48 protein-coding genes and 8 pseudogenes are annotated in these 47,043 nt (G+C 68.4%); 33 read left to right on the forward strand and 23 right to left on the reverse strand.

The features are described 5' to 3' along the window. From ACTWQR_RS46135 to ACTWQR_RS46150, 4 genes are all read right to left on the reverse strand, one after another. A partial coding sequence (locus ACTWQR_RS46135; RefSeq protein WP_443233312.1) for an SDR family NAD(P)-dependent oxidoreductase occupies window positions 1-262 on the reverse strand: 262 nt, incomplete at its 3' end. Window positions 263-387: 125 nt separating this feature from the next. Beyond that, window positions 388-597 (reverse strand): hypothetical protein, encoded by a 210-nt coding sequence (locus ACTWQR_RS46140; RefSeq protein WP_443233313.1) that lies wholly within the window; start codon window positions 595-597, stop codon window positions 388-390. 435 nt (window positions 598-1,032) lie between these two features. Next, the gene (locus tag ACTWQR_RS46145; protein WP_443233314.1) at window positions 1,033-1,461 is read right to left on the reverse strand and encodes a nuclear transport factor 2 family protein; all 429 of its coding nucleotides are present in this window, start codon (window positions 1,459-1,461) and stop codon (window positions 1,033-1,035) included. After that, a complete protein-coding gene (locus ACTWQR_RS46150) occupies window positions 1,458-2,456 on the reverse strand; it encodes an NADP-dependent oxidoreductase (RefSeq protein WP_443233315.1) in 999 nt (332 codons plus the stop codon). Before ACTWQR_RS46150 ends, ACTWQR_RS46145 begins: the two co-directional genes overlap by 4 nt. A 122-nt stretch (window positions 2,457-2,578) precedes the next feature. Here ACTWQR_RS46150 and ACTWQR_RS46155 point away from each other — a divergent pair, with 122 nt between their 5' ends. Together ACTWQR_RS46155 and ACTWQR_RS46160 are read left to right on the forward strand one after the other, a co-directional pair. After that, the gene (locus ACTWQR_RS46155) at window positions 2,579-3,454 is read left to right on the forward strand and encodes a LysR family transcriptional regulator (protein ID WP_443233316.1); all 876 of its coding nucleotides are present in this window, start codon (window positions 2,579-2,581) and stop codon (window positions 3,452-3,454) included. Window positions 3,455-3,566: 112 nt separating this feature from the next. After that, the gene (locus tag ACTWQR_RS46160; protein ID WP_443233317.1) at window positions 3,567-3,884 is read left to right on the forward strand and encodes a hypothetical protein; all 318 of its coding nucleotides are present in this window, start codon (window positions 3,567-3,569) and stop codon (window positions 3,882-3,884) included. Window positions 3,885-4,032: 148 nt separating this feature from the next. On the opposite strand, the gene ACTWQR_RS46165 is transcribed toward ACTWQR_RS46160, so the two are convergent. Further along, window positions 4,033-4,983 carry an SDR family NAD(P)-dependent oxidoreductase gene (locus tag ACTWQR_RS46165; RefSeq protein ID WP_443233318.1) on the reverse strand — a complete coding sequence of 317 codons (951 nt, stop codon included), beginning with the start codon at window positions 4,981-4,983 and terminating at the stop codon, window positions 4,033-4,035. A gap of 276 nt (window positions 4,984-5,259) precedes the next feature. On the opposite strand from ACTWQR_RS46165, the gene ACTWQR_RS46170 reads away from it, so the two are divergent. Beyond that, window positions 5,260-5,550, forward strand: a complete 291-nt coding sequence (locus ACTWQR_RS46170) for a hypothetical protein (protein WP_443233319.1) — start codon at window positions 5,260-5,262, stop codon at window positions 5,548-5,550. Between the two features lie 218 nt (window positions 5,551-5,768). Here the strand turns inward: ACTWQR_RS46170 and ACTWQR_RS46175 are convergent, their stop codons facing one another. Then, complete coding sequence (locus ACTWQR_RS46175) at window positions 5,769-6,446, reverse strand: helix-turn-helix transcriptional regulator (RefSeq protein WP_443233354.1); 678 nt, start codon at window positions 6,444-6,446, stop codon at window positions 5,769-5,771. Between the two features lie 83 nt (window positions 6,447-6,529). On the opposite strand from ACTWQR_RS46175, the gene ACTWQR_RS46180 reads away from it, so the two are divergent. The 3 genes and pseudogenes from ACTWQR_RS46180 to ACTWQR_RS46190 all read left to right on the forward strand — a co-directional run. After that, entirely contained in the window at window positions 6,530-6,964 is a 435-nt protein-coding gene (locus tag ACTWQR_RS46180; protein WP_443233320.1) for a hypothetical protein, read from the forward strand. Window positions 6,965-7,364: 400 nt separating this feature from the next. After that, window positions 7,365-7,679: pseudogene (locus tag ACTWQR_RS46185) on the forward strand (transaldolase family protein); the annotation flags it as partial. A 283-nt stretch (window positions 7,680-7,962) separates the two neighbouring features. Next, a pseudogene (locus ACTWQR_RS46190) lies at window positions 7,963-8,294 on the forward strand (FAD-dependent oxidoreductase); the annotation flags it as partial. 311 nt (window positions 8,295-8,605) lie between these two features. On the opposite strand, the gene ACTWQR_RS46195 reads toward ACTWQR_RS46190, so the two are convergent. After that, complete coding sequence (locus ACTWQR_RS46195) at window positions 8,606-9,520, reverse strand: DUF1963 domain-containing protein (protein ID WP_443233321.1); 915 nt, start codon at window positions 9,518-9,520, stop codon at window positions 8,606-8,608. A 126-nt stretch (window positions 9,521-9,646) separates the two neighbouring features. Continuing rightward, entirely contained in the window at window positions 9,647-10,204 is a 558-nt protein-coding gene (locus ACTWQR_RS46200; protein WP_443233322.1) for a hypothetical protein, read from the reverse strand. Window positions 10,205-10,331: 127 nt separating this feature from the next. Between ACTWQR_RS46200 and ACTWQR_RS46205 the strand changes: the two are divergent. From ACTWQR_RS46205 to ACTWQR_RS46230, 6 genes and pseudogenes are all read left to right on the forward strand, one after another. Continuing rightward, window positions 10,332-11,084 (forward strand): annotated as a pseudogene (locus ACTWQR_RS46205) (transposase family protein). A gap of 491 nt (window positions 11,085-11,575) precedes the next feature. Continuing rightward, on the forward strand, window positions 11,576-12,031 hold the full coding sequence (locus ACTWQR_RS46210) for a hypothetical protein (protein ID WP_443233323.1): 456 nt from the start codon (window positions 11,576-11,578) through the stop codon (window positions 12,029-12,031). Between the two features lie 395 nt (window positions 12,032-12,426). Then, entirely contained in the window at window positions 12,427-12,786 is a 360-nt protein-coding gene (locus ACTWQR_RS46215) for an IS3 family transposase (protein ID WP_443233324.1), read from the forward strand. Continuing rightward, entirely contained in the window at window positions 12,786-13,058 is a 273-nt protein-coding gene (locus ACTWQR_RS46220) for a DDE-type integrase/transposase/recombinase (RefSeq protein ID WP_443233355.1), read from the forward strand. Before ACTWQR_RS46215 ends, ACTWQR_RS46220 begins: the two co-directional genes overlap by 1 nt. 138 nt (window positions 13,059-13,196) lie before the next feature. Beyond that, a pseudogene (locus ACTWQR_RS46225) lies at window positions 13,197-13,418 on the forward strand (RNA-guided endonuclease TnpB family protein); the annotation flags it as partial. A gap of 223 nt (window positions 13,419-13,641) precedes the next feature. Then, window positions 13,642-13,776: a hypothetical protein gene (locus ACTWQR_RS46230; protein ID WP_443233325.1), complete on the forward strand. Its 135-nt coding sequence runs from the start codon at window positions 13,642-13,644 to the stop codon at window positions 13,774-13,776. Here ACTWQR_RS46230 and ACTWQR_RS46235 read toward each other — a convergent pair. Next, complete coding sequence (locus ACTWQR_RS46235; RefSeq protein ID WP_443233326.1) at window positions 13,763-14,374, reverse strand: dihydrofolate reductase family protein; 612 nt, start codon at window positions 14,372-14,374, stop codon at window positions 13,763-13,765. The genes ACTWQR_RS46230 and ACTWQR_RS46235 overlap by 14 nt on opposite strands. A gap of 123 nt (window positions 14,375-14,497) precedes the next feature. Here ACTWQR_RS46235 and ACTWQR_RS46240 point away from each other — a divergent pair. From ACTWQR_RS46240 to ACTWQR_RS46255, 4 genes and pseudogenes are all read left to right on the forward strand, one after another. Next, window positions 14,498-14,970, forward strand: a pseudogene (locus tag ACTWQR_RS46240) (RNA-guided endonuclease InsQ/TnpB family protein); the annotation flags it as partial. 400 nt (window positions 14,971-15,370) lie between these two features. Next, complete coding sequence (locus ACTWQR_RS46245) at window positions 15,371-16,183, forward strand: hypothetical protein (protein ID WP_443233327.1); 813 nt, start codon at window positions 15,371-15,373, stop codon at window positions 16,181-16,183. Window positions 16,184-16,345: 162 nt separating this feature from the next. Then, window positions 16,346-16,771: a hypothetical protein gene (locus ACTWQR_RS46250; protein ID WP_443233328.1), complete on the forward strand. Its 426-nt coding sequence runs from the start codon at window positions 16,346-16,348 to the stop codon at window positions 16,769-16,771. Window positions 16,772-17,555: 784 nt separating this feature from the next. Further along, a complete protein-coding gene (locus ACTWQR_RS46255) occupies window positions 17,556-20,402 on the forward strand; it encodes a helix-turn-helix transcriptional regulator (protein WP_443233329.1) in 2,847 nt (948 codons plus the stop codon). Between the two features lie 328 nt (window positions 20,403-20,730). Here the strand turns inward: ACTWQR_RS46255 and ACTWQR_RS46260 are convergent, their stop codons facing one another. Further along, window positions 20,731-21,249 (reverse strand): IS5 family transposase, encoded by a 519-nt coding sequence (locus ACTWQR_RS46260; RefSeq protein WP_443233330.1) that lies wholly within the window; start codon window positions 21,247-21,249, stop codon window positions 20,731-20,733. A 234-nt stretch (window positions 21,250-21,483) separates the two neighbouring features. Further along, window positions 21,484-22,269: a helix-turn-helix domain-containing protein gene (locus ACTWQR_RS46265; RefSeq protein ID WP_443233331.1), complete on the reverse strand. Its 786-nt coding sequence runs from the start codon at window positions 22,267-22,269 to the stop codon at window positions 21,484-21,486. A gap of 268 nt (window positions 22,270-22,537) precedes the next feature. Here ACTWQR_RS46265 and ACTWQR_RS46270 point away from each other — a divergent pair, with 268 nt between their 5' ends. Then, the gene (locus ACTWQR_RS46270; protein ID WP_443233332.1) at window positions 22,538-22,816 is read left to right on the forward strand and encodes a hypothetical protein; all 279 of its coding nucleotides are present in this window, start codon (window positions 22,538-22,540) and stop codon (window positions 22,814-22,816) included. Between the two features lie 489 nt (window positions 22,817-23,305). Here ACTWQR_RS46270 and ligA read toward each other — a convergent pair whose 3' ends face one another. After that, on the reverse strand, window positions 23,306-25,396 hold the full coding sequence (ligA, locus tag ACTWQR_RS46275) for an NAD-dependent DNA ligase LigA (protein ID WP_443233333.1): 2,091 nt from the start codon (window positions 25,394-25,396) through the stop codon (window positions 23,306-23,308). Between the two features lie 152 nt (window positions 25,397-25,548). Here ligA and ACTWQR_RS46280 point away from each other — a divergent pair, with 152 nt between their 5' ends. The 9 genes and pseudogenes from ACTWQR_RS46280 to ACTWQR_RS46320 all read left to right on the forward strand — a co-directional run bounded on the left by ACTWQR_RS46280 (window position 25,549) and on the right by ACTWQR_RS46320 (window position 29,969). Continuing rightward, window positions 25,549-25,761 (forward strand): DUF7660 family protein, encoded by a 213-nt coding sequence (locus ACTWQR_RS46280; protein WP_443233334.1) that lies wholly within the window; start codon window positions 25,549-25,551, stop codon window positions 25,759-25,761. 39 nt (window positions 25,762-25,800) lie between these two features. Then, a pseudogene (locus ACTWQR_RS46285) lies at window positions 25,801-25,967 on the forward strand (ISL3 family transposase); the annotation flags it as partial. A gap of 24 nt (window positions 25,968-25,991) precedes the next feature. After that, window positions 25,992-26,669: an SDR family NAD(P)-dependent oxidoreductase gene (locus ACTWQR_RS46290; protein ID WP_443233356.1), complete on the forward strand. Its 678-nt coding sequence runs from the start codon at window positions 25,992-25,994 to the stop codon at window positions 26,667-26,669. 33 nt (window positions 26,670-26,702) lie between these two features. Beyond that, a complete protein-coding gene (locus ACTWQR_RS46295) occupies window positions 26,703-27,326 on the forward strand; it encodes an NADPH-dependent F420 reductase (protein ID WP_393425940.1) in 624 nt (207 codons plus the stop codon). Window positions 27,327-27,528: 202 nt separating this feature from the next. Continuing rightward, a complete protein-coding gene (locus tag ACTWQR_RS46300; RefSeq protein WP_443233335.1) occupies window positions 27,529-27,648 on the forward strand; it encodes a hypothetical protein in 120 nt (39 codons plus the stop codon). A gap of 305 nt (window positions 27,649-27,953) precedes the next feature. After that, the gene (locus ACTWQR_RS46305; RefSeq protein ID WP_443233336.1) at window positions 27,954-28,208 is read left to right on the forward strand and encodes a hypothetical protein; all 255 of its coding nucleotides are present in this window, start codon (window positions 27,954-27,956) and stop codon (window positions 28,206-28,208) included. Then, complete coding sequence (locus ACTWQR_RS46310; protein ID WP_443233337.1) at window positions 28,205-28,576, forward strand: fic family toxin-antitoxin system, toxin component; 372 nt, start codon at window positions 28,205-28,207, stop codon at window positions 28,574-28,576. The genes ACTWQR_RS46305 and ACTWQR_RS46310 overlap by 4 nt, the downstream gene beginning before the upstream one ends. Window positions 28,577-28,699: 123 nt before the next feature. Further along, window positions 28,700-29,296 (forward strand): NUDIX domain-containing protein, encoded by a 597-nt coding sequence (locus ACTWQR_RS46315; RefSeq protein WP_443233338.1) that lies wholly within the window; start codon window positions 28,700-28,702, stop codon window positions 29,294-29,296. Between the two features lie 37 nt (window positions 29,297-29,333). Then, a complete protein-coding gene (locus tag ACTWQR_RS46320; protein WP_443233339.1) occupies window positions 29,334-29,969 on the forward strand; it encodes an HAD-IA family hydrolase in 636 nt (211 codons plus the stop codon). A gap of 949 nt (window positions 29,970-30,918) precedes the next feature. Here ACTWQR_RS46320 and ACTWQR_RS46325 read toward each other — a convergent pair. Next, on the reverse strand, window positions 30,919-31,344 hold the full coding sequence (locus tag ACTWQR_RS46325) for a hypothetical protein (protein WP_443233340.1): 426 nt from the start codon (window positions 31,342-31,344) through the stop codon (window positions 30,919-30,921). Window positions 31,345-32,168: 824 nt separating this feature from the next. Between ACTWQR_RS46325 and ACTWQR_RS46330 the strand changes: the two genes are divergently transcribed. Together ACTWQR_RS46330 and ACTWQR_RS46335 are read left to right on the forward strand one after the other, a co-directional pair. Continuing rightward, entirely contained in the window at window positions 32,169-32,372 is a 204-nt protein-coding gene (locus ACTWQR_RS46330) for an ATP-binding protein (protein WP_443233357.1), read from the forward strand. After that, complete coding sequence (locus ACTWQR_RS46335) at window positions 32,335-32,538, forward strand: methyltransferase (RefSeq protein ID WP_443233358.1); 204 nt, start codon at window positions 32,335-32,337, stop codon at window positions 32,536-32,538. The genes ACTWQR_RS46330 and ACTWQR_RS46335 overlap by 38 nt, the downstream gene beginning before the upstream one ends. A 267-nt stretch (window positions 32,539-32,805) precedes the next feature. Here the strand turns inward: ACTWQR_RS46335 and ACTWQR_RS46340 are convergent, their stop codons facing one another. The 5 genes and pseudogenes from ACTWQR_RS46340 to ACTWQR_RS46360 all read right to left on the reverse strand — a co-directional run bounded on the left by ACTWQR_RS46340 (window position 32,806) and on the right by ACTWQR_RS46360 (window position 36,604). Next, complete coding sequence (locus ACTWQR_RS46340) at window positions 32,806-33,771, reverse strand: Kelch repeat-containing protein (RefSeq protein ID WP_443233341.1); 966 nt, start codon at window positions 33,769-33,771, stop codon at window positions 32,806-32,808. A gap of 161 nt (window positions 33,772-33,932) precedes the next feature. Continuing rightward, a complete protein-coding gene (locus tag ACTWQR_RS46345; RefSeq protein WP_443233342.1) occupies window positions 33,933-34,862 on the reverse strand; it encodes an NADP-dependent oxidoreductase in 930 nt (309 codons plus the stop codon). 404 nt (window positions 34,863-35,266) lie between these two features. Continuing rightward, window positions 35,267-35,470, reverse strand: a complete 204-nt coding sequence (locus tag ACTWQR_RS46350; protein ID WP_443233343.1) for a tautomerase family protein — start codon at window positions 35,468-35,470, stop codon at window positions 35,267-35,269. 25 nt (window positions 35,471-35,495) lie between these two features. Then, on the reverse strand, window positions 35,496-35,645 hold the full coding sequence (locus ACTWQR_RS46355; protein ID WP_443233344.1) for a short-chain dehydrogenase/reductase: 150 nt from the start codon (window positions 35,643-35,645) through the stop codon (window positions 35,496-35,498). A gap of 176 nt (window positions 35,646-35,821) precedes the next feature. Further along, window positions 35,822-36,604, reverse strand: a pseudogene (locus ACTWQR_RS46360) (SDR family oxidoreductase). 678 nt (window positions 36,605-37,282) lie between these two features. On the opposite strand from ACTWQR_RS46360, the gene ACTWQR_RS46365 reads away from it, so the two are divergent. Beyond that, a complete protein-coding gene (locus ACTWQR_RS46365; RefSeq protein ID WP_443233345.1) occupies window positions 37,283-38,491 on the forward strand; it encodes a saccharopine dehydrogenase family protein in 1,209 nt (402 codons plus the stop codon). Between the two features lie 611 nt (window positions 38,492-39,102). On the opposite strand, the gene ACTWQR_RS46370 is transcribed toward ACTWQR_RS46365, so the two are convergent. Then, window positions 39,103-39,699 carry an HNH endonuclease gene (locus tag ACTWQR_RS46370; protein ID WP_443233346.1) on the reverse strand — a complete coding sequence of 199 codons (597 nt, stop codon included), beginning with the start codon at window positions 39,697-39,699 and terminating at the stop codon, window positions 39,103-39,105. On the opposite strand from ACTWQR_RS46370, the gene ACTWQR_RS46375 reads away from it, so the two are divergent. Further along, window positions 39,602-40,069 carry a hypothetical protein gene (locus ACTWQR_RS46375; RefSeq protein ID WP_443233347.1) on the forward strand — a complete coding sequence of 156 codons (468 nt, stop codon included), beginning with the start codon at window positions 39,602-39,604 and terminating at the stop codon, window positions 40,067-40,069. The genes ACTWQR_RS46370 and ACTWQR_RS46375 overlap by 98 nt on opposite strands. Before the next feature lie 122 nt (window positions 40,070-40,191). On the opposite strand, the gene ACTWQR_RS46380 is transcribed toward ACTWQR_RS46375, so the two are convergent. Beyond that, window positions 40,192-40,326: a hypothetical protein gene (locus ACTWQR_RS46380; RefSeq protein WP_443233348.1), complete on the reverse strand. Its 135-nt coding sequence runs from the start codon at window positions 40,324-40,326 to the stop codon at window positions 40,192-40,194. A gap of 203 nt (window positions 40,327-40,529) precedes the next feature. Between ACTWQR_RS46380 and ACTWQR_RS46385 the strand changes: the two genes are divergently transcribed. After that, entirely contained in the window at window positions 40,530-41,072 is a 543-nt protein-coding gene (locus tag ACTWQR_RS46385) for a hypothetical protein (RefSeq protein ID WP_443233349.1), read from the forward strand. Window positions 41,073-41,763: 691 nt separating this feature from the next. Here ACTWQR_RS46385 and ACTWQR_RS46390 read toward each other — a convergent pair. Further along, window positions 41,764-42,846, reverse strand: coding sequence for a Rieske 2Fe-2S domain-containing protein (locus ACTWQR_RS46390; protein WP_443233350.1), 1,083 nt, complete (start codon window positions 42,844-42,846; stop codon window positions 41,764-41,766). A 238-nt stretch (window positions 42,847-43,084) separates the two neighbouring features. Here ACTWQR_RS46390 and ACTWQR_RS46395 point away from each other — a divergent pair, with 238 nt between their 5' ends. Further along, the gene (locus ACTWQR_RS46395) at window positions 43,085-43,300 is read left to right on the forward strand and encodes a hypothetical protein (RefSeq protein ID WP_443233351.1); all 216 of its coding nucleotides are present in this window, start codon (window positions 43,085-43,087) and stop codon (window positions 43,298-43,300) included. 401 nt (window positions 43,301-43,701) lie between these two features. Here ACTWQR_RS46395 and ACTWQR_RS46400 read toward each other — a convergent pair whose 3' ends face one another. Both ACTWQR_RS46400 and ACTWQR_RS46405 read right to left on the reverse strand, forming a co-directional pair. Further along, window positions 43,702-44,280, reverse strand: coding sequence for a GNAT family N-acetyltransferase (locus ACTWQR_RS46400; protein ID WP_443233352.1), 579 nt, complete (start codon window positions 44,278-44,280; stop codon window positions 43,702-43,704). Window positions 44,281-44,438: 158 nt separating this feature from the next. After that, a complete protein-coding gene (locus ACTWQR_RS46405) occupies window positions 44,439-45,608 on the reverse strand; it encodes a HEAT repeat domain-containing protein (protein ID WP_443233353.1) in 1,170 nt (389 codons plus the stop codon). 146 nt (window positions 45,609-45,754) lie between these two features. On the opposite strand from ACTWQR_RS46405, the pseudogene ACTWQR_RS46410 reads away from it, so the two are divergent. Beyond that, a pseudogene (locus ACTWQR_RS46410) lies at window positions 45,755-46,917 on the forward strand (RNA-guided endonuclease InsQ/TnpB family protein); the annotation flags it as partial. Window positions 46,918-47,043: the final 126 nt, after the last annotated feature.

The raw sequence follows: 47,043 nt of genomic DNA on the forward strand, positions 1-47,043 counted from the left end.
CCGAGGAGCCGATGCCCGCGTTGTTGACGAGAACGTCGATCCGCCCGAACCGCCCGATCACCTGCTCGACCGCGGCAGCGACCGAATCGTCGCTGCCCACGTCGAGGGCGAGGAACGTCACGCCGTCGCGACGGTCGGCTCCCGACGTCTTCCGGCTCGTTCCCACCGTCTCGAAACCCGCTGCGGCGAGCGCGAGGGCGGCCGCCTTTCCAATACCGGTGGACGCGCCTGTCACGAGTGCCACCGGCCGAGTTGTCGCCATCACGAGCTCCCTTGGTTTTGCAGTATGGTCGTATGCCTTACGTTCGTACGACCATACGGGGGTCGTTGGTAGATGGCAAGTGGTCGCATCCGGCGGTTCGAGAAGGATCTCGGGAAAGGCCCCGGTCAGGTCACCGCCTGCTCGTCCGGGGAAGGTGTCGTGCGGGACCGGGCACGCGAGGCCGGGCCGGACCGGTTGTGCACGACGAAGCCCAGCTCCCCGGCCCGTTGCTTGAGCTGGTGCGCGAGCGGTCCGGCGAAGGCGAGTTGCGTGAAGGACGCCGCCGCCGACTCGGCGCCGACTTCGCGCACGTAGGTCAGGCCGGCGCGACACATGCCCTCCTCCATGTGCAGCGGCAGATCGTCCCGCCGGCATCGCGGGCACCGGCCCACCCGGTAGCGCTCACCCTGGTGGAGTGTCGGAATCGAGAGTTGCAGTATTCGCCCGGAGTGCGAGCAGCCCCGCACCCGGCCCAGTCGCGTCAGCGGTGACAAGACACCCCATGCGGCTATCGGGTCAAGCACGCGATCCCGGAGCCGAGGGACCATAGGGCGAGCACAACGGTCGTCGGCACCTCGCAGGCCGCGGCACACGTGGCGGGACTCGCCGCCTACTTGCTCTCCACGTCGAGGATCTGGCCCCCGCGACCGCCGGAACGGCCATTACCACTCTGGCTACCCCGACTGCCTGCTCGACCTGCCAGGGGACAGCCGCACCTGCTGGCGTTCAACAACGCGTCGACCGGCTGAGCATCTCCCTGCAGAGGGCCTTTATTGCTGTTCGTCGTTGGCCCAATCGAAAAGGGCGTTGTCCAGTGTCAGGGTGAGCTCGGCGATCCGCCATCCACCGTCGGACCGGCGCAGGCCGAACGTGTAGACGCCGGTCGAGATCATCTGGATGCTCTCGCCGGTGTTCCTCGTCTGCACCAGATAGGCCCGCACCTCAGCGGTGGCGGCGTCCGTCGTCGTGACCACGACATTGCCCAGGTGGTGCCGCACCCTTCCGGTCTGGGCCGTGTGACCGTCACGGATGAAGTCGAGCACCGCCGTGCGTCCGGCGACCGGGCCGAGCACTCCTTGTCCGGGCATCGTGAAGGTCCAGGTGGTGTCCTCGGTCAGGACCGCTTCCAGCTGGGGCATATTCAGCTCGTCCAAGGCATGTGCGTAGTTCGCCACCGTCTGCTGGAGTTCGGCGATCACGAGACCACCGTCAGCACGATCTTGCCTTGGATGTGCCCCTGCGCGGCTCGCGTATGTGCGCTGCCCGCCTCGGGCAGCGGGTAGGTGCTGTCCACCCCGACCTGGAGCTTGCCCTCGTCGAACAGGCGCCCGATCTCGGCGAGCTGCGGGCCGTTGGAACGCACCTGAATGTTCGAGACTGTGATGGCCAGACTCGCCGTCTCTTCCGGGTCGTACTCGGCGAAGAACACCGGAAGCATGGTGCCGCCGCGCTTGAGCACGGTCAGAAAGCGTGAGCTGTCCGGGCCACCGACGGTGTCGATCACCAGGTCCACACCGCTGACCACGTCCGCGGCCTGCGTCCTGGTGTAGTCGATGAACTCATCGGCGCCGAGCTTGCGCAGGAACTGCTCGTGCCGGCCCGAGGCCACCGCGATTACGTGTGCCCCCTTCCATTTCGCCAGCTGCACCGCGAAGTGGCCCACTCCACCGGCGGCCCCGTTGACCAGCACGGTCATCCCTGGCGTGATCGGCACCGGCTGGTGCACCTGGCCGGTGAAGGGAGACGGCACGTCGTGGCCGAGATCAACCAGGTACTGCCAGGCCGTAAGCACGGCCATCGGTGCCCCAGCCGCCTGCACGTGGTCGATGCCGGCCGGCTTGTGAGCCAGGTCCGATGCCCGCGCGGCCACGTACTCGGCGTAGGTCCGGCCGTCGAATCCGGGGAACCGCAGCATGCCGAAGACCTCGTCACCGACGGCGAACCCCAGCACGTCCGGAGCGACCGCCTGGACCACGCCCGACATGTCCGTTCCGGGGATCAGGGGGAACTCCAGCGCCGGCCTCATCTCGGCCGGCATGACCTTCATCCCCTCACGCAGGTACCAGTCCGGCGGGTTGATGCCGGCCGCGTGCACCCGGACGAGCACCTCGCCCGGGCCGATCTCGGGAACCGGCACCTCGTCATACTGCAAAACTTCCGGCCCGCCCGCTTCGTGGAACTGGATCGCCTTCATCGCGCCTGTCGCTTTCCTGGGGAATCGTTGCTCCCTCAGTCAAGGCCCAGGACGGCATGGCCGTCCAAGACCGGTTCGGCAACCTGATCATTCCGAAACGGCATGACGCGTACGCTGGAAGGGTGAACGATCTCGGGCAGGACCTGGAACTGCGGCTGGTGCGTTACTTCACCGTGGTGGCGGCGCACCAGCACTTCGGCCGGGCCGCCGCCGACCTGCACGTGGCCCAGCCGGCGCTGAGCCGCCAGATCCAACGGCTCGAGAAGTATCTCGGCGCACGACTGCTGGACCGCACACCCCAGGGCACCCGGCTCACTCCGGCCGGCCAGAGCTTCCTCCCTCGGGCCCAAGCCCTGCTGCAGGCCGCCCACCAGGCCGAGCTGGCCGTCCGTGAACAAGCCGAGACCGAACGAATCGCCATCGGCTACGTCGAAGACCTGGTGATCACTGCCGCCGTACGGGAACTGCGCCGCCGTTACCCGGACGCCGAGATCGCCACCCGGTACCTGAGCTGCCGCGACGTCGGGGCGCTGTCCGACAAGCGCGTCGACGCCCTGATCGCGCGGGCCCCGCTGCCGTTCGCCGCCGACGACGTGTTCACCACCCCGCTGTACGAGGAGCCCCGGATGCTCGCGGTCCCGCGCGGCCATCCCTTGGCCGACCGCGCGTCGGTGACCGCGGACGAACTGGCCGGCGAGGAGGCGGCGCCGTGCGCGTTCGAGACCGCGGACTGGACTTCCTACCGGATCCTCGGGGCCGGCGTGCCGCCGATCGAGAGCTACGAGGACAAGCTCGAACTCGTCGCGAGTGGCAGGGCGATCGCCGTGCTACCGGTCGGCGATCGGCGTAGCTCACTGCGTCCCAACCTCATCACCGTCCCGATCGAGGACGCTCCCCCCAGCCAGGTCGTCCTGGTCAGCCGCAAGGGCGACCCGAATCCGATGATCAGGAATCTCCGGCTGGCTGCCAAGGCCGTCCTGACCGCCCCGGCAGCCTGACCGGGACCAGCCGACCCGCTTGGCGCTGAACTGCATCAAGCGGTGCTCACGCGCGCCGTGTCCGTCGTGCATGGCGTTCCCGTCGACGATGCGCGGTGCCCTGAAGTAGGCGGTGATTGCCGCCGACGAGTCGAAGGCGCTACGACTGGTGCGCTGGGCGCAGGACGCGTACGCCGCCTACACCCAGCGGGATCCTGGACCGCTGCGCAGGTTCATCCGGGAGCAACTGCGGCTGACCGACCGGCTGGGAGACCGCTGCCAGGCCCTGGCCCTGGCCATCGTGGAGGGACTGCTCGACGTTGCGGACCTTTCCGATTCCGGCGCCCTGAGCAAGGCCCTGTGCGCGTACGCCAGTACAGGGGTCGTCCTGGAGCGGGACCGCACCCTCAAGGGCCGGCGGATCGCGTACGTGGGCGACTTCAACCCATAGGGCTTGGCACCAGGTCCGGAAGTCGCCGTGCCGGCCAGCGTCGTACTGTGGCCGGAGGTTCGACAACCGGCACGTGCGCTTGGCCACGAGCCGGCTGCAGCCGGACGAACTGGCGGTCACCCGGGCCTGGGCGGGCGCGGCTCCGCGCCTACCGAAAACCGAGGTGCGGATCCGTGCCGACCAGGTCACCGCTGACGGCCCACAGGCGAGCGGCGACGGCCGGGTCGGACATATGCGAGGGGACGGGCTCACGCCGCGGTATGCCACGCAAACCGAAGACCCTCGGCCCCCACAGCTGCCCTCCCTGCACCTCCGAGTCGAGGACGGCACGGACGACGGGCCATGCTCCGGCATCCTTGCCCTGCACCAAGAGACCGGCGGGCAAGGCGCGCAGCCGCTCGCCGGGGGTTGTCACGCCGAACGGCGGGCGGGACGGGGTGAGGGAGTCCAGTGCGCCTCCGGGGTGGGCCACCACACTGAGAACCGTGCTGTCCACGGCACGCAGGCGGCGATCGAGTTCGAATCCAAAGCACATCTGCGCCAGCTTCGATCGGCCGTAGGTGCGCTTGGACCGGTAGTCCTGGACCGACTGCAGGTCGCCCAGGTCCAGTCGCTCGGACCGCGCCGCAAAGCTTCCCACCGTCACGATGCGACCCGCCGACGCCGCGGACAGCAGGGGGGCCAGCCACCGGGTAAGCGCGAAGTGGCCGAGGTGGTTGGTACCGAACATCAGCTCGTGGCCGTCCCTGGTCTCTCGTCGCGGCGGGTCGTCGAGAGCGACCCCTGCGTTGTAGACCACCGCGTCGAGATGATCGAGATCCAGCATGTCCACGGCGGTCTTCAGGGACGACAGGTCGGCAAGGTCCAGTTGAAGATGCCGCACATGCGCACCAGAGACACGCGAGCGGATCGAGGCCATGGCGGCGTCGGCCTTCGCGGCGTCCCGGCTGCCGAGTACGACAACCGCGCCGGTGGCGGCGAGCTGCTCCGCGACAAAGTAGCCGATCCCGGCGTTACCCCCGGTGACCAGGAAAATCCTTCCCTCGGCAGACGGCAGCCGGTGAACGTCCCACGCTCGGCTCTGGGATGCGGAAGACACGATGACAGGCTCCTTGTGCTCTCGGGCAGCGTGCTCATGGGGGGGCACCGACCCGACCAAACTCCCAATCTCCACCGACAAACCGCCGACAGATCACGGTTAGCGCCGACAGACTTCCGAGACCCGTCCCGAGAGAGCAAGAAGGCCGCTACGCCACGACCGGCGCAGAACCGGTCGCGAGCACGGCCAGATGAAGCACTCAGTGGTCAACTCGGGCGCTCAGTCACACTGCTTGATCGCAACATCACACAGGCCCCCACCGAACAGATCGGCCGAGTGCGCACAACCGCCACACCCGACGGCGCCGAGCTCCGGGTATCCGTCGCCGCCGAGCAACGCGACGAGACAGCGCGGACACAGACGACGCTTCTGCGCTACGAACGGCACCACGGCTCAGACACCACCATCGAAGAGCGCCCGTGGATCATGCATTGGTACACCCCGGAGCAGTTCGAGCAGCTGGCCACGACCGTCGGCCTGGCCGTGACCGCGGTCACCGATTCGGACGGCAAGCCAACCTCTGCTGATGGCACCGACCTGTTGCATTTCCGACTCCAAGCCACCTGACCGCCTCGCCTCTCAGGTCCCCCTGGCGCCGGGCGCGTTGCGGAGGTTCGTCGACGTGTCTGTTTTCGAGGACACGCACCACCCCAGCCGACCTGACCAAGCCCTACTGGGCACTCGCCGAGGACGGCAGTCCCGAACCCACCGTCTGTGCTTCACAGCTACATGCCGGTTGGTCTCGTTCGTTAGCGACGCCCCCGTTCCATCGGGCTCCGAACTGGTCAGGCGGCCGGCTGCAGTCGGACGCAGCATCGCCCCGGGCTGGGCGCCAGGCGTGCCTCGAGTCCGGCCTCGTCCAGGCCATTGAGGACACCGCCTAGCAGGTGGAGGTTCATGCCGCACACCGTCTCGGTGTGCTCCCGGGCCAGCGCGTGGAAGGGGCAGTTGGCCAGAACGATGGCATCGCCCTCGCGGCGTGGCTCGAAGCCGTACCCGTCCAGAAGGTCGAAGACCTCCGTCTTGTTCTGTTCGCCCAGGTGCGTGCCGAGTTCTTCGGCCTTGCGGTGCAGGACCTCGCGCACCGGCTTACCGGTCGCGTCGGATTCCTCCACGGCTTGGGCGAGCAGCCGGCCGGCCAGTTCGTAGCGGCGGTCCGGCAGGTTGACGGTGACCTGTTTCGCCGAGCGGCGGTAGAGCTTGGCCGGCCTTCCCGCGCCCGGTCCGGAGCGTCCGCTGCGGCGCTCGTAGACGACGTCGAGCAGGGATTCGTCGGCGAGCCGGTCCAGGTGGAACGCGGCGGTCTGTCGGGCCAGGCCGAGGGCGGCGGCCGCCTCGTCGCGGCTGACAGGGCTCGGCTGGCGCACCACGTGGTCGTACAGCCTCCTGCGGGTCGGCTCATCGAGGGCGGCGATGGCGGAGACGTTGGGGTCGCGTACTTCCTTCGAGGTGTCCACAAACACCAGTGTAAAACCCACAGTCATTGACTAAAGAGCGGACCGGAGCTTCTATTGTTAATGAACCTTGTCGATAGAAGGAGAGGGCCATGTCCTCCACAACCACCAGCACCACCTCCGCCGCCCCGCGGCGGGCGGTGCTCACCGATCCCGGCTACCAGGCGTTCGTGATCCTGCGTACCGGATTCACGGTGGCGCCGATCCTGTTCGGGCTGGACAAGTTCGCCAACCTGCTCGTGGACTGGCCCACCTACCTCGCGCCGTGGATCGACGACATCGTCCCGGGCAGCGCCCAGGCGGCCATGTATGCGGTGGGGGCGATCGAGATCGTGGCCGGCATCGCCGTGGCGCTGGCTCCGCGCTTCGGGGGCTGGCTCGTCGCCGGCTGGCTGGCGGGCATCATCGTCAACCTGCTGACCATCCCAGGCCACTACGATGTCGCACTGCGCGACTTCGGACTGCTCCTCGGCGCCGTCGCGCTCGCACGGCTCGCCCAGCGCTACCACGCCAAGCGCCAGCGGTGAACAGCCGCGGAGCGCACTGAATGCACCCCGGCGGGTGGAGCCTCACGGATCCACCCGCCCGTGCCGCCCTCCTCTGATCGCCCAGAATCCTGGTCAGCCGGGTGCGAGAGCGATAGCGCAGGCCCGGTGAGATGGTGAAGCCGTGGGGACTATTCCCAGAACCGATCGTCATCGTGCGGCCTTCCTCGGCGGCTTCCTCACCGGCCTGCAGGCATCTGGGATCGATGCGGTCCGCGCCTCTCACAGGGGACGGTGGTGTGTGGAACCAACGCGCCGCAGCCGACGGAGCGAACGTGCCCGGCCCTGCCACCGGGGTGTGCGAAAGAGTTCTCGCCCGGCCCGCCGAGGATCCAGACGGAACCTAGAGACGGCATCCCGCGACGACGCATGGGAGAAGATCATGAGTGAGAAATTGGACCGGCTGGCCGCCGAAGGCGTAGCGGTCTGGCTCGATGATCTGAGCCGGGACCGGCTCACCGGTGGCGGGCTGGCCGACTTGGTGCGTGAGCAGCAGGTGGTGGGTATCACCAGCAATCCGACGATCTTCGCCAAGGCGATCCGTTCGGGTGCCCGCTACGACGCGCAGGTCGGTGATCTGGCCCGGCGCGGAGTACGGGTGGAGGAGGCCGTCAGGCTGCTGACCGCGTTCGACGTGCGGTGGGCCTGCGACGTGCTGCGGCCGGTGTACGACGCCAGCGGAGGACGAGGGCATCGCCAAGTTCACCGCTTCCGGCAACGAGCTGTTCGAGCAACTGGAGGCCGAACTGCACACCAGGCGCACCGCCGCCTGACGCAGCCGCCTGCCGGCCGCCCGTTGCCGACGAACGGTCCCAGCGCCACCGTCTCCGGCGACGACCGGTCGGCAGACACAACGGGAGACAGATCAACCGCTGACAGGGCACGGCTATCGACGACGATGGCCTGGCCACGGGCGACGCCCGGCGGGTAGTGGATCGCCATTCGCGTGCGGGCCGAGTCAACGCAGCAGAGGAGAGAACATGGCCGCGAACACAGCATTCGTGATCGTCGGAGCCAGCCTGGCCGGTGCGAAGGCAGCACAGACCCTCCGGGAAGAGGGCTTCGACGGCCCCGTAGTCCTGCTCGGAGAGGAAAACGAGCGCCCCTACGAACGGCCGCCGCTGTCGAAGGGCTATCTGCTGGGCCAGGGCGAGCGTGACACCGTCTACGTCCATCCCCCCAGTGGTACGCCGAGCACGACGTCGACCTGCGCCTGGGCACCACCGCCACCGCGGTCGACCCTGCCGGACACGAGGTGGCGCTCGCTGACGGCGGCCGCATCAGCTATGGGAAGCTGCTGCTGACCACCGGGTGTGCTGCGCTGGTGGCACGGGCTTGTTCCTCTCCGATAGCAGGGGACTGAAAACGGGAGCGGGGCTGAGGCCGGTGTCGGTCTCAGCCCCGCTGAGGTTCGCCCTGCCCCCTCTGAGGGCAGGGGCGCGGGGGTGCGGTTGTTAGGCGGCGTCGCGAACGATGGACAGCTTCGGCCTCGCCGTCAGGCCGGCGGCTACCGCCCCGTGTGGGCCGGCGTGGTCCTTGAGGAGGTGGCTGTACGTTCGCCGAAGCTTCGACGGCCGGGGTGTGGCAATCGGCGTGCGTCGCGGGACGTACGACGACGCGCGCCTATTCGGTGAATGCGGTGAAGGAGAGTGCCTTGTCGAATCGACCGGCGGCGAGGTCGTCGTGGCGGATCAGGAAACGCGCTCGGTAGACCTCTTCCGGATCGAACTGGGCAAGCGGCACCCACTCGCGCATCACCCGAAGAGCTTCCTCCTCCAGGCGCAGATTCCACTCGTCCGGCGGGACGACGAGTTCGCCGGCCTTTTCGCGTGCCTCAAGGATGTCCTCCGCCATCCTGGTCTCCGGAGTGGTGTACATGTTGTCGGTGGAAAGCTCGCCGATGCCCATGGAGTACCCGCCGAGATAGACGGCGGCGCCGTTGCTTTCTGGCCAGAGCTCTCTGGCCAGAGCGCAGAGTTCCTTTAAATGTGCCAGGTTGCGAGCCAGGTGCTCCTGGTCGTCGGACTGCGAAGCCTCGTCGTCGTCCTCGAACCAGCTGGGCAGTTCCGCGTTGACCGTGGCGAAGAGGTCGTACTGCGGGCCGACGAAGTCGAGCGTCATGTTGCAGAACATGTCCTCGTCGTGGTCGGGCTCCTCCGCTGTTGCGGTGTCGGTGCCGGCCGGTACGTACACAATCCGCGCGAACTTCTGCTCGTCGGCAACGGAATAGGTGTCGTGGGCCCACTCGTGGTGCAAGAAGAGGAGCAGTGAGCCGTCCGCCGGCAGGGCGAGGCCGTCCACTCTGGGAAGCGCCGCACAGTCGAAGGAGGCGACGAACGGCAGCGGCCCGTGCTCGGAGGACGGCCACTCCATGCCCACCGGCAGCCGGGGTAACCCGCCGCTACGCCCGACCGGAACGTCGTTGGGGCGCCCGCTTGCCCAGATCGCGAATCGCAGGAACTCGGCGAACTTGCTGACCTCTTCCTCCGGGATGCCCCGTTCGATCGCCGCGCGATGGAATTGCTGGTGATAGTCCATGGCTGGGCATGGTACTTACCCACCGGTGGCATACACCGCCAGCCCCCACAGGCTCGGCCACTCACGCCTCCAGCGGTCGGAACGGACGTCACCGCACATCCAGCCGCCACGCTGTTCATGACCTTCTCAGTACGGCGCCATCACCAGATCGCCAATCACCCGCAACCCGACCTGGGCCGCCAGCCATGGTGCGCGTTCGGCCTCGATCTGCTTGACGTGGACAAAAACCGTGTGATCGGTCGCGGGCTCCTCCAGGTCCAGGTCGCGGACATTCATGCACAGCGTCAGGAACGCGCCCCTGGTACCACCCATACCCAGGCCGACTTCAGGGGCCTCGGGCCAGCCCGCGAAGTCCCACCGCACCGTGGCCGGGCTGTCGCCCACCGCCTTGAGGAACGGCTGTACGGTCTCCAATGGCATGGCCCAGCCCCGCAGCCGGATGGGCAGGTGTGCCGACGGATCGTCCCCCTTCTCCGACGAGCCGTCCCTGTCCCCTTCCGCCCACCATTGGGTATCCGGCAACACAACCAGCAACGCTGAAAGGATGTGCCTCGAGGAGATCCGCACCTCGAAATCGACTTCGAGGTCCCTGAGATCGGCGATACCGAGCAACCGCTCAACAATGCACAACCCCTCCGAGACATCGCTCGTTCTCAGGATGGGCTGCGCGTAGGAGTTGGACATGGCGACCATGTTGCCACCGGGCGCTTCTCAACGTACTTCAGAAGCTGGGCACTTGGGCTGACATACGGGTGAAGCCCCTGGTAGATGGGTTTTCGACCAAGAGAACCGTCTCCACCAGAGGCTTCGCGTGCTTGTCTACTCGTCCGGCGTCGATGTGTCCAGCTCTGCCCCCCGCTTCCTCGCCGCCCGCCTGAGAGAACACCGCCGCGCTCTCGGCACCCGATGGCGGCGCCTGAGCGCGGGGCGACAGGCTCTGCTCATCCTCACCCACCTCCGCAACGGCCACCCCTATGCCCAGCCCGCGGCCGGTTTCGGGGTCGGCACCGCCACCGTCTACCGATACGTCATCGAGGCCGTCGAGCTCCTGGCCGCCCTCGCCCCCACGCTTGCCCAAGCAGTACGGGCCGCGTCCACGAAGGCGTATCTGATCCTGGACGAGACGCCGCCGATCGACCGGATCGCCGCCGACCGTCCCTTCCACTCGGGCAAACACAAAAGGCATGGCATGAACGTGCAGGTCATAGCCGACCCGAAGGGCCGTCTCTTGTGGGCTTCACCTGCCCTGGCCGGTGCCGTCCATCACGTCCGGGCCGCACGCGAACACCGCTTCATCGACGCTCTCGCCGAGGCCGGCATCACCTGCTGGGCGGACAATGGCTACCAGGGCGCAGGCAACACGATCCGTCTCCCTTACCGCGGCCGATGAGACAGCCTTTCCGCCGGTCAGTCAACCGGTCCCAGGCGAAGGTCCGGGCGCTGGTCGAGCAAGCCATCGCCACCCTCAAGTCCTGGCGACTCCTCCGCAAGCTCCGCTGCTCGACGACCCGGATACGGGGGCCTCGTCCAAGCCGTCCTCCTCGGGCCAGACCACGGCGGGTGAGCGTGCCGACTCGCCGACCACCACCGTCTCGCCATGGCTTGCCTTCGGTGAGCTGGCTGGCGGTGTTCTCGATCCAGGGCAGAGTCCGTTCCACTCCGGTCTGCCATCCTGGCTCCGCGCCGACATGCTGGCTTTCTGCGTCGGCTCGGATGTTGGCGGCGAGGGTGCGCAGGTCTTTCTGCAGGCCCTGCCGCCGGGCCGTGTCCGTGGCCTGGCGCATCTCGTCAGTGATCTCGGGTACTCCTCGATCATCCGCTCAGCCATGAACGACTCCACTGGTGATGGCTATACCTCGAGGTCAGCGAGCTGGGAGCGGCTGGTGGGCCCTGTTCGGCGGTGACCGGAGGTCGTGGGCGACCGGGCCGTCTGGACCGCTGTTCGTGCACGGGCCGGACTACTTCGTATGGCTCAACAGCGGATGCCCGGGGCGGGCCGGGTCCATACGGTCGCAGTGACGATCACAGCGGCAACCGGACTGGAAGGGACGGCACATGGGCATCCGCTCCATGCTCACCGCGACAGCGATGGTTCTCGCCGCCGCCGGCCCCATGACGGGCCTCGCGTACGCGCAACCACCCGACCTGGACTGCAGGGACTTCGACTTCCAGGAAGACGCGCAGGCGGAACTGAACCGCGACCCCAGCGACCCGCATGACCTGGACGAGGATCAGGGGCCGGACGACGGTATCGCCTGTGAAGTACTGCCCCGCAGGGGCGTCACCGGCACGCCCGTTCCCGCAACTCCGACACCCGCGGTCTCCGCAACTCCGACACCCGCGGTCTCCGTTGCTCCGACACGCGGCGTCCAGGGCGGCACCGGCGGCAGTACGGGACCCTCCGGCGTCGAACAGGCTGTGGGCGCGGGCCTGGCCGTCGGCTCCCTCGGGCTGGTGGCGGCGTACGCGGTCCGCCGACGCCGCCACTCTTCAGGGGAGCACCGGACTTGACCTGATGCATGAGCTGCTGGGTATGGCCCACACCTCGGACACCCCGCAGTGTCACGCGCTCATCGGAAGGTCCCAGCGCCGCTGACTGGGCAGGCTGCGCATCCGCCACCGCGGATCGGGCAAGCCTCCAACTCCCTTGAGCGTCCAAGATCACGGGGAAGCTTCAATTCCTCGGGCAAGACGGTCACCGCCTCGCCCCGGAACTCGGCATCAGCTCTGAGTCCCTGCGCGGCTGCTATCGCCGGGCGAAGGCAGACCGGGGAGAGGGCGAGTCCGGTGAGCTGACCAGCGCCGAGCGCGAGGAGCTGAAGCGGCTGCGCAAGGAGGTCCGCGAACAGCAGCAGACGATCGAGATCCTGAAAAAAGACGGCCTTCTTCGTGAAGGAGCACGACCGGTGAGCGAGTTGTACCGGTTGATCCATGCGGAGAAGGCGACTTACCCGATCGTTTTGCTGTGCGGGGTACTGAAAGTCGCCCGCTCCTCCTACTACGCGTGGCGCGAGGGTGAGGCCGCCCGCCATGCCAGGCAGGCCGCCGACGACGTGCTCGCGCACGAGATCACGGTGCTGCACGTCGCCTCCCGCCGCACGTACGGTGTCCCGCGCATCCACGCCGAACTGCGGCGTCTGGGGCGGCGGGTGAACCGCAAGCGCGTCGCCCGCGTGATGCGTGAGCGCGACATCCGTGGCGTCACCCGGCGCAGGCGGCGTTCGTTGACCCGGCCGGATGCGAGGCGAAGCCGGCCCCGGATCTGATCGGCCGCGACTTCCATGCCGAGCGCCCCGGGACCAAGCTGGTCGGCGACATCACCTACCTGCCCACCACCGAGGGCTGGCTCTACCTCGCCTGCTGGCTGGACCTGGCCACCTGCGAGGTCGTCGGCTACGCCATGGCCGGCCACCACCGCGCCGAGCTCGTCGTCGACGCTCTCGGCATGGCCCACGGCCGAGGGAACCTGGAGCCCGGCTGCGTGATCCACAGCGACCGCGGCAGCGAATACACCTCGATCCAATTCAGCGACCAGTAAGGGAGTTGGGACTGCGGAACAGCTGCGGACGCACCGGATCTTGCTTCGACAACGCGGCCGCGGAGAGTTTCGGGGCCCTGCTCAAGGAGGAGATCGGCACCCGCATCTGGCCCGACCGGGCCACCGCCCGCGCCGAGACGCAAGGGCGCAAAGACCGGTGCACCCCGGTTCAAGTCCCGCAGGGACAACCGGCAGTCAATCCGCTTCACCGCCAATGCCCGCTGGTCGGTGACCGACTCCGGAAAGCTGAACCTTCCCAAGGTCGGCGCGGTGAAGGTGAAGTGGTCCCGCACCCTGCCCGCACGGCCCTCCTCGGTCACCGTGGTCAAGGATTCCGCCGGGCGGTACTTCGCCTCCTTCGGTGCGACACGAGGTCGCTCCATTCAAGTAGGGGCAGCCCACAGAGAGGAGATATACGGGTTGCGTCTACCTGATCACCAGCCTGCCGCCGGGCGAGGCCACCGGCGAGCAGCTCGCTGCCTGGATCAGAGGCCACTGGCACATCGAGAATCTCCTGCACCACGTCCGCGACCGCACCTTCCGCGAGGACGACTCCACGATCCGCACCGCCCACCTGCCCCGCGTGATGGCCAGCCTGCACAACCTCGCCATCGGCGTGCACCGCCAGGGCGGCGGCACCAGCATCGCCGCCGCCCTCCGCCACGCAGCCCGCGACTACCACCGGCCCCTGTCAGCCCTCGGCCTCATCCAGCCATAGCTTCGCCACGGCCGGGTGGCTGATACCGCAAAAGGATGTTGCCCGAACGGAACACGGTCACCGCCCCGGCTGTCAGGTCAATGCGGTCCTTCAGACCGGCGTACAGGGTCCGACCACGGCCCAGCAGCACCGGATGCAGCAAGATCCGCAGCTCATCCACCAATCCCTGCTCCAGCAGGGCCACGGTAAGTCCCGAACTCCCGAAGATCGCGACGTCACCGGCGGACTCGGCCCGCAGCCGCGCAACCTCGGCGGCCAGATCACTGCCGTCGGTGATCCGGGTGTTCTCCCAGGGCGTGACCGGGCCACTGCCCGTCACCACCGTCTTGGGCACGGCGTTCATGAAGGCCGCGACCTCGGGCAACCGCTCCGCTGCATCGGCCGAGGTCCAGACCTCGGCGAAGTGCTCGTAGGTGCGCCGGCCCAGCAGCAGGGCTCCCACTTCGCGGGTCTGGCGCAAGTTCCAGTCGAAGAACTCCTCGTCGTAGACGCCCCAGTCCAATTCCCCACCGGGTCCCTCGTGATAGCCGTCGAGGGAACAGAACAAGAACGCGAACACCTGCTGCTGTCGGCCATGAGGCGTCGAGCCGCCACTCATCTCGTCTCCTTCCAGTCAACACTGCATCAGACAGACTGGCACCGAAGACAAAACTCATCGGGTGTGCCCTGACTCTTCTCGTGACCGACCGGACACGCCTGACGAACCCGGACAGAAGGCGATCACGCAAAGGCCCTGACCGACGCCCGCCATGAGTTCCACCACCAGCTCTCCACAAAGCTGATCTCCGAGAACCAAGGGATCGCCGTGGAGGACCTGTCGGTGACGGGACTGGCACGCACCAGGCCGGCCAAGTCCGTCCACGACGCCGGCTGGGCTTCATTCGTGCACATGCTGGAGTACAAAGCACAACGGTACGGACGGACTTTGATCAAGATCGGGCGGTACGAGCCGACGAGTCGGGTCTGCTCCACCTGCGGCGTCAAAGACGGCCCAAACCCCTGAACGTCCGGGAATGGACCTGTACAGCCTGCGGCACCGTCCACGACCGGGACACCAACGCCGCGATCAACGTGAAGACGGCCGCCGGACTGGCGGTATCGGCCTGCGGAGCGCCGGTAAGACCAGAACTCGTTCTGGCACAGCGCGAAGAAGCAGGAAGCCACGGATTCCCGACCGAACCCTGTGCCGCGTAGCGGCACAGCAACGATCGAGAAGGCCAGAATCCTCGGGCTTCAGCCCGAGGTGCAAGTCAAGAACGCCGCGCTCCCGTCATCGACGCGTAACAGCCCTCGGGGCACAAAGCTTGAACCGTGGAGAAGGTGCCACTCCCGCAACTCGGATGCCACTGCCGCAACTCCGCAGCCGGCGAACATACGTAGCCGATTGCGTAGTTCTACTGATCTCTTCAGTGTCCGCTTAGGGAAGGGTCTTGATCGAGGGTGAACCGTGCGTGACGGGTAGAGCCACTGAGCACAGGTCGGGATGATGACGTTGCTGGAGTCTGCAGGAGACCGGGTACGGTGGCTGGCCCGCGCCGTTACCCCGACGGGACGTAACCGGCCGGCTCGGTATGCCGCCGCTCCGGTCACCGCCTTGCTGGCGGCCGTCGCGCTGCTGACGGCCGGCTGCTCGGGCGACGGAGACGGCACCGAGGCATCGGCCGCCACGCCCTCCGTGACCGGCACTGCCACCGCTGCCCCGACCACCGCTTCGGCCACGCCCTCCCCGCCTTACCCGACCAACGCCAAGGGCTGCCACCCCAACGGGGAGTGGACGACGGAACAGGTTGTGAGCTGGGTGCGAATAGGGGCCGATGTCCCCGCCGCAGGCGTCGACACCTCCAAGGACCCGGTCACGATCGACGAGAGCGTGGAGGGCTACGGCCCGCTGTGCGAAACGGTCACCGTTCAGGTGGAGTTCTGGAAACTCACCTACGGCTCGGCGGGCGCCGGAGAAAACACGACCAGCGCCACGGGGGCCCCGCCGGACTACTACTTCGACATGGACTCCGTGAAGCGGACCGAGCTGCGCGTCGACGGACGCAAGGAGCACCTCGTGAAACCGCCGCAGAGGCTCTACGCCGGCGACCGCAGCGTCTGCGTGGGTGCCCTGGTCGCGGTGTACGTCGGCAGGCCCCTCAAGAGCGAGGAACTGCCCGAGCACATCAGCACCGGATCCGGAAGCCTCAGCATCGCCGGCGGGGACGTGAAATTCAGGACCGAGCGGGTGGCCGAGTACGAGCTGTCGCCTCCAGCGGCGCCGCACGTCTGCAGCCCCGAGGGCAAGCCCACCGCCGACCCGTACGACGTGCCCGACACCACGGGTGTGCCCGACCCGCTGTACCCGACGCCGACGTTCAGCTTCGACGTGGACGACGTCCTGCGCTCTCCGAGTTACGGAGATTGAGCATGTGGGGACCCGGCGACCAACGGGGCCGTGGATTCACGAAATAGCTGGTGGGGGAAGGACTGACCGGTTATCGGGACGGTCCGACAGGTATCCGATATAGGGAGGCTGTTAATGGGTAAGCGGGAATTGGGGCCGTATCCAAGTCTGAGATATGCGCACATGGTGTCCAAGGACATCCACAGCAGCCATGTCGTCCGCCAGTTTGCTCTCCATCCGATCGACATCGAGCGGCCGGAGAAGGGCCGGCGGGTGGAGGCGCTGGAATGCGGGAGCTGCCAGAAGCCGCTGAAGTTCAAGGTGCTCAGTGTCGCGGCGACCAGGAGCCGCCGGTGGGCGTGGCTGGTGCTGGGCCTGGCCGGGGTAGCGGCGGCGCTCGGGTTCGGGGTGGCGATCTTCGAAGTCGGCGGGCAAGTGGTCGAGGAGGGGGCCTCCAACCCGGTGGGGCCGCTGGCGCTGGGCTTCCTCGCCGGGTTCCTTTCCGGGACCGTCGGCCTGAGCTACTGGCGGTACGAGGACGGGGTGCGCGGGCCCGGCTCGCCGCTGATCTCGTTCGGTGCGCACGCTCTCCGGTGGCCGCCCAGTTAGCGCGACCCCCTGGCGAGATAAATGATTTGCGCGGTCCTGGCCCACCATGGCTGTGACCGTGCGTCCAGCTGCTGGAGCGCACCGGGCCGGGCCTGGTAAGCCGGCCGACGCCGGGCAGCGTCTTGGTCGACAGCCGTCGATCGTGCGCACCAGCCGGCCGTCGCGCGGGTTCCAGATTTGTATCGCGCCGTCCCGGCCCGCCGAGGCCAGCAGGTCGCGCCCCGAGCTCCGCACCGCGCACAGTCCGTACTCCCAGCCGCGGCGACCGGTGAGGGAGGCCGTCCGCGCGCCTCGGTTCTCCAGATCCCAGAGCCGGACGGCCCCGCCCGGCCGCCGGACGCCAGCAGGGGCCTGCAGTCGACGTCGACCTCGCACAGCGTACGGATCCAGCTGCGCGAGTCCGTGAGGACCGCCGTGTCCTCGCGCGTGGCCGGGTCCGCGAGGCGGATCACCTTGCGGTGCCCGGAGTACGCCACGAGTCTCCGGCCGCCGACCGTGACCTCGCAGGCCGCCTCGAACGACGGCCGCAACTGGTACGGGCCGTCCGATTGCCGGACCACCCACGTAGATCGGTTACGTAGTTTCCCGCATCCGGCCGGCCCACCCGTCCCACCCGGACGAGGGTTGCCCGTCCCGCGCTGATCGACGCCCACCCGCTCGGGCCGGCGGCTCGCCGTCGACGCGTAGCCGTCGACACGGTGTGAGATCGAGGACACAAAGCCACAGGTCGTCGTGGCGTACGACAGGATGGGCGGGGCATCAACTGTCGTGGGGGCGTGGGGGTATGACGACGGAACGGACACCGCTGGTCGGCAGAGAGGCGGAACTCGCGCGGCTCGACCGGCTGCTGGCGGAACTGGTGGGGGACGTGCCCGGCCGCCCGGCGGTGCTGGACGTCGGCGGTGAGGCGGGCATCGGCAAGAGCCGGCTGGTCCACGAGCTGTGCCTGGCCGCGACGCGGCGCGGGGCGGCGGTGCTGCGCGGCCGGGCGACGGAGTACGAACGGCACATCCCGTTCCAGCCGTTCACCGACGCCTTCTCCGACCTCGCCCCGGAGGTCGTCGAATCCTTCGCGGAGGCTGCCGAGGTCGCCCCGGTGCTGAGCGGCGCTCCCCGCAGCACGGACCGCTTCCACCTGCACCGGGCTGCCGCCGCCCTGTTGACCCACGCCGCGGCGTCTGGGCTGGTCGTGGTCCTGGATGACATGCACTGGGCGGACGCCGCGTCGCTGGAACTCCTCGACCATCTCGTACGGCACCCCGTGCGCGCCCGCGTCCTGCTGGTCCTCGCCCGCCGCGATCGGCAGAGCCCCGCGCCGCTTGCCGTGACCCTCACGCGCGGCACGGAGACCGGCACGGTACGGCGGACGGTCCTCGGCCCGCTCGGCGAGCGGGACTGCGTCGAACTGCTCACCCCTGACCTGGCCCCCGACCAGGCCGTACGGCTCTTCACCGCGAGCGAGGGCAACCCGCTGTACCTGCTGACCCTGCTCCAGGCGCACCGCGAGGGCGCGTCGGTGAGCCGACTGTCCACGACCGGCCTCGGGGCGCTGCTGCTCGACGAGCTGACCCCACTGACGCCGTCGCAAGGCCGGCTCGTCCAAGTGGTTGCAGCTCTGGGCGACCACGCCACGCCCGCGCTGCTCGGCCCGGTGACCGGCCACGAGCCGGGGCAACTGGCCGACGATCTCGCCGTACTGACCCGGCGCGACCTGCTGCGCACCGGCACGCACGGGCGGATCGCGCTGCGTCACCCCGTGCTGCGCAGCCTCGTCCGCGACGGCACCGACCCCTGGCAGCGCACGGAGACCCACCGGCTCGTCGGCGCCGAACTCGCCCGGACCGGCGCCCCGTTGGCCGAGCGGGCGCACCACGCCGAGCAGTCGCTGTCCGGCTGGGACGCGCGGGCGGCGGCGGTGCTGGACGAGGCCGCCGAGCAGGCCGCGCAGACGGCGCCCGCGAGCAGCGCGCACTGGCTTGAGGTGGTGCTGCGGCATCTTCCGCACACGCCGGAACACGCGGCCAGACGGCGCGAGTTGATGCTGCGGCGGGCCCGGGCGCTGGGCGTCGGCGGTCGGCTCCGGGAGAGCCGGGACCTGTTGCACCAGGTGATCGCCCTGCCCGACCCGGGCGACGGGACGGGGTCGCGGGCGTCTGCTGTCGTGCTGTGCGCCGTCATGGAGCGCCACCTGGGGCGTTACTCGGAGGCGGTCGCCCTGCTCCGCCGCGAGTTGCACCGCACTGATCCCGCGCCGTCGCTCGCCGACCAGGTGGCGCTGGGCCTGGAGCTGGGCTCCTCGGCCCCGCACGACACGTCGTACCAGGCAGTGCGCTCCGAGGTGGCACACACCCTGGAGGTGGCCCGCTTCCTCGGGGACGAGACGGGGGTGGCGGGTGCGCTGAGCGTCGCGGCGCTGGGGGAGGCGTACGAGGGGGAGACGGCCGCGGCGGACGACTTCACCCGCCGGGCGGCGGCCCTCGTGGACTCGCTGCCGGACGGCGATCTGACCGGCCTGTGCGAGCCGCTGGTACGGCTGGCCTGGGCGGAGGCGTTCCTGGAGCGCTTCGCCGACGCCGAGCGGCACGCCGATCGCGGCCTGGCCATTGCCCGCCGCACCGGCCAGATCTACCTCCTGCCCCACCTTCTCCTGTGCAAGACACACGTGCGCACCCAGACCTGCCGGCTCGCGTCGGCGGTGGAACTGTCCGAGGAGGCCGAGGACATCGCCCGCGGCATCGGCAGTGACGAACTGCTCGCCTTCGTCCTCGCCACCAGGGCCCACGCCCTGGTCGACGCGTGCCCACCCGGCGATCCGCGGCCACTGGCCACCGCCGGGGAGGCGGTGGCCGCGGCCGGATTGGGCGTCAACTGGTGGGCGTCCATCGCTTGGTGTGTACTCGGCTACGCGGCGCTCACCGCCGGCGACCCGGCTCGTGCCCGGGAGGCGGTCCTGCGTGCCGGCGGCCCCGGCCTGCGGCGAATGCAGCCCTCCATGCGTCCGCTGTTCCTGGAGGTCCTGGTGACCGCCGCCGTCACCATGGGTGACCTGGACACGGCGAAGGAATGGGCCGAGCGGGCCCGCGAGGAGGCCGAGCGGCTCGATCTGCCCGTGCAGCGCGCCTCTGCCATGCGCAGCGCCGCGCAGATACGCCTCGGTCTCGGTGACGACAAGGCGGCGGCGGACCTGTTCGTGGCGGCGGCCGACGAGAGCGCCCGCAGCGGAGGGGTGTTCTGGGAGGCGTTCTCCCTGCTCTTCGGCGCCTCCCTGTCGGCGGCGGACCCGGGCGGCTCGCGGCGCGGGGAGGCGGCCTGGCACCGGGGGCGGCGGCTCGCCGTGGCCGGGGGCTGCGGGATGCTGACCGGTCTTGCCGAGGCGGTTGGCCCGGCGGTGGCCGCCGCCGCTGACGGGCCCGAGCGCCGCCTCGCCGAACTGACCGCCCGCGAACGGGAGATCGCCGACCTCGTCGCCGACGGCCTCACCAGCCCGGCGATCGCCGAACGACTCTGCCTGAGCCGCCGCACGGTCGAGACCCACATCTCCCGGGTCTACCGCAAGACGGGAGTCTCATCGCGGGCAGCTCTGGCGGGCCTGATGGCGGGGCGCACGCCGAGGCCCTCCTTGAGAGGATGAGCCACGCACGGTTCGACCCGCGGATACCGGGGGTCCTGTGCATCAGCCACAAGTCACAAGTCAGCAAGCCACGAGGCGCGAAACTGTGTGAGCGAGCGGCGGTGTTGGTGTGCCGGACCGGTCAGCTGCCCCGCCCGAACGGTCGGCCGGGAGCCAGTCCGCACTCGGGGTGCCCCGGTACGAGGGTGCGGTCGGCTCCGCTGCCGGAGGTGGAAGGCGGTTTCGGCGCTCGCCGCCATGCCCGCGCCCCGGACCGCCTGGGCTCAGCCCAGCGTGTCCATCAGGGCGGTGACATAGGCATCAGGCCGCTCCTCCACGGCTCGCCTCGTCAGATCACGAGGGCTGCGACGGTGGCGGTGCCGAGGAAGACGCAGCCGCGTTTGTCGTAGCGAGTCGCCACGGCCCTGGCCTGCTTGAGGCTGTTGATCGTCCGCTCGACCGTGTTGCGCATCTTGTACCGCTCTGCGTCGAAGCCGGGTGGCCGACCGCCGCGCGAGCCCATGCGTCGGCGGGCGGCCTGACTGTCGGTCTGTTCCGGGATGGTGTGCCGGATGCCCCTGCGGCGCAGGTACCGGCGGCACGGGCTGTTGCTGCATGCCTTGTCCGCGGCGAGGCTGTCGGGCTTGGCGCGGGGCCTGCCCGGCCCGTAACGGGGGACACGAATCTTCTCCAGGACGGCCTCGAACTGGGTGCAGTCCGCCCGGTGTCCGCCGGTGACGAGCAGGCTCAGCGGCCGACAGAACCCGTCAGCGCTCAGGTGGAGCTTGGTGGTGAACCCGCCGCGCGAGCGGCCCAGGCCCTCACCTCCTGTACTACCTCCACCAGCCGGGCGAGCAGGCTCTGCCACGGCGTCTCGGCCTGATGTTCTGCTGACGACGCGGTCCGCTGCCAGTACGCCGCGGAGTGGGTGGGCACGAAACTGCGCTGGGTCCTGGCCGCCGATGCGGCCGAACTGGCGGCCCTGCGGGACGTTGCCGGCGGCTGTCCGCTCGAGCCGTGAGGTACGAGCTCGCCGCGTAACGGCGCGGAGAGCGTGAAGCCCCGGCTGGACGGGGGAGACTTGGGTTCTAGCGCTGTTCCGTTATGTCGGGCACCTGGGCAGTACGGTGCTCAGCTGGAGCAGCCTGTCGGGATCGACGCGGATCCCGGGGAGCCATAGGTGCTGCCCTTTCCGTGCGACCTGGATCCAGATGCTGCTGTGTTTCTCCTCCTCGTCGGTGACGGTGACGCCGTCGGCGATCCGGCAACGCGCGTGCAGCAGGTCCTGGTGCCAGACACGGTCGGCAGAGTTGGCCGTCGTGTAGGGGCGGTAGGGGTCCCAGGCCAGATGCAGCGCGCATTCGTGCGTACGGGGTTTCTGGCATTTCTCTTCGACGTTGTGGACGAGCACGCCGGCATCGCCATAGCCGGTCTTCGCGTCCTTCGCTGCGGTGACGTCCTGTGCAGGGGTCGCTGCGGGTGAGTGCTGGAGGCCGAACAGCGTCAGCCCGGCCGCAAGGCCGATGGCGGTGCCGGCCGCGGCGAAGCCCCATGGACCGGACAGGTGCTTGCGCAGACGGCGCCGCCAGGTGAGGGAGGGTTTTGGTGACGGGGCGGCAGGGGCTGGTTCCTCGGACCGCCTGCGGTCAGCGGCCTCCCACAAAGCCCGGTACACGCTGGGGTCTGCTCCCAGCGCCCGGCACAGGTCCCGGACAACGGGCCACGGAGGCACGGTCTCGCCGCGGAAGTAGCGGGAGAGGGACGAGTCGCTGATGCGGACCTGGGTTTCCAGGGCGCGAAGCGTGCTGCCCGAGCGTCGCTGCAGTCCCCGCAGCGCCTCGCCCAGCCTCCGTGCTGCCGCTGCGTCCTCCGGACGTTGGCCACTCATCGACAAGGGTCTCCCTGCAGGTGCCGCAGCCGTGTCCCGTCGGCTGCTTCATGTCCCGGGACGGATACGTCCCAGCAGGTCAGGAATGTATTGATCCCGACATCAGTGAAGCAAACGGGACCTGCTGGCGAAGAGCGATCTACCACCGCAAACTCGGCGTACCGGCTGCGCAGATCACCCCTGAGGGTGAGCGGGCCGGTGGTCATGGCCGTGCCGGCACAAGCCGCATGAGCCGACTGTGAATCCCCCACCGAAAGGAAGCTTCACCATGCGTGTACGCACCATGTTCTGCACCCTTGCGGCGATCGCCGTGACTGGGCTCGGCCTGAGCGCAGCGGCGCCCGCAGTCGCGGCGCCTGCCTCAGCCTCCTCGCACGTGACCGCAGTCCAGGCGGCCGACGGCCTCAACGTCCACCGGGGCAAGTACTTCACCCTGAGCGGCTGCCAGACGGCCGGCCAGCAGGGTATCGAGCGCGGACACTGGGACGTCTACCAGTGCGCCGATGGCACCTGGCCGTTGCGCTGGAACCTGTGGACCAACCGCTGAGAACGTAGCGCCGCCGGCGGCCCCCTGAACGCAGGGAGGCCGCCGGAGGCCGCGGACCGCCCACCTGCCGGCGGCCCGGAAGCCGACCCCGGCTGCCGGCTGTCCGGCGGCCGCTGGTGGTCGGACTACGGTGCGGCGTGAAGTCGCTCCTCATCAGCGGGCGCCCCTTGAGGAAAGGGACGACCCCGGCCAAGTGATCGCGATCACCGCGCGCCGCGTTCCAGCACCGGGCCGTCGTGTTCGTCGGCCGCGACTGCACACGCGAAAGCCCCGGCTGGACGGGGCTGCAGGCGGTGGCTCGCGGAGGGCGGTCGCCTCTCGGCGGCAGGCACCATGGGGCTTCAGCCGAACGATCTTCCCCATGGGCTTGAGGTGAAGCCCGGGGACACTGTCCCCTCCGCAGCCACATACAGATGAACGGTCAACTGCCCCTACGTGTCCCGCAGTTGGGGCCGTGCACGGCGTGAACTGGGGCACGCCTCCAGGGGGTCAGTCGAGGAAGTCGGCGATGAGGGTGGCGAATTCGTCGGGGGTGGCCAGGCGGATGGCGAGGGTTTCGGCCTTGGCGCGTTTGGATCCGGCGTTCTCGCCGGCGACGACCAGGGTGGTCTTCTTGGAGACGCTGGAGGAGGCGCGGCCGCCGGCGCGTTCGATGAGTTCGTTCATCTGGTTGCGGCTGAGTTTCTCCAGCGGCCCGCTCATCGCGCCGGTCACGACCACCGTCATCCCGGCCAGCGGACCGCCCACCGCCTCCGCGCTCTGCGAGCTGCCGTCGGAACCATCGGTGTCGGCCGCACTCGGTGAAGTGGCGCCGGGTTCGGTCATGTTCACCCCGGCCGCGGCGAGTTTGTCGATGAGCGGGGCGAGTTCGGCCAGTTCGGCCACGATGGACGGTGCCTTCTCGGTGCCGATGCCCTCGACCTGCTGCATCGTTTCCGCGTCGGCGGCGCGGATGTGGTCCATGGTGGCGAAATAGCGGGCAATGCGGCGGGACATGGACCGGCCGGTGCCGCGGACCCCGAGCGCGCACAGTACCCGCGACAGCGGCTGATTCTTCGCCGCGATGAGCGCGGCCAGAAGGTTGTCGGTGCTGGTCTCGCCCATCCGCTCCAGGCTCAGCAGCTGGTCGCGGGTGAGGGTGAACAGGTCGGCGAGGTCGGCGACCAGGCCCGTTTCGACGAGCTGGACGACGCGGGTTGTGCCGAGGCCTTCGATGTCGAGCTGGTCGCGGCCGGCGGCGTAGGACAGGGCGGCGACCAGGTGGCAGTTGCGGCCGTTGGTGCAGCGCCAGCGCTGCTCGCTGGTGTCGATCGCCGACCCGCACCGCGGGCACACCCCGGGGAAGGCGATGGGCTGCTCGTCGCCGGTGCGCAGGTGGGCGACGGGGGCTTCGATGCGGGGGATGACGTCGCCGGCCCGGTGGACCATGACGTGGTCGCCCAGGCGCAGGTCGCGGCGGGTGATGTCGGCCGGGTTGTGCAGAGTGGCGTACGTGATGGTGGCGCCGTCGATGACGACCGGTTCCAGCACTGCGCGCGGGGCGATGATGCCGGTGCGGCCCACGTTCCATTCCACCTCGAGCAGCCGGGTGATCTTCTCGACGGCGGGCAGTTTGTAGGCGATCGCCCAGCGCGGGGCGCGGGTGCCGGATCCGGCCGCCTGCTGGTCGGCGGCCAAATCGGCCTTGATGACGATCCCGTCGATCCCGAACGGCAGCGTCGCGCGCAGCGTGGCGATCTCCTGCACCCGCGCCAGCACCTGCTCGGCCGTCTCCGCGGTGATGCCAGGCACAGCGGTGGTGACGGTGGTGTTCACCCCGAGCGCCCGGGCTCGCCCCATGAGGTCGCTGTGCGCGAGTTCGCTCAGCTGTCCGGCAAGCGTCGGCTCGGTGCCGGGCTGGGGGAGCAGGCCGTAGCCGAAGAACGTCATCGGCACGGTGTAGGCACGCTCTTTGGCGCGCAGGCTGCCGGCCGCGGCGCCGCGCGGGTTCGCGAAGGGCTGCCCGCCGTGTGCGGTGCGTATCTCGTTGGCGTGTTCGAACTGGGCGGTGGTCATCAGGACTTCACCGCGCACCTCCACCGTGACCGGCTCGGCCAGCACTTCCGGCAGGCCCTCGATGGTGCCCATCGCGTGCGAGACGTCCTCCCCGGCCGTCCCGTCGCCCCGGGTGATCAGCCGGGTGAGACGGCCGCGGGTGTAGCGGGCGGCGATCGCCAGGCCGTCCAGCTTCGGCTCGACACTGAACCGCTCCACCTCGTGGCCGATCCGGCGGGCCAGCGACGCGGTCCAGGCGGTGAACTCCTCGGGGGAGAACACGTTGTCCAGGCTCAGCATCGCCACCGTGTGCGGCATATCGCCTTCCACGGCGCCGCCGGCGACCTTCCCGGTCGGCGAGTCGGGTAGCACCTGGTCGGGATGGGCGGCCTCGTATGCCGCGATGCCGCGCACCAGCCGGTCGTAGGCGTCGTCGTCCAGCGGCGAGGTGCCGCCCGTGTAGTAGCCGGCCGACGCCTTCACCGCGTCCTCTACCGCCTGTGCGTAGGCGGCGGCATCCATGATCACTGCAGCTGGTGTCGTCATGCCCGCCATCCTGCCTCCCACCACTGACAACGCCGGTGTCATCGGATGCCGGCGCTCCGTGAGGAGCGGCTGCTCCCGCTTCTGCGGCGGGACTGATGCTCCTATTGCTCGTCAAGCGTTCTGAGGCACGAGGCGCAAGGTACTTTCGTTGCATGTCGCTGACCCTCGACGGCGAAGTCCGCAGCCGCGACGACCTGGTCTCCTTCGTTCGAGAACTGCGTCAGGACTACCTCCGTCGGGGACACGAATGGGAGAACCGGAGCCTCGACGGTTTCCTTGAGGCTCTTGCGGCATGGATGCATGACTCGCCGGGCTGGTACCAGAACGTGGCCCGGGTCTATCAGGAATCAGGCTCTGTTCCGTAGTCGGTGGTGACGGCTGGTAATGGGCGTCGTTGACGTTGTGTGCGAGATATCAACTCCCTTGTGGCAATGGTGTTTTCAGGGCTTGCGGCGCTGGTCATCGAGGATGTGGCGGACGACGGCGAGGTGATCCGGGTCTTGGCCCGGACTCGGGATGTTCCCTTTCGCTGCCCGATGTGCGGGGCTCGACGGGGAAGGTGCACGGATACTGATGCCATGTCCGGGCCGTTGCGCTGGCCGGCGCGAAGCTGTTCGTCGACGAGGGAGCGCACGTCTTCATCACCGGCCGCCGCCAGGAGGCCCTGGACGAGGCCGTGAAGCAGATCGGCCGCAACGTCACCGGCGTCCAGGGCGACGCCGCAGACCTGGACGACCTGGACCGCCTGTACGGCACCGTCAAGCGGGAGAAGGGCAGCCTCGACGTGCTGTGGGCCAGCGCCGACGGTGGCGAGCCCGCCCCGCTCGGCGAGATCACCGAGGCCCAGTTCGACACCTGGTTCGGGCTCAACGCCCGCGGCACCCTGTTCACTGTCCAGAAGGCCCTCCCGCTCTTCAATGACGGCGGCTCCATCCTCATGACCGGCTCCAACGCCTCCCTCGGCGCCTTCCCCGGCTGGAGCGTCTACGCCGGCAGCAAGGCCGTCCAGCAGGCCTGGGCCCGAATCTGGCTCAATGAACTCAAGGACCGCCGCATCCGCGTCAACGTCCTGACCCCCGGCCAGGTCGCCACCGCCAAGCAGGAAGAACTCTTCAATGAGGCGACCAAGCGCCAGTTCGAGTCCCTGATCCCCCGCGGCCAGATGGGCCGCCCCGACGAGCTCGCCACCGCCGCCCTCTTCCTCGCCTCCGACGACTCCAGCTACGTCAACGGCATGGAACTCGTCGCCGACGGCGGCACCACCGCCATCTAAACCGAACGACACACAACCAGGGCGGGACATCTCATGAGCAACATCAGCATCATCGGCGCCGGCAACATGGCCCGCACCATCGGTGCGCGGGCGGTGGCGGGCGGCAACACCGTCGAGGTCATGGGCCGTGATCAGTCCAAGGCCGCTGACCTGGCCAAGGCTCTCGGCGGCGGCACCACGACCGGAGAATGGGGTACCGCTCCGGCCGGGGACATCGTCATCGTGGCCCTGCTGTACGACGGTGTCGTGCCGGTCGTCGCCGAGTACGGAGACGCTCTCGCAGGCAAGGTCATCGTCGACATCAGCAATCCCTTCAATTCCACGTTCGACGGGCTAGCTCACCGCGAGGAGACCTCGATCGCGCAGGAAGTCGCCAAGGTCGCCCCGGTCGGCGCCAGCGTGGTGAAGGCGTTCAACACCGTCTTCCGTCATGTCCTGGAGAAGGGTCGGCCCGACGTCTTCATCGCTGGCGATAATGCGCAGGCCAAGGCAAGTGTGGAGGCGTTCATCGAGAGCCTCGGGCTGCGCCCGCTGGACGTCGGCGGCCTGAAAATGGCGCACTGGCTGGAAGGAGCGGGCGTGGTCACGGTGGGCCTCGCCAACCATGGGGTGGGGAACTTGGACTTCGCCCTCAGCATCACCGAACTTCCCGTCTGAGCTGGTGTGATGCGCCAGATATCTCGCGCTTGAGTCTGTAGCCTATTTTCATGTCGCCGGGGACCCCGTGCTGTTGAAGTCAGGCTGTCCGATGCGGAGTTCGCCGAGTTGTCACGCTGGGCGGACGGGGCGGTAGCACCCCCGTATCGCCGGGCGGGCCCGCATCATTTTGGCGTGTGCGGCCGGGGCGCCGAATACGCGTGTGGCGGCGGATCTCAAGGTGACCGCCGACACGGTGAGGAAGTGGCGGTCGCGGTTTTCTGACCATCGGCTCGAGGGGCTGAAACAAGCTGCCGGGCTGCTCTACGCATCGCGGCCCTGATCAGTTCGACTCCGCCGAGCCCGACGGCCTCCTCGTCGTCCAGATTCACCTGGTAGGAGCCGCCGTAGCCGCCGGCCCCCTCAGGGCAGGCGCTGCGCAGCAGCGGAACCAAGGCCGCAGCCATGCAGATACAGCGCGGATCCTTCGCGTAGGAAGCCATCGGCGTCATCGTAGAACCGCCCGGGCACCACGGGACGCCGTTCTCCGGGGCGCTCACTCGAAGGGGACCGCTCCGAGCGGCACCAGCAAACGACGGCCACTTCCTTACCTGGCCCACGCCTGCTACCACCCTGCTACCATCAGGTGTGGCTACCAATAGGCAGACGCAGATCCGGCTGGACGAGGGCGTATTGGAGGCCGGCAAAGCTGCCGCGCGCTCCCGCCGGCTCGACTTCAACAAGTACGTGGAGCGGCTCATCATCGAGGACACCACCGGCGCCCGTGCCGCCGGTATGGCGGCCGCCCAGCGGCTCATCGATGAGCAGGGCACGTTCCTCGACGACCTGGAGCAGCAGCTCGAGGCCCCATACACCCAGCAGCAGCCGGGCGCCGCCGCGTGATCCTGCACGTCGACGAATCCTGGATCCTCGAAGTAGCGGAGCGGGCCGGGCACCGCGATCCGGCCGCCGACGACTACGGCGTGCCCATCGCCGCGGTCGCCCGCCACCGCGGCGAATTCCTCGACACCCCCGTCTACGACGGCGTCTTCGCCCGCGCCGCCGCCCTGGTGCACACCCTGGGACGCTACCGATGGCTGGAGCGCTCCAACCTCACCGTCGCCTGCGCCGTCGCCGTCATGTATCTCGAGGCCAGCAACATCCCCGTCAACCCCACCCGCGAACAGCTCACCGCACTCGCCCACGAGCTGAACAACCCCCGCTGCAGCGCCGCCCGGATCGCCTCCTTCCTGCGCACCTGGAAACCCTGATCCCAGCCGGGCGATGATCGCCTTGAGGCCGGTGAGCTGGGGGAGACGGATGGCAGCCGCGGCCATGCTGGAGATGGCGGTGCGGTACTCCTCCAGCCAGTCGGCGACCGCGGGGACCCGCGAGTGCCGCTGGAGCGCACTCTCGACGTTGTGCTGCTGCTGCAGCAGTCGGTCGGTGCGCACCTCGGGAAGGTACGCGAGGACGCGCCCGGCGGCCTCGGCGGCTGCCTCGGGCTCCGGACGTCCCCTCACCGCATGTTGGATGGCGACATCGGCCTGGTAAAGAGCGCGGGTGCGGGCGAACTGATCGCCGTGGAGCTGCTGCGCTACGACGAGAACGGCGGCTTCTGGGCGCCCGGCGGCTCCCTGGAGGACGGGGAGGACCACCCCACGGCGACGCTCCGCGAGCTGCGCGAGGAACTCGGTGTCGACGAGAGGGCGGTCGAACTGGGAGTGCAGCTCGCGGAACGCAGCAAGGACCACCTCGTCGGCGGACGCGAAGTCCGCCAGGTGGAGAAGTACTTCCTCACCCACATCCCCGCAGCCGCCATCGACCCGGCTCGCGCATCGCAGCCCGACAACATCCGCGAGCACCGCTGGTGGACCCTCGCCGACCTGCAGGCCACGACCGAAACGGTCTACCCGCACGGTCTCGCCGACCTGGTCACCGGCGTCCTCGAACACGGTGCACCCAGGCGCCCCGTCGTCCTGGCCGGATGATCCTTCCCCGAGCGGTCCGGGGGATCAGACTGCGAGCATGACTGAGGATCGCCCGCCCCACCCGTCGCTGCCGTACGCCGCCGTACTCTGCGACATCGACGGCGTACTACGGCACTGGCCCGCTGACCACGAAATCGAGCACGCGCACGGACTGCCCCGCGGCGCCCTCGCGGCCGCGGCCTTCGCCCCGGCCCGCGTCCACCCCGCCGTCACCGGGGCAATCACCGATGAGCAGTGGCGGTCCGCCGTGGCGGCCGACCTCGCCGAAGCCTACGGATCACAGAAGCAGGCCCGTGCTGCCGTCGCCGCCTGGACCGAGCTCGTCCCGCTCGTGGACCTCGAACTGGTAGCCCTGCTCACCCGAGTACGCGCCGTCGCCTCCGTAGCCCTGGTCTCCAACGGAACCACACGGCTGGAGCAGGACCTCGCCCGCCAGGGACTGGACGGCCTCGCCCACACGGTGGTCAACACCGCTCGCATCGGTATTGCGAAACCCGACCCCCGGGTCTACCGCATTGCCGCCGAACGCGTCGGCACCGGGCCCGACCGTTGCCTGTTCGTCGACGACACCGAAGCCAACGTCACCGCAGCCCGCGAAGCAGGCATGGCCGGCCTCCACTACCGTCAACTCGAGCAGCTACGCGAGGCACTTGCGCCGATGCTCGGTCGGTAGCCGCCGAAGACACGGTGTCCGACGCACAACGGGACCGCCTTCACCGCACGATGGCACGAGCGGCATGGCCGCTCACGCAGGCGATCTCCATGGCGAGGGTGCGTCGCAGGACTCGCAGGTTGAGCGGATCAGGCGGGATCGGGGCAAGGCCGAGACGAGCCCCTTCCTCGCTGTTGACCCACTCCCTGAACCGGGCATAACGGCCATCACGACCACCGAAGTTGAGCCCTCGGGGCCTTCCCAGGCGGGAGAGGCCCGACGGCGCCCGCCCCCGTCTGCCGCCTGCCACTTGGAAGGCGCCCAGGACGGCTTTTGCCGGCGGGGCGGCCGTCCTTGCCCCCGGAGGTAAAAGCCGTCACGCCCGTACAAGCAAGAGGAGCACCACGGGGCACGGCGTGCTCCTCTTGCTTGTACGGGCGGTCGTTATGACGGGTCGCCATCCCGCCCGATTTACGGCGGTTGATGCCATCGGTTGCATCGACGGCGCCGGTTGACCCCCCGCAACTGCCCCTGACCTGCGAGTTTCCAAGTTGCCGGGGTTTCCGGGGAGGGGCTCCTACGCGCACGCGCGCGTAGGATGGGGCGGAAACTGCCGTCGCACAGCGTCTCCGTGAGGTCACGGGCGGCCGTTCGTGACCTCGGAGGTCTATCCCCCACGCAAGGGGGTCCAGGCGCCCTGAGGGGCATCCACGGCCTTCACCCCGACGGCGGTCGCCGCGCGAGCGTAGCGAGCTGCCAAGGGACGCACGGCCGTAGGCCGGTCCCTCTTGCTCTTCACCCCCCAGCGCGGGAGCTCCCAGCGATAGCAGCACGGGCCACCACCCTCAGGGGCTCGTATCGGGCAGACTCCAGGGTCTGCGCAGATCAGTCGCTATCCGCTAACGTGCTGGTCACCTGTGGTTTTGGTCGCTAGTGGGGTCGCTAACGTTAGCGACCCCTGCCGCTAGCGCTAAGAGCTCTCGGCTATTTGTGACCGTCTAAGTTCAGCCCAATTGTCAACGTCTTCGCTGAGCGCGGCGTCGAGCTGGTCCATCGCTTCGAGTGCGACGACGGATGCTTCTTCGCCTGCGGCCAGACGCACCTCCAGTCGTCGCTTCGTGCGTTGCACCTCCACCAGAACCACAGTCCGCATGAGCCAGGCGTCCCGTTGCCGGTAGAGACCGTCCAGGGCGGAAACAGCTGCTGCTAATCCTGCGACTCCAGTACTGATCAGACCAAGCCACGGGAATCGCCACACCGCTACTGCTGCGCCAAGAACTGCGATCAGGACGTTGGACAGCGCAATCCATAGAATCACCAGCCCAGAGAGCTGTTTGGCCTGCTCTCGGGCTTGATCGTAGACTCTTTCGTAGTGGGCAACGTAGTGCAATGCCACCCCGCTCGCGTCCAAGCCCTCAGGGGGTGATGGCGGAGGGTGAACACCCCAAGGCCAACGACGGAGGGCCCTGCCCCGGTCGCTCATGGCGGAAGCGTAGCGACCACAACTCCTTCACATAAGGGCAGGCGTCAACTCCACCGTCAAGATCTTGGGGTCAGTACCACATCCCGCCAAGGGTCGTACCCCCATGGGGAGTCGACTTCACCGAGTCTGCTTAGCGGCTCTTCGGGCCCCGGGGCCGGGCCGTCTGTGGGCCGTCCGAGGGCGGCCGACGACGACAGATGACGACAGTTGACGACGGCCCTTCCCCTGCTCCGAGATGGTGCGTTGGGTACCGCCGCAGGTGCCCAACCATGAACGTGAGTTGAGGGTCTGAGGAAATAGGTGGGCCGCGTGGGGCCCGGCGAGATCCCGGGCGACTCCGGCCGCCTCGTATGCCTCGACGGCAACGACCCATTCGTCCCAGAGACCGCCGAGCTCTTGCCCCTTGATCAGCTTGCTCTTGAGCCGGTGCCGGACGCGGCCGGGCCCAATCTGCCGGGGCGGCTGCTGGCAGTCCTCGGGCAGCTCGCTGTGCCGCATGCCGCTCAGCGCCGAAATAGCGATCATGCAAGCGGTGCGGACGACTCCGACCAGCTTTCTCACGTCTGTCGCGAACAGCGGCAGGGTCCAGGGAACCTGTCCGTCGCCGTCCGCGCGGTCGATGACGGCGGCATGACGACCCCAGAACGGCGCCACCCTGACCTGGACGAGGGTCTGCTCGAGCAGGGGGAGGATGGGCTCCCAGCGGCCGCCGGGTCCCCGAACCCACCCAGAACTCCCTGACCACCCTGGAATGGATCGGCCGCGCCGAGAACCTGGTGATCGCCCGCCCGAGTGGCACCGGCAAGAGCCACTTCACCGAGGGACTCGCCCAGGCCGCGATCGAGAAGGACATGCGGCAAGATACTCGGTTCGATCGCGCAGGCCGCGAACCCCGGAGCCCGGATCGTCATGATCGAGGCGGCCCTGCCGGAGGGCGATGAACCGCATTTCGCCAAGATGGTCGACCTGACGATGCTGGCCATGCTGACAGGCCGTGAGCGCACCGCGAAGGAGTACCACCACCTGCTCGACGAAGCGGGCTTCACCCTCGACCGAATCCTGCCCACGCCGTCGCCTTTCTCGGTGATCGAGGCGACACTGCGCTGAAGGCCGTCCCGTACCGGCCGATGGCAGCGGTGCCGGGCTGCAGCGTCGGGGGACGCCGCCAGGGCCCGGCACCGGACCGCCGGGCCTGAGCCCGTGCCGGGTTGGCCGGCACAGGTTCAAACGGCCGAGATGCCGGTACGGTTCAGCGAACAAGGGGCCCCAGCCGGCGCGACTCTTTCTGGCCGCAGTGCCGTCCCCACTCCCTCGAGCCAGGACGTCGAGCAGGTTCTCAGGAGCGGCCAATCCCAGGTGCGGGTGGTCGCGGGCTCACCGGTGCTCGGGCCGATAGGCGTCGTTGACGTCCACCGGGCTGCCGCCGCCGGCGATGCCGCCACCGGGCAGGTGGATCGTGCCGCATACGGTGACGGCGGCCGTGCCGTGGCGGGGCACCGGCATCGGGGCAAGCCGTCGCCACCGATCGCGGACGGTGTCATACGCCTCGGTCTCGGAGAAGACGGCATCCGGGCCGGTGCCGTCGTGTTTCCCCTCCCCTCCGAAGGTATAGATCCTCGTGCCCACGACCGCGGTGGCGACGCCGCCGCGGGCGGTCGGCATGGGGGCTCGCTCTGACCAGCGGCGGGAGTTCAGGTCGTAGGCATAGACGGTGTCCCGCACGTTCACCTGCCCACGGTCCCGGCCGCCGAGCACATAGAACGTCGTGCCGACGACGGCTCCGCCGACGTGGTCGCGGGCCTGCGGCAGGCTCGGCAACGCCTTCCACCGGCCGGTCACGACGTCATACGACGACACCGTGTCCACGGTGTCCTGGAGGCCGCCGGGACCCGGTACCAGAGTGCGCATGCCACCCGCGAGATACACGCGGGTTCCCCGCACGCCTGTCGCTGCGCTGCCTCGCTCGATGCCCGCGGGCATCGACGGCAGCCGCGTCCATCGGTCCGCGCGTGGCTCGTAGACGAAGCTGTCGCGCAGGGCCTGCCAAGAGGCGCCGCCGGACAGGCCGCCGAGGAGGTAGATCCTGCCGTCGACCGCCGCCACGTTGGGGTGGTTCATCGCGACGGGTAACGGTGCCGCGTCCGACCATGTGTCATGTCGCGTGTTGTAGACCTCCACCCGCCCGGTGGTGGTGAAACCGTTGGCCGGGTCGGCGACGACGACGCCGCCGATGACGTAGACGTCGTCGCCGACCGCGGCGACGCTGTGTTCCTGCCGGGGCCCGCTCGCGATCGGCGCCAGCGTCCGCCATCCTCGGCGTGCGCCGGTTCGAACCGCCACAGGCTTCTCCGCCGGAGGGGATGTCGTGTGGCCCGGGTGTGCTTGCGCCTGCCCCGTCGGAGCCGCCGCCAGGACTGTACCGAGGAAGAGGGCTGACCGTCGTCTCATGACCATTCCTTGTTGTCGATGTCGCTGTCGCTGTCGTTTTTCTGAAGCGGGCATCAGGGCATCAGCACGAGCTTGCCGGTGGCGCTGCCCGTGGCGATGTTCTCGTGGGCCCTGGCGGCCTCCGCCAGCGGCAGCACCTGGCCGATGTGGACGGTGAGCTGTCCGGCCCGTACAAGAGCCGCCAGTTGGGCGAGGTCGGGCGCGGACGGGCTGACGACGGGGATGGCATGTCGTATGCCGAGCTCGGCGACTCGGTCCTGCGTGACGCCGGTGTCCTGGGGATACGCGCTGACCAGGATGCCGCCGGGAGTGACCATGCGGGCAGAGCGTTCGCCGTACTCTCCTCCGACGAGGTCGAACGCCACGTCAACCTGACCGAGTTCGGTGAAGTCCTGGGTGCGGTAGTCGACCGGCTGGTCCACGCCGAGGCGGCGCAGCAGGTCGTGCTTGCCCGCGCTCGCCGTGCCGATCACGTGGGCGCCGCGGGCCTTGGCGATCTGCACGGCGAGGTGGCCGACGCCGCCTGCCGCCCGGTGCACGAGTACCCGTTGTCCTGGCTGGACTCGGGCGAGACCGACGAGGCTCTGCCAGGCGGTGAGACCGGCCATCGGAAGGCCCGCCGCCTGTTCGACGGTGAGTTCAGTGGGTTTGTGGATGATCTCGTTGACCGAGGCGAGGACGTACTCGGCGTAGGTGTTGCCCGCTCCCGGAAGGGCGAGCATGCCGAGGATCTCGTCACCGGAAGCGAAGGCGGACACGCCGGAGCCAACGGTCTCGACGGCGCCGGCGATGTCCCAGCCGACCGTGAACGGCGGCTCGCCGAGCATCGGGAAGGCGCCCGAACGCACTTGTGCGTCCACCGGGTTGACGCCGATCGCACCGGTCCTGATCAACACCTGCCCGTGGCTCGGCTCCGGGCGGGCGGCCTCGACCATCTTGAGCACGGACGGGTCACCGACGGTGTGCTGGGTGATGACGCGCATGAATGTCTCCTGAGCACATGGACGAAGGAACGCTGATCGGCCGGTGCCCCGTGGTCGTGCACGCGCAGGGTTCCGGCGGCAGGGTGGAACCTGGCAGTGACGGCGGCCCGGACCGCCCGGGACCGCGCAGGGTGAGCCGGCCGTGGAGCGGAGGACGAGCCTGCCGAACGTGGCTCTCTGTCGTCTGGGTCACCCTCGACGACCAGGGCAGGTGCGTTTTGATGTGGGACAGGAATGATTGGGCAGGAGAGCGGTGCGGGGGCCGATGGTGTTCCCCCGGCTTCTGAGGGGAGCCGCTGGGGCGGACGGGTGCGGCAGCGATGCCGGAATCCGGTGGCGGATGCCGGCATCGCCGCGCCCTATGCCGGCCGAGCCCTGCCGTGGCAGGCGTCAGCCATCGTGCACTACTCCTCGAGCATGGCGAGCGTCAGGACGTTGCCGCCGATGCCCCAGCCGCCGTCGGCGACCTCCTCGACCAGGACCATGGTGTTGGCGCGGGCCCGTTCCCCGTAGATCTCGACGTAGAGCTCGGTGGTGCGCGTGACGATCTTCTCTTTCTGTTTCTCGTCGAGGGTGCCGGCGGGGACCTTGAAGTTGGCGAACGGCATGGTGGTTCTCTTTTCTGGGATGGGGTTACAGGGTGCTGCCTGCGGTGAGCAGGTCGTCCAGCCCGACGCGGCGGACGAAGTCGGCACGGACGTGGTCGGCGACTGCGGAGACGACTTCGCTGCCGTCACGGCTGGGGTCTATGTGGGTGCGCAGCGGCCGGGTCCCGGACGGCATGGCCACCAGGCGCATGACGGCGTCGGCGATCCGGGCAACGTCCGCGTCCGGCGGGATGAGCGCGGCGAGCCTCTCATGGAGTCGGTGAGCGGGGCCGCGTAGCGCTCGTCTCCTTGCGAGCAGTGCGGGTGCGGAACGGGAACGGGAACGGGAACGGCCAAGGTGCCGTGGTCGGTTCAGATGATGCCGCCGTTGGCGCGGATGACCTGGCCGTTGGCCCAGTGGCCGGCCGGTGAGGCGAGGAAGGCGACGACTTCGGCGATGTCGGCGGGGGTGCCGAGCCGTTCCAGCGGGGGCTGGGCGGCCAGGCGGGCGATGGTCTGCTCGTCCTTGCCTTCGAGGAACAGTTCGGTGGCCGTGGGACCGGGGGCGACGGCGTTGACGGTGATGTCCCGGCCGCGCAGCTCGCGGGCGAGGATCATCGTGAGCGCCTCGATGGCTCCCTTGCTGGCGCTGTAGGCGCCGTAGCCGGGAAAGGCCAGGCCCACTACGGAAGTTGAGAAGGTGACCATTGCCCCGCCGCTGCGGATCTTCCGTGCGGACTGCTGGGCGACGACGAAGCTCCCGTGGATGTTGGTGCGGTGGACCGCGTCCAGCTCCGTCAGGTTCAGGTCGGCGACGGGGGCCAGTTACAGCCGGCCGGCCGCGTGGACGACTACGTCGACGCTGCCGAACTCGGCATCAGCGGTGGCGAAGAGTGCGGCCACCTGCTGCTCGTCGGCGACATCGGCCTGAACGGTGACCGCCCGGCCACCGGCAGCGGTGACCTCCCTGACTGCGGCCTCGGCCAGCTCACGGTTGCCCGCCTAACCGACCACGACGGCGAATCCGTCGGCGGCCAGCCGGCTCACCGATTCGCGGCCGATACCGCGGGAGCCTCCAGTGACGATGGCGACGCGAGGCTGGTCCGCGTGATGGTTGGGCACGGCGCTGCTCGCCGCAGTTTCCTGGGGGGACATGGGGACTCCTGCAAGAGATGCCGGATGCGGATGCCACGTCGGGTGGATCGTGGCGTGGGGCGTCGGCGATGTCACCGGCGGCTCCCTGCTTGCCTCTCCAGAGTGGGCCCGTGTTCCCGCGTCAGCCAGGGCTGTCTCCACCCAGGGGTTGCCACCCCCTGGCTCGTGACGCAGGCGCGCGTAACGATGGGGGGTAAATCACCCTGCATGAACCGAGTTGGAACGCGGGCGCGGCACCCGTCCCCTGCTTGTGCGTCGGGCGGCAACACCGCCGCCCGCGGGGAACGTTCAGGTGCCGGTCACTGCGGTCAGGGCACTGCACCTGAACGGCTGCGAACGCCGCGAGAGGTGCTCAGTCTGTGCTCACCGCTCATCCACTGACGCCAGACGGAAAAGTCTTCCATATCGGTAAATAGCGTCTCTGATTTCCATTGACGTGGGCCGGTGACAGCATGAAATATTGTTCACCCGCAAGGCATTTGGTGCTCATCCACAAGTAAGTAACCGGGATTCTTTGCAATAATACCCGCACCCTCCCTGACCATCTTTTCCGACGTCCTCTTCCTGTAGCGAAAAAGCTGTTCAGGATTCAGGGAACGATGCGCCCGCGAGCTACCGGAAAGGGCGCCTCATATATGGTGCGACTCGAGTGCGAAAGTTGAGTGGAAGGTGCGTACAGTGAACGACTCCATGACCGGAGCCTCCTCGGAGCAGAGGGGCCTGGACCTTGTCGTCTGGGGTGCGACCGGCATGACCGGCCGCCTTCTGACCGCGCAGTTGGCGCGTCGTGGCTCTCGGCTGCGGTGGGCCCTGGCCGGGCGGGACGAGCAGGCTCTGCGGCGGCTCAGTGGAGAGCTCGGCGTATCGTCCGACGTACCGCTGATCGTCGCGGATGCGCATCACGAGGACTCCCTCCGGTCACTGGTGACGCAGACGCGCATGGTCGCGAACCTGGTAGGTCCCTACCAGGTCCATGGATCCCTGTTAGTGGAACTGTGCGCGGCGAGCGGCACCGACTACGTCGACATCAGCGGCGAGCCGCTGTGGGCCCGACGTATGGTCGACGCCTTCGAGGGCGATGCCCGGCGCACTGGTGCGCGACTTGTCTTCTCCTGCGGGTTCGACTCCCTTCCGTTCGAGCTTGGCATACACAGCTTGCAGCGGCGGGCGGTGGAGGAATGGAAGGCCCCGCTTCCGCGGGTGAGCAGTCGGATCGTCTTTACCGATGTCAGTGGCTTCAGCACTGGCACCCTTGCCAGTCTCAGGGGCACCGCGGACGAGGCGAGGAAGAGGGGACCGGCCGAGGCTCCGGCGAACGACCCGTTCCTCCTGGCCGGCGGGTTCTGGGGACCCGAGCAACCACTTCCCACCGGTGTGGAGTTCGACGAGCGTATGGGTATGTGGACGGCCCCTTGGGTCATGAGTCCCATCAACAGCGCGAATCTCCACCGCTCGAACGCCCTGCAGGGACACCCATGGGGAAAGGACTTCGCCTACGACGAGATGATGGTCGCCGGGCCTGGAGAGGCAGGTCGCCGGACAGCCGAGGAGATCACCACGGCCATGGCGGAGATCGTCGCCCCCCACGCGGCGGAGACGGGGGACGCGCAGGTCGAGACGCTCGCCATGGGCGACAAACCTTCCTATGAAATTTTGTTCTTCGGCGCCGACAACGACGGCCACCAGGCGACAGTGACCGTGAAGGGCGAGGGCAACCCTGGCTACGACGCCGCCGCCGCGATGGCCCTCGAAGTTGCCCACTGCGTCCTGGAGGATCTGCCGGACCAACGGGGCGGAATATGGACTCCCGGGGCGCTCGCCGCGGATCTCCTTATCGCGCGGCTCGAAGAGCGCGGAGTGATGCGATGTGAGAACGTACCGGCCTGAATATCCGCGTCCGCGCGCATCTCAGTAATCTTCCAGGATTCACACGATAGGCCCACCGCTTTACGGAGCGAGACTCTCCCGCGAGGATCCTGGTCATGCCGACGAATTCATCGAAGTGTCCACGGTGCAGTATGCAGACGCTTTGGTGAGACCCGGGCCGGCACAGCAGGCCGTTTGACCTGGGAATTGGCACGTACGTAGGCATCGATGCCGAGGTGGCTCCGTGTCCGACGGCCTGAGTCCGCAGCCGGTGTCGAGGCCTGGAGCGTCTGGCCGATGAGCCCAGGCGGGCGCGCCGCGCACGGTCCTGTCCCGCAATTCGCCGGTTAGGTAGTGAGGGGGTCCGATCTAGGGCCTGTGTGACGTCGTGATCAATCAGTTGCCTTCAGCAGGTCGTTGATCCAGATCATGGAGGCGCGGAGGTGGAGGCCGGCGAGGTAGCTCTCGGGTGTCTTGTCGTATCGAGTCGCGATGCCCCTCCAGGCTTTCGGCTTGTTGGTTGGGCAGGCCGCGCGACGAGGTGCCTACTATGCGCAGGCCCTTTTCCGCACGGCCCTCTCCGAGTGAAGAACCCGCCGTACGAGTTTCCCCGTAACGGGCTCTCCAGTGACCTATTTCGTGACGCTGTTGGTTGGCTTTCCTGAGTGGATCATGTCATGGCAGGCATAGCAGACCATCAGAGCCTTGCGCCGTTTCTGCATCATGACCTGGCTCCATTCAGTAGGCGGCTCTCCCTTGCCGAGGTCTGCGAGTTTTCGGATGTGGTGCACTCGCACGTTTTCCAACGTCCCGCACAGCTCGCATTTCACCTTCAAGAGCCGGGTAATCAGATCTTTTCTGGAGCGGGGCCTGGCCGCTTTACGGTCCGTAAGGACCGCTGCCTTCTGTCGCGTCAGTGAGATTCCGCCGGACCGTGCGACCAGCGGCTTCCTACCCGCGCTACGGGGGACGCTGGCTTTGAAGCACGTGCGGGGTCCATATGGTGCCTCGACTTTGGCCTTGTAGCGGGCCGCCATCTTTGACACCGTCGAGCCGTGCTTCGCTGTTCTGACTTCCGCGCATCCTTGACGCGGAGGGAACCATTCGAGACAGTGCGGCATCTGGCCCGGTGTGGGTCTCTTGATGTTGTTCTTCGGGCTGTTCTTCATGGGCGGGTGGGCGGCGGCCGTCGCTGCACTGGTGCACGCCGTCCTTGCGCTGGTGCGCATCTGGCCGCGGGACTGGGTGCGGCGCCGCGGCCACCCGGCGGTGCGGCTGATGGCGCCGACGCCCGCGTACCTGCGCCTCGACGTGGCGCTCGCCGTCTTGGCCTTCCTGATCGACCTGTGGCTCGTGTCGGTGGCCATCGTGTTCGGGTCGGACGGCATCTTCACCGAGGACTGGATGGGTTATCCCGGCATGACGGATCCCTCCGGGCAGGGATACCAGGCCGGAGTGGTGAGCGCACTGCACACGACAGCCTGGTGGACCTTCGGGATCGCGGTCCTATGCCGGTGCTGGATCACAGCCGGCGTGCAGGTGTGTGTCCTGCCGTTGGCGGCATGGTGGATCGGATCGTTCGACACCTACTACACATGACGTGTGTGGCCGGCCAACGGGCCCCGGCCGCACGTCCGCGAGCCGAGCACAGCTCAGGGCGCCAGCTTCACGCTTCAGCTCCTCGTCAACGACGCACCGAGAGCAGGCCTGTTGGAGTAGGCTCAGGCGGCGTCGCTCCGGTACACCCACCACCGCGCCGTTGAAGAAGCGGAGTTGCACAGGTCGCGGTAGTTCACAGCGAGGATCGCTCTCCAGACCTCCTGCGAGGGTCGGATCGTACGCTGCTCGATCCACATGGGCCACTCCTTGGAGGTCGTAGGGGGATCTTGGGTGTTGGGGCCAGCCGGCGGTGCGGGTGTGATGATCCGGCCGTTCGTGGTGTGTGAGTACTCGGCCGTGGATCGTGCACGACGACCTCCGGGTGACTGGCACAGGTCACTGGACCCCCTCCCCGGAAAACGTGTGGAGCGGCAGGCAGGCGTCGTGCACGATCACCGGCATGACCGGACACGGGCAGTACGAGCATGTCTTCGCACCCCTGCGCGGAGCACGAGCCTGGGGTGTCCGTATCCCCGGCTTCATCGACCGTGACGACCCGGTGCCGCGCTTCGCCCCCATGGGCAGCACCGTCTACCTCGTCCTCGACGAGGGATATCTGCGCGTGGACTGCTGCGGCGGCGGTGGACAGCTCGCCTTCCGACCGGTGTCCGAGCCGACCCCGTCTGCCGACTGGGATCTCGACGAGGACGAGTTCGCTGTCGGCGACTACGGGTCGCACTTCCTCGGCGACGACGGTCAGCTCAACGCCATCACCCAAGTCCGGTACGCCCTAAACAACGAGTCCGACCGGGCGGCCGGCACCGTCCGGGCGGCCGAGATCCGGTTCGAGTACGGCGGTGTGCTCTTCCTCGACCCCATGTACTACTGGGGCATCCGACTCCAGGGCGCAGAGGCGTACGAGCGCTGGCTGGCCTGGGAACGGGAGGACACCCACAGGCGTGCCGTCTTCGGCCGGCTCGAAGAGCGCGTCTGGGTCCCTTAATGCCCCGAGTAGTGCCCCGAGTCGGAGATGTCCTCCATCAGATTGCTTGTGCCGGAGTGCCACACGTGATGGTCAGGCCACGGCCATGCCTACAGCATGGGAAACATGAAGCGTGCGCCCGGATGACTGGCACCTCACCGAAGAGGCAGACGGCCTTCTCGCGCGAACCGGAGAGTTCCTGCCCTTGCGCAACGCCCCTGCGAACGCGCGGGGCGAACACCTACGGCGCCGAAGCCACCGTGTTCGGCCGAGTGGCACGCAGGCGCAGTGCCGGTGCCCAGTTGGCGGGGCTGTCTCTACCGTCTCGGCACGCTCACCCCACGGAGCCGCTCCCCGAGGGCTGGGATCGCGTCATGGGCGAGCAGTGCCGGAAGCAACTCATGCTCTGCTGCCGTGAGCTCGCCGCCGCCGTCGGAGAGGACTCCTACAGAGACGTCGGCTCCTGGGCCCGCACACGTTTCGCGGACAAACACTTCATGTTCTGGGAGACCCCCGGACGGCACTCCGCTCTCCATGGCAGGCCCGACTTCGATGATTGGCGGCCGCCCGGGTGGACGCCGTCGACCTCCCGGCTCACCTACGCGTCGCGGCTACGCGTGCGCTGTGACGGTCGAAGTGAGCGGGGCCGCGCTGGCCGCGGGCGCGACGTCGTGCTGTTCGCGGACCCTGCCAACCTCACCAGCAGCGGCCTCTAAAAGCGATTCGGATACGTCCCGGTCACCGACTTCGCCGGGTAGGACTTCTCGTGTGCCGCGTCGGCCTCAGCCGGGACGTCGGACGCCGGGACATCGGATGGATAGAACTGGGCGTACCAGCGGCGTAGTGCCTTGATGCCCTTCTCGTGCGGGAGCAGGACAGGGTGCGGTCGGTGGATCTTGTGATCCCAGATCCGGACCTCTTCGCGAACTTCTCTCAGGGCTTCCGCGCGGAAGGCGAGCTTGAGGACGGGTGCCAGGAACGGGAGCCGGGTCGGCTTGCGGACGTAGTACAGCATCCGCATCTCGCTCGTACGGTCGTCGATGGGGGTGGTGAGTGCGACGGCGGTTACCGAAAGGACGGGGCCGTGGACGCGCACCACCATGACGCCTGGTCCGTACATGAACGAATCGAAGGTGTTGTTGATGTCCCAGCCGAGAACGCGTCGTTGGATGCGGCCGCGTACCTCGGCGAAGGGGCCGTCCGGCCGCAGGTTCTGGACGGGTGGTTCGCTCTGGCCGTGGATGAAGTGGAAGTGGGACTCGTCCACGATGTTCTCGCGCATCTCCTGGATGTGGATGCGCGCCCGGCACACATCGTCGATCGGCGCGGCGAAGTCCCGGGAAGTTGTCTCCGGGATTTCCGGTACCTCCCACGAAGGCGCCGTCGGCCCGGTGTGGACGAAGACGAGCCCGCTGTGCTCGCGAACCGGTAAGCCGCCCAAGGACACCTTGGGGGTCCGGGCCGCGAACGGGGCGTGCGCGCACCGGCCGTCCGTGCCGAATCGCCACCCGTGGAACGGGCACTCCACAGTGCCCTCCACGATCTTGCCGCCGACGCCCAGATGCGCGCCGTAGTGCGGGCAGTGGGCGTCTCGTACGGCGGGCTGCCCGTCCGCGCCGCGGAAGGCGATGAGGGCTCGCCCGAAGTAGTGCAGATTGACGACCTTGCCCGGTCGCAGCTCGTCACTGAGGAGAACGGCGTACCACCCGTACGGGACTGGCGGCATCGGATATTCATCGGCTCGCGGATCGCGGGGCAGGTTGGCGAGGGTGTCATGGCTGCGACGAAACGGCATGGGCAGATGCTAGCGAGAGGCCCCGCGGGGCCGGGCCGCGCGGTGAGCTGAGTGAACCGCCTTGAACCCGCGGTTACGCGCTGCTCAGGAGCCGATCCGGCCCCAGATGGGCACTTTGTCGCCAACCGCCGGTAACTGGACCACCGCATCACACGGTTCGAGGAGACAGGAATGCCGGGACATTCTTGCCTGATGGGGGATGGGGGATGGGGGATGGGGGATGGGGGGACTGGGCCGGGTGGAGCTGACGATCAACGCGGCGGTGCTGCTGGCTGTCGTCATCGTCTGGCGACTACGTCGACGCGTACAGGCCCGAAAACGAAGCGACGAGCAACTGACCGGGGTCATAGTGCTGGTGTTCGGGGTACTGATCGCCCCGACCGCCTTCGGTCAGTGGATTCTTGACGTCGAGGGCCGACTCCCGCAGAGCATTTCGCAATCGGGCGGCCCGTGAGCGGGACCAGAGCGAGCAATTGTCATTCCTGAAGGGGCAGGGTTCGTCAAGGGTGGTGTTTCTGCAGGTTGTTGGCGGTTCCGGGCAGCGTCAGTTGACTCGCGGTCGGCGGGCTGAGTGGGCCGACCTCCAGCCCGCCGGGACCCGCAGCGCCGATCTCACCAAACTCGGCCACACCAGTCCCGGTTCTCCAGATCTTTAGGTGTCTCACGAGACATGCGGTGCATCCCCATTGGGGCTGGCGACGAGTGGGGTCACCGTCGGAGTGTGAGGGGTACGACGGTCGCCGACTGGCTTGAGAGGATGGTGTGTGACTCTTTGTCCGGCTCGCCGTTGTGTGTGCATGAGGCGCAGTGATCAGTTGGTGGGGTTAGCCGATGCCGGGTGCGGAGCGACGGAACTCAGTGGGTGGGAACCGGCTCGGACGACGGCTCCCACTCCCGCCTGAGCAGCCCGTAGACCCACGAGTCGGAGACGTCGCCGTTGACGACGCAGTCCTCCCGCAACGTCCCCTCACGCACGAAGCCGAGCTTCTCCAGCACGCGGGCAGAAGCCACATTGCGCGTATCGGCCTCGGCTTGGACGCGATTCAGGTCCAGCGTGTCGAACGCCCACCCCAGCAGAGCGCGCGCGGCCTCGGTCGCGTAGCCCTGGCCCCACGCTGCATCGTCGTAGCAGTAGCCGAGCGACGCGCTGCGGAAGTCCGGATTCCAACTGTTCAGGGTGCACCAGCCGATGAACACCCCGTCGGAGACACGATCCACGGCCAACCGTGCCCCGGTGCCCTCCTGTTCCATCCGCCGGCAAGCAGTGATGAACTTCTCGGCGCGCGAGCGTTCGGTCCACGGTGGCGAGTCCCAGTAACGCAGGATGTGGGCGCTGCTCTGCAGTGCGAAGAGGTCGTTCGCATCCGCGTCTTCGAAGGCACGCAGTCGAAGACGAGCGGTGTGCAACGAGGGGGCGGGCAGCGACGCCCTCATGTTCCCTCCCTGGTCGGTGGCCGACCAATCAGACATCCGATGCGGGTCACTCGCAACGGGTTTTCCCGGCGGGCTGGCAGACGTGTCCGCTCATCGGCGCGACCGAACTCAGCCTCAGGCGGGGAGCGTCATGGGTGCAGGGTGCAGTGCGGGCAAGGTCACAGCAACGCAGCGATGCCCTCCCGGTTCTCGGGCAGCCCGGCCGCCCGGAACCACAACACGTTCCCGGCGATGCCGCCCGTCGCCTCGTCGGTGTCCACGAAGGCCCGCAACAGATCGCGTTGGGCGGGGGTGAGCACGTGGGTCGGGCCGTAGCCACCAGCAAAGGCTCTGAGCAGGATCGGCCCGCGTTCGTGGTCGGTGACCGACGTGCCGCCGGCGGTCACGATGGCGACCGCCACCGGTGCCACCTCCTCGAAGGTTTCGGCCAGGGCGAGCGCGGAGCGCAGCACGGTGAACCGGAACCACCCGTCGAGCCCGGGCAGTGGCTGGGGGAACCAGCCGTCCGTCGTTCGCGGGTCCCGCAGGGCGTCGAGGAGGACGGCGAGAGCGCGCGGCCGATCAACATGGGCGGGACCGAACGCGGCGCAGACCCGCACAGCTGGGTCGGAGTCGGCGAGCAGGTCGGAAGTGTCCATCCCCCACATGCCGAGCGCCCGCGCCACACTCGCTCGCTCCCGTCGCCCCGCCATGGTGCCCAGCCGTGCCCGCAGCAGCGTGGCGGCCCCCGGCACCCGGTCGGCGAGCCCTGGGGCGAGGAGGAGTGGCACTGCGGCGCCGAGCGCGGCCTCGCGGACGTGGGGATCGGGAGAGGAGAGGAACGGCTCGACGGCGTCGTACAGGGTGGGGCGTATCTCCCGGCACGCGCGCAGTGCGACGAGCTCGTCCGGGTCGCGCTCGCGTCGCGTCTCGTCGTGCCAGGGCGCCCACTGCCAGTCGGTTCGGTCGCGCACCAGATCCTCCCCATAGGCGGCCGACACGGCAACCTGCCCCAGCCAGACGAGCAGGGCAGCCCGCAAGCTGCGCGGCGGCCCGTCGTCCCACGGGAAGTGCCCCTCGTGCTCGGCGAGGCCCACGGGGTGGTCGAGGATCGCGGCGACGAACAGCGCCGCGGGCGCGGTGACGGTGTACAGCGAGCCCTGGTGCAGCACGCCCATGTCCAACACGGCCAACGCCTCGGACCGAACCTCGGGATCTTCGTCCACGAGGGAGCACAGGGAGACTGGTATGTCCTCGCCGGAGCCGTAGGCGTGCTGGAGAGACTCCCAGTCCGTCTCCAACAGCAGTTCTCGGGCCGCTGCCGGCAACCCGCTCAGAATCCGCGTCATCGGGTTCCTCCGTGGATACTCCGCCCGTCAGGGCGGAGAGGAATCGGACTCCTGCGGAGCAGGGCAACGGGCTGGGATTCGCCGCCAGGGCGGATCGCAGTGCTCTGACCCGCAGGTTTGATCTTCACTCCCGGTGTTACTAGTTTGTGAGCGTTACCACGAACCACGTGAAGCGGGCGTTCAAATACCGCTTCTATCCGACCGATGCGCAGGCAGCCGAGCTGTCGCGCACGTTCGGATGCGTGCGCAAGGTCTACAACATGGCGCTGGAAGCCCGTACGCGGGCCTGGCAGCAGGGTGAGCGGGTCAACTACAACGCCACCTCCGCCATGCTGACAGCGTGGAAGAAGACCGAGGAGATGGCCTACCTGTGCGAGGTGTCCTCGGTGCCGCTCCAGCAGTGCCTTCGGCATCTGCAGGGTGCGTTCGTGAACTTCTGGGAGAAGCGGGGAAGGTACCCGCGCTTCAAGTCCCGGAAGAAGTCGCGCCCCTCGGCGGAGTACACCAGCTCGGCGTTCCGGTACCGCGACGGCCGGCTGATGCTCGCCAAGATGAAGGACCCGCTGGTCTTCGTGTGGTCCCGTCCCCTGCCCGAGGGGCGATGCCTTCGACGGTGACTGTTTCCCGGGACGGCGCGGGGCGCTGGTTCGTCTCCATGCTGTGCGGGGACCCGAGCGTGAAGCCGCTGTCCGCCACCGGCGCGGCAGTTGGCGTTGACGCGGGCCTGGACCACCTTCTGACCCTCTCTACGGGTGAGAAGATCACCAACCCCCGGCATGAGCGAAGGGACCGTGCCCGGCTGGCGAAGGCTCAGCGAAACCTTGCCAAGAAGGTGAAGGGGTCGGCGAACCGGGCCAAGGCCCGGCTGAGGGTTGCCAAGGTCCATGCCCGTATAGCCGACCGCAGGCGTGACCACCTCCACAAGATCACCACCCGGCTCGTGCGTGAGAACCAAACGCTCGTGATCGAGGACCTGACCGTGCGCAACATGGTCAAAAACCGGAAACTCGCCCGTGCCATCAGCGACGCGGCGTGGTCGGAGTTCCGGAGGATGCTGGAGTGCAAGGCTCAGTGGTACGGGCGGAACGTAGTGGTCGTGGACCGCTGGTTCCCCTCGTCCAGACTGTGCTCCACCTGCGGCACCTTGCAGGGCAAGATGCCGCTCAACGTCCGTACCTGGACGTGCGACTGCGGAACGACCCATGACAGGGACGTGAACGCGGCACAGAACCTGCTTGCCGCCGGACGGGCGGTCCAAGCCTGCGGAGCTGGTGTAAGACCTCAACGGAGTTCTCCGGGCGGGCAGTCGATGGTGTCCCTCGTCGTGGTGTACGGGATCAGCGGCCGGGAGTGCGCGGGCATCTGCCCGGGGCGCACTTCCACGGGTGACTACCGCTCCCTGAACAGGAGGCGGGCCACCGCGTAACTCTCCTTG

Origin of the sequence: Streptomyces sp. 2A115, from assembly GCF_052245575.1 — a bacterium.
GTDB lineage: Bacteria > Actinomycetota > Actinomycetes > Streptomycetales > Streptomycetaceae > Streptomyces.

Coding starts and splice junctions, on each gene's coding strand:
- ACTWQR_RS46270 (WP_443233332.1), top strand. CDS start 22,538: ATGCGTGTACGCACCATGTTCTGCACCCTTGCGGCGATCGCCGTGACT.
- ACTWQR_RS46200 (WP_443233322.1), bottom strand. CDS start 10,204: ATGTCCAACTCCTACGCGCAGCCCATCCTGAGAACGAGCGATGTCTCG.
- ACTWQR_RS46320 (WP_443233339.1), top strand. CDS start 29,334: ATGACTGAGGATCGCCCGCCCCACCCGTCGCTGCCGTACGCCGCCGTA.
- ACTWQR_RS46390 (WP_443233350.1), bottom strand. CDS start 42,846: ATGCCGTTTCGTCGCAGCCATGACACCCTCGCCAACCTGCCCCGCGAT.
- ACTWQR_RS46180 (WP_443233320.1), top strand. CDS start 6,530: ATGTCCTCCACAACCACCAGCACCACCTCCGCCGCCCCGCGGCGGGCG.
- ACTWQR_RS46370 (WP_443233346.1), bottom strand. CDS start 39,699: ATGCGCACCAGCGCAAGGACGGCGTGCACCAGTGCAGCGACGGCCGCC.
- ACTWQR_RS46235 (WP_443233326.1), bottom strand. CDS start 14,374: ATGAGTGGCGGCTCGACGCCTCATGGCCGACAGCAGCAGGTGTTCGCG.
- ACTWQR_RS46265 (WP_443233331.1), bottom strand. CDS start 22,269: ATGAGTGGCCAACGTCCGGAGGACGCAGCGGCAGCACGGAGGCTGGGC.
- ACTWQR_RS46350 (WP_443233343.1), bottom strand. CDS start 35,470: ATGCCGTTCGCCAACTTCAAGGTCCCCGCCGGCACCCTCGACGAGAAA.
- ACTWQR_RS46295 (WP_393425940.1), top strand. CDS start 26,703: ATGAGCAACATCAGCATCATCGGCGCCGGCAACATGGCCCGCACCATC.
- ACTWQR_RS46355 (WP_443233344.1), bottom strand. CDS start 35,645: ATGCCGTCCGGGACCCGGCCGCTGCGCACCCACATAGACCCCAGCCGT.
- ACTWQR_RS46345 (WP_443233342.1), bottom strand. CDS start 34,862: ATGCGCGTCATCACCCAGCACACCGTCGGTGACCCGTCCGTGCTCAAG.
- ACTWQR_RS46195 (WP_443233321.1), bottom strand. CDS start 9,520: ATGGACTATCACCAGCAATTCCATCGCGCGGCGATCGAACGGGGCATC.
- ACTWQR_RS46255 (WP_443233329.1), top strand. CDS start 17,556: ATGACGACGGAACGGACACCGCTGGTCGGCAGAGAGGCGGAACTCGCG.
- ACTWQR_RS46400 (WP_443233352.1), bottom strand. CDS start 44,280: ATGAGGGCGTCGCTGCCCGCCCCCTCGTTGCACACCGCTCGTCTTCGA.
- ACTWQR_RS46380 (WP_443233348.1), bottom strand. CDS start 40,326: ATGTGGATCGAGCAGCGTACGATCCGACCCTCGCAGGAGGTCTGGAGA.
- ACTWQR_RS46385 (WP_443233349.1), top strand. CDS start 40,530: ATGACCGGACACGGGCAGTACGAGCATGTCTTCGCACCCCTGCGCGGA.
- ACTWQR_RS46150 (WP_443233315.1), bottom strand. CDS start 2,456: ATGAAGGCGATCCAGTTCCACGAAGCGGGCGGGCCGGAAGTTTTGCAG.
- ACTWQR_RS46210 (WP_443233323.1), top strand. CDS start 11,576: ATGGGCATCCGCTCCATGCTCACCGCGACAGCGATGGTTCTCGCCGCC.
- ACTWQR_RS46140 (WP_443233313.1), bottom strand. CDS start 597: ATGTGTCGCGCCGGCCTGACCTACGTGCGCGAAGTCGGCGCCGAGTCG.
- ACTWQR_RS46280 (WP_443233334.1), top strand. CDS start 25,549: ATGTCGCTGACCCTCGACGGCGAAGTCCGCAGCCGCGACGACCTGGTC.
- ACTWQR_RS46405 (WP_443233353.1), bottom strand. CDS start 45,608: ATGACGCGGATTCTGAGCGGGTTGCCGGCAGCGGCCCGAGAACTGCTG.
- ACTWQR_RS46250 (WP_443233328.1), top strand. CDS start 16,346: ATGGTGTCCAAGGACATCCACAGCAGCCATGTCGTCCGCCAGTTTGCT.
- ligA (WP_443233333.1), bottom strand. CDS start 25,396: ATGACGACACCAGCTGCAGTGATCATGGATGCCGCCGCCTACGCACAG.